The sequence below is a fragment of the Streptomyces sp. Z26 genome, from assembly GCF_003665095.1.
Classification (GTDB): domain Bacteria; phylum Actinomycetota; class Actinomycetes; order Streptomycetales; family Streptomycetaceae; genus Streptomyces; species Streptomyces phytohabitans.
Genome location: NZ_RCHV01000002.1, coordinates 3,248,454 through 3,305,148 on the forward strand (window position 1 = coordinate 3,248,454; position 56,695 = coordinate 3,305,148).

General features: G+C 73.3%; 47 protein-coding genes and 1 riboswitch (2 of these 48 only partly in view). Of the genes, 23 read left to right on the forward strand and 24 right to left on the reverse strand.

All coding sequences use genetic code 11. The annotated features are described in order from the left end of the window. Positions 1–271: the 3' end of a CCA tRNA nucleotidyltransferase gene (locus tag D7M15_RS14445; RefSeq protein WP_121520783.1), read on the forward strand. It extends 1,169 nt beyond the left edge of the window; only the last 271 of its 1,440 coding nucleotides appear in the window; its start codon lies beyond the left edge, outside the window; its stop codon occupies positions 269–271. Positions 272–375: 104 nt separating this feature from the next. On the opposite strand, the gene D7M15_RS14450 is transcribed toward D7M15_RS14445, so the two are convergent. From D7M15_RS14450 to D7M15_RS14465, 4 genes are all read right to left on the reverse strand, one after another. Next, positions 376–888 carry a hypothetical protein gene (locus tag D7M15_RS14450; RefSeq protein ID WP_121517887.1) on the reverse strand — a complete coding sequence of 171 codons (513 nt, stop codon included), beginning with the start codon at positions 886–888 and terminating at the stop codon, positions 376–378. Between the two features lie 126 nt (positions 889–1,014). Then, a complete protein-coding gene (locus D7M15_RS14455) occupies positions 1,015–2,328 on the reverse strand; it encodes an MFS transporter (RefSeq protein WP_121517888.1) in 1,314 nt (437 codons plus the stop codon). 129 nt (positions 2,329–2,457) lie between these two features. Then, on the reverse strand, positions 2,458–3,987 hold the full coding sequence (locus D7M15_RS14460; RefSeq protein ID WP_121517889.1) for a glycosyltransferase 87 family protein: 1,530 nt from the start codon (positions 3,985–3,987) through the stop codon (positions 2,458–2,460). A gap of 151 nt (positions 3,988–4,138) precedes the next feature. Next, positions 4,139–6,802 carry a transglycosylase domain-containing protein gene (locus D7M15_RS14465; RefSeq protein ID WP_121517890.1) on the reverse strand — a complete coding sequence of 888 codons (2,664 nt, stop codon included), beginning with the start codon at positions 6,800–6,802 and terminating at the stop codon, positions 4,139–4,141. Between the two features lie 437 nt (positions 6,803–7,239). Between D7M15_RS14465 and D7M15_RS14470 the strand changes: the two genes are divergently transcribed. Together D7M15_RS14470 and D7M15_RS14475 are read left to right on the forward strand one after the other, a co-directional pair. Beyond that, positions 7,240–7,905 carry a PadR family transcriptional regulator gene (locus D7M15_RS14470; protein ID WP_121517891.1) on the forward strand — a complete coding sequence of 222 codons (666 nt, stop codon included), beginning with the start codon at positions 7,240–7,242 and terminating at the stop codon, positions 7,903–7,905. 47 nt (positions 7,906–7,952) lie between these two features. Further along, positions 7,953–9,035, forward strand: a complete 1,083-nt coding sequence (locus D7M15_RS14475; protein WP_121517892.1) for an inositol-3-phosphate synthase — start codon at positions 7,953–7,955, stop codon at positions 9,033–9,035. Between the two features lie 183 nt (positions 9,036–9,218). Here the strand turns inward: D7M15_RS14475 and D7M15_RS14480 are convergent, their stop codons facing one another. The 3 genes from D7M15_RS14480 to D7M15_RS14490 form a co-directional block, all read right to left on the reverse strand. Continuing rightward, a complete protein-coding gene (locus D7M15_RS14480) occupies positions 9,219–10,250 on the reverse strand; it encodes an alanine racemase (protein ID WP_121517893.1) in 1,032 nt (343 codons plus the stop codon). A gap of 138 nt (positions 10,251–10,388) precedes the next feature. After that, a complete protein-coding gene (locus D7M15_RS14485; RefSeq protein WP_121517894.1) occupies positions 10,389–11,510 on the reverse strand; it encodes a peptidoglycan bridge formation glycyltransferase FemA/FemB family protein in 1,122 nt (373 codons plus the stop codon). Between the two features lie 99 nt (positions 11,511–11,609). Continuing rightward, positions 11,610–11,942 carry a hypothetical protein gene (locus D7M15_RS14490; protein ID WP_121517895.1) on the reverse strand — a complete coding sequence of 111 codons (333 nt, stop codon included), beginning with the start codon at positions 11,940–11,942 and terminating at the stop codon, positions 11,610–11,612. A 249-nt stretch (positions 11,943–12,191) separates the two neighbouring features. Here D7M15_RS14490 and rpsF point away from each other — a divergent pair, with 249 nt between their 5' ends. The 4 genes from rpsF (at position 12,192) to rplI (ending at position 13,954) form a co-directional block, all read left to right on the forward strand. Beyond that, positions 12,192–12,482 (forward strand): 30S ribosomal protein S6, encoded by a 291-nt coding sequence (gene rpsF / locus D7M15_RS14495; protein ID WP_121517896.1) that lies wholly within the window; start codon positions 12,192–12,194, stop codon positions 12,480–12,482. A 127-nt stretch (positions 12,483–12,609) separates the two neighbouring features. Next, positions 12,610–13,173 (forward strand): single-stranded DNA-binding protein, encoded by a 564-nt coding sequence (locus tag D7M15_RS14500; protein ID WP_121517897.1) that lies wholly within the window; start codon positions 12,610–12,612, stop codon positions 13,171–13,173. Between the two features lie 79 nt (positions 13,174–13,252). Further along, positions 13,253–13,489 carry a 30S ribosomal protein S18 gene (rpsR, locus tag D7M15_RS14505; RefSeq protein WP_070198464.1) on the forward strand — a complete coding sequence of 79 codons (237 nt, stop codon included), beginning with the start codon at positions 13,253–13,255 and terminating at the stop codon, positions 13,487–13,489. An 18-nt stretch (positions 13,490–13,507) separates the two neighbouring features. After that, on the forward strand, positions 13,508–13,954 hold the full coding sequence (rplI, locus tag D7M15_RS14510; protein WP_121517898.1) for a 50S ribosomal protein L9: 447 nt from the start codon (positions 13,508–13,510) through the stop codon (positions 13,952–13,954). A gap of 139 nt (positions 13,955–14,093) precedes the next feature. On the opposite strand, the gene D7M15_RS14515 is transcribed toward rplI, so the two are convergent. Continuing rightward, complete coding sequence (locus D7M15_RS14515; RefSeq protein WP_121517899.1) at positions 14,094–15,434, reverse strand: MATE family efflux transporter; 1,341 nt, start codon at positions 15,432–15,434, stop codon at positions 14,094–14,096. A gap of 582 nt (positions 15,435–16,016) precedes the next feature. On the opposite strand from D7M15_RS14515, the gene dnaB reads away from it, so the two are divergent. The 3 genes from dnaB (at position 16,017) to D7M15_RS14535 (ending at position 23,246) form a co-directional block, all read left to right on the forward strand. Further along, on the forward strand, positions 16,017–19,460 hold the full coding sequence (gene dnaB / locus D7M15_RS14520) for a replicative DNA helicase (protein ID WP_276314491.1): 3,444 nt from the start codon (positions 16,017–16,019) through the stop codon (positions 19,458–19,460). Between the two features lie 430 nt (positions 19,461–19,890). After that, positions 19,891–20,724 carry a PIG-L family deacetylase gene (locus D7M15_RS14530; protein WP_121517902.1) on the forward strand — a complete coding sequence of 278 codons (834 nt, stop codon included), beginning with the start codon at positions 19,891–19,893 and terminating at the stop codon, positions 20,722–20,724. 134 nt (positions 20,725–20,858) lie between these two features. Then, positions 20,859–23,246: a GH92 family glycosyl hydrolase gene (locus tag D7M15_RS14535; RefSeq protein WP_121517903.1), complete on the forward strand. Its 2,388-nt coding sequence runs from the start codon at positions 20,859–20,861 to the stop codon at positions 23,244–23,246. Positions 23,247–23,340: 94 nt separating this feature from the next. Here D7M15_RS14535 and D7M15_RS14540 read toward each other — a convergent pair whose 3' ends face one another. Next, a complete protein-coding gene (locus tag D7M15_RS14540) occupies positions 23,341–24,081 on the reverse strand; it encodes a FadR/GntR family transcriptional regulator (RefSeq protein ID WP_121517904.1) in 741 nt (246 codons plus the stop codon). A gap of 257 nt (positions 24,082–24,338) precedes the next feature. On the opposite strand from D7M15_RS14540, the gene D7M15_RS14545 reads away from it, so the two are divergent. The 4 genes from D7M15_RS14545 (at position 24,339) to D7M15_RS14560 (ending at position 29,439) form a co-directional block, all read left to right on the forward strand. After that, positions 24,339–26,060, forward strand: coding sequence for an L-lactate permease (locus D7M15_RS14545; protein ID WP_121517905.1), 1,722 nt, complete (start codon positions 24,339–24,341; stop codon positions 26,058–26,060). Between the two features lie 132 nt (positions 26,061–26,192). After that, complete coding sequence (locus D7M15_RS14550; protein ID WP_121517906.1) at positions 26,193–26,993, forward strand: (Fe-S)-binding protein; 801 nt, start codon at positions 26,193–26,195, stop codon at positions 26,991–26,993. Between the two features lie 116 nt (positions 26,994–27,109). Next, a complete protein-coding gene (locus tag D7M15_RS14555; protein WP_121520785.1) occupies positions 27,110–28,591 on the forward strand; it encodes a lactate utilization protein B in 1,482 nt (493 codons plus the stop codon). 128 nt (positions 28,592–28,719) lie between these two features. Further along, entirely contained in the window at positions 28,720–29,439 is a 720-nt protein-coding gene (locus D7M15_RS14560; protein ID WP_346428806.1) for an LUD domain-containing protein, read from the forward strand. 84 nt (positions 29,440–29,523) lie between these two features. On the opposite strand, the gene D7M15_RS14565 is transcribed toward D7M15_RS14560, so the two are convergent. From D7M15_RS14565 to D7M15_RS14580, 4 genes are all read right to left on the reverse strand, one after another. After that, entirely contained in the window at positions 29,524–30,798 is a 1,275-nt protein-coding gene (locus D7M15_RS14565; protein WP_240649310.1) for a winged helix DNA-binding domain-containing protein, read from the reverse strand. Positions 30,799–31,107: 309 nt separating this feature from the next. Beyond that, positions 31,108–32,211, reverse strand: coding sequence for a restriction endonuclease (locus D7M15_RS14570; protein ID WP_121517908.1), 1,104 nt, complete (start codon positions 32,209–32,211; stop codon positions 31,108–31,110). Between the two features lie 236 nt (positions 32,212–32,447). Next, a complete protein-coding gene (locus D7M15_RS14575) occupies positions 32,448–32,870 on the reverse strand; it encodes a GNAT family N-acetyltransferase (protein ID WP_240649652.1) in 423 nt (140 codons plus the stop codon). Between the two features lie 286 nt (positions 32,871–33,156). After that, positions 33,157–33,606, reverse strand: a complete 450-nt coding sequence (locus D7M15_RS14580; protein WP_121517910.1) for a MarR family transcriptional regulator — start codon at positions 33,604–33,606, stop codon at positions 33,157–33,159. Between the two features lie 286 nt (positions 33,607–33,892). On the opposite strand from D7M15_RS14580, the gene D7M15_RS14585 reads away from it, so the two are divergent. After that, the gene (locus tag D7M15_RS14585; RefSeq protein ID WP_121517911.1) at positions 33,893–35,341 is read left to right on the forward strand and encodes an MFS transporter; all 1,449 of its coding nucleotides are present in this window, start codon (positions 33,893–33,895) and stop codon (positions 35,339–35,341) included. A gap of 98 nt (positions 35,342–35,439) precedes the next feature. Here the strand turns inward: D7M15_RS14585 and D7M15_RS14590 are convergent, their stop codons facing one another. Together D7M15_RS14590 and D7M15_RS14595 are read right to left on the reverse strand one after the other, a co-directional pair. After that, entirely contained in the window at positions 35,440–36,336 is an 897-nt protein-coding gene (locus D7M15_RS14590) for a GNAT family N-acetyltransferase (RefSeq protein ID WP_121517912.1), read from the reverse strand. Positions 36,337–36,342: 6 nt separating this feature from the next. Next, a complete protein-coding gene (locus D7M15_RS14595) occupies positions 36,343–36,999 on the reverse strand; it encodes a DUF2269 domain-containing protein (RefSeq protein WP_240649311.1) in 657 nt (218 codons plus the stop codon). 194 nt (positions 37,000–37,193) lie between these two features. Between D7M15_RS14595 and D7M15_RS14600 the strand changes: the two genes are divergently transcribed. The 3 genes from D7M15_RS14600 to D7M15_RS14610 all read left to right on the forward strand — a co-directional run bounded on the left by D7M15_RS14600 (position 37,194) and on the right by D7M15_RS14610 (position 41,453). Beyond that, positions 37,194–37,826 carry an HAD-IB family phosphatase gene (locus D7M15_RS14600; RefSeq protein WP_121520789.1) on the forward strand — a complete coding sequence of 211 codons (633 nt, stop codon included), beginning with the start codon at positions 37,194–37,196 and terminating at the stop codon, positions 37,824–37,826. A gap of 198 nt (positions 37,827–38,024) precedes the next feature. Next, the gene (locus tag D7M15_RS14605; protein ID WP_121517913.1) at positions 38,025–40,256 is read left to right on the forward strand and encodes a globin domain-containing protein; all 2,232 of its coding nucleotides are present in this window, start codon (positions 38,025–38,027) and stop codon (positions 40,254–40,256) included. Between the two features lie 348 nt (positions 40,257–40,604). Then, the gene (locus D7M15_RS14610) at positions 40,605–41,453 is read left to right on the forward strand and encodes a pyridoxamine 5'-phosphate oxidase family protein (protein WP_206337487.1); all 849 of its coding nucleotides are present in this window, start codon (positions 40,605–40,607) and stop codon (positions 41,451–41,453) included. Between the two features lie 36 nt (positions 41,454–41,489). Here D7M15_RS14610 and D7M15_RS14615 read toward each other — a convergent pair whose 3' ends face one another. The 4 genes from D7M15_RS14615 to thiC form a co-directional block, all read right to left on the reverse strand. After that, the gene (locus tag D7M15_RS14615) at positions 41,490–42,098 is read right to left on the reverse strand and encodes an NUDIX hydrolase (RefSeq protein ID WP_121517914.1); all 609 of its coding nucleotides are present in this window, start codon (positions 42,096–42,098) and stop codon (positions 41,490–41,492) included. A 135-nt stretch (positions 42,099–42,233) separates the two neighbouring features. After that, positions 42,234–43,187 carry a LysR family transcriptional regulator gene (locus D7M15_RS14620; protein ID WP_121517915.1) on the reverse strand — a complete coding sequence of 318 codons (954 nt, stop codon included), beginning with the start codon at positions 43,185–43,187 and terminating at the stop codon, positions 42,234–42,236. A gap of 244 nt (positions 43,188–43,431) precedes the next feature. After that, positions 43,432–44,835, reverse strand: a complete 1,404-nt coding sequence (locus D7M15_RS14625; RefSeq protein ID WP_121517916.1) for a VWA domain-containing protein — start codon at positions 44,833–44,835, stop codon at positions 43,432–43,434. 97 nt (positions 44,836–44,932) lie between these two features. Further along, a complete protein-coding gene (thiC, locus tag D7M15_RS14630; RefSeq protein WP_121520792.1) occupies positions 44,933–46,891 on the reverse strand; it encodes a phosphomethylpyrimidine synthase ThiC in 1,959 nt (652 codons plus the stop codon). Beyond that, positions 46,886–46,999, reverse strand: a riboswitch (TPP riboswitch). It overlaps the preceding gene by 6 nt. 70 nt (positions 47,000–47,069) lie before the next feature. On the opposite strand from thiC, the gene D7M15_RS14635 reads away from it, so the two are divergent. After that, entirely contained in the window at positions 47,070–48,629 is a 1,560-nt protein-coding gene (locus tag D7M15_RS14635; RefSeq protein ID WP_121517917.1) for a YibE/F family protein, read from the forward strand. On the opposite strand, the gene D7M15_RS14640 is transcribed toward D7M15_RS14635, so the two are convergent. Both D7M15_RS14640 and D7M15_RS14645 read right to left on the reverse strand, forming a co-directional pair. Further along, entirely contained in the window at positions 48,589–48,813 is a 225-nt protein-coding gene (locus tag D7M15_RS14640) for a DUF5326 family protein (protein ID WP_121517918.1), read from the reverse strand. The genes D7M15_RS14635 and D7M15_RS14640 overlap by 41 nt on opposite strands. A 183-nt stretch (positions 48,814–48,996) precedes the next feature. Then, a complete protein-coding gene (locus D7M15_RS14645; RefSeq protein WP_121517919.1) occupies positions 48,997–49,314 on the reverse strand; it encodes a cupin domain-containing protein in 318 nt (105 codons plus the stop codon). Between the two features lie 42 nt (positions 49,315–49,356). On the opposite strand from D7M15_RS14645, the gene D7M15_RS14650 reads away from it, so the two are divergent. The 4 genes from D7M15_RS14650 (at position 49,357) to D7M15_RS14665 (ending at position 52,616) form a co-directional block, all read left to right on the forward strand. Continuing rightward, positions 49,357–49,731 (forward strand): phage holin family protein, encoded by a 375-nt coding sequence (locus D7M15_RS14650; RefSeq protein WP_121517920.1) that lies wholly within the window; start codon positions 49,357–49,359, stop codon positions 49,729–49,731. A gap of 10 nt (positions 49,732–49,741) precedes the next feature. After that, the gene (locus tag D7M15_RS14655) at positions 49,742–50,338 is read left to right on the forward strand and encodes a low molecular weight protein-tyrosine-phosphatase (RefSeq protein ID WP_121517921.1); all 597 of its coding nucleotides are present in this window, start codon (positions 49,742–49,744) and stop codon (positions 50,336–50,338) included. Between the two features lie 11 nt (positions 50,339–50,349). Then, the gene (locus D7M15_RS14660) at positions 50,350–51,345 is read left to right on the forward strand and encodes a fructosamine kinase family protein (RefSeq protein ID WP_121517922.1); all 996 of its coding nucleotides are present in this window, start codon (positions 50,350–50,352) and stop codon (positions 51,343–51,345) included. 80 nt (positions 51,346–51,425) lie between these two features. Next, a complete protein-coding gene (locus tag D7M15_RS14665; protein ID WP_121517923.1) occupies positions 51,426–52,616 on the forward strand; it encodes a cystathionine gamma-lyase in 1,191 nt (396 codons plus the stop codon). Between the two features lie 141 nt (positions 52,617–52,757). Here D7M15_RS14665 and D7M15_RS14670 read toward each other — a convergent pair whose 3' ends face one another. The 3 genes from D7M15_RS14670 to D7M15_RS14680 all read right to left on the reverse strand — a co-directional run. Then, complete coding sequence (locus tag D7M15_RS14670; protein ID WP_121517924.1) at positions 52,758–53,759, reverse strand: hypothetical protein; 1,002 nt, start codon at positions 53,757–53,759, stop codon at positions 52,758–52,760. A 165-nt stretch (positions 53,760–53,924) separates the two neighbouring features. Further along, on the reverse strand, positions 53,925–55,304 hold the full coding sequence (locus tag D7M15_RS14675; RefSeq protein WP_121517925.1) for a metallophosphoesterase: 1,380 nt from the start codon (positions 55,302–55,304) through the stop codon (positions 53,925–53,927). Positions 55,305–55,682: 378 nt separating this feature from the next. Then, positions 55,683–56,695, reverse strand: the 3' portion of a protein-coding gene (locus D7M15_RS14680) for a LacI family DNA-binding transcriptional regulator (RefSeq protein ID WP_121517926.1). The gene runs 115 nt beyond the window's last position; only the last 1,013 of its 1,128 coding nucleotides appear in the window; its start codon lies off the right edge, out of view; it ends in the stop codon at positions 55,683–55,685.

Consider the following 56,695-nt stretch of genomic DNA (forward strand, 5'->3'; position numbering starts at 1 on the left):
GACGCGTAACAAGCGGAAGGCGGCAGCGCTTTCGCGCGCGTACGACGGGCTGGAGGAGCGCATCGCGCGGCTCCAGGAACAGGAGGAGCTGGACTCGATCCGGCCCGACCTGAACGGGAACGAGATCATGCAGGCGCTGGACCTGGCGCCGGGCCCGGACGTCGGCAAGGCGTACCAGCACCTCCTCGAACTGCGGTTGGAGCACGGGCCGCTGGGGCGGGAGGCGGCGGTGGCGGCGCTCAAGGAGTGGCAGGCCGCGCGGGAGAGCTGAGCGGCCCGCACGGACAACGCGACGGGCGGGGGCGGTGTTTCACGTGAAACACCGCCCCCGCCCGTGTGCTCGGGGTCCCCGGCCGTCCCGCGTCGCGGGCTCGGTCAGCTGGGCTTGTGGGGCTCCAGGCAGAGCGTGAAGAGCACGTCGCTGCCCTTGGTCTCGCTGTACTGCGCGTACTTCTCGCGGTCGCAGTCGGCCTTGCCGTCATGCTTCACGGCGACCTTGTACTCCGCGTCGGAGGAGGAGCAGTCCACGACCTCGACGTCGGGGGACATGTCCGTGCCCCGGTTGATGACGCAGTCGCCCTTCTCCGCCTGGTCGGCGTCGTCCTGACCGGCTATGTACGCGCCACCGGCCACCAGGAGCGCGACGGCCACGCCGACGCCGATGAGTATCTTCTTGGCCTTTCCGCCGCGGGGCGGAACGGGCGGCGGCGCCATCGGCACGCCACCGGGCTGGCCGTACGGCTGCGGGCCCTGCTGCGCGTAAGGGTTCTGACCCTGCTGCGGCGACTGTCCGGCTTGCTGGCCGTACGGCTGCTGCGGCTGCCCGTAGGGGGACTGTCCCGGCTGCTGACCGTAGGGGTTCTGGCCCTGCGGAGGCGGAGTCGTCATCGGGGACTTCCTCTGATGCTGAAGGAGTCGCACGGCGTGCGAGGTAACCCGCATAAGTTATCGATAAAGACCGGCCGGATCGGATCGTCGGGGCAAGCTGTGGCCGCGATGTGACAGTTGTGACACTCAGGCAATACTCCGGGAACGCCTGAAACGGGTCATGGCCACCGCGACGGAGAGATAGATTCCAGCCACCCCGACGACCAGAAGCGGCGACTGCCCGTCGTGCGGCAGCACCAGCGCGGCCACCGCGGCGGCGCCGACGAACGCCACGTTGAACAACATGTCGTAGAGGGCGAACACCCGGCCGCGGTACGCGTCGTCGACCGACGACTGGACGGCGGTGTCCGTCGTGATCTTCGCGCCCTGGGTGACGACCCCCAGCACGAACGCCGCGGCCATCATCGGTACGGGGGCGAACAGCAGCCCCAGGAGCGGTTCCAGGACGGCGGCCGCTCCCGCGCAGGCCGCGATCCAGCCGAGTTGGCCGACGCGCGCGACGGCCCACGGGGTGATGAGCGCCGCGACGAGGAAGCCCACGGCGGAGACGGCGACGGCCGCGCCGAGCCACTTCAGTCCGTCGTCGGCGGCGTCGCCGCCGCTGCCGGACCCGGCGCCGTCCGCGCCGTTCGCCCAGGAGTACCGGCACAGCATCAGCACCATGACCGTCAGCGCCCCGTAGCAGAAGCGCATCAGCGCCATGGAGGCGAGCGTACGGGCGGCCGTACGGCGTTCTGCCACGTGGCGCAGCCCTTCCAGCAGCCCGCGCGCCGTACCGGCGACGGCCGCGCCGAACCGCGGCTGCACGCGCGCCGGTTCGGGGCCCAGGGCATCGCGGGCCATGCGCAGGGACGCGAGTCCGGCGAGCAGGTAGACGGTGGCGGCGACGGTGACCACGAGCGCGTCGGAGGCGCTGCCGCCGGGGACCAGCAGCCGTACGACGAAGGCGACGCCACCGCCCGACGCGGCGGCCACGGTGCCCGCGGTGGGGGACAGCGAGTTGGCGATGACGAGGCGCTCGTCGTCGACGACCCGGGGGAGGGAGGCGGACAGGCCCGCGAGGATGAAGCGGTTGACGGCGGTGACCGAGAGGGCCGAGAGGTAGAACAGCCAGTCCGGTACGGCGCCGAGGATCAGCGCGGCCGTACCGAGCGCCAGCACCGCCCGCAGCAGGTTGCCGAACAGCAGCACCTGGCGGCGGCGCCAGCGGTCGAGGAGCACACCGGCGAACGGGCCCAGCAGCGAGTACGGGAGCAGCAGCACCGCCATCGCGGAGGCGATGGCCGCGGGGGAGGTCTCCTCCTCCGGGGAGAAGACCACATGCGCGGCGAGGGCCACCTGGAAGACGCCGTCGGCCAGTTGGGACAGCAGGCGTACGGCGAGCAGTCGCCGGAACCCGGAAAAGCGCAGCAGGGTACGGAGATCACCGGCGAGTGGCATGCGCCCACCCTCACACACCCGCGCGCCGTTTCACGTGAAACATCGATCACAGCGCCCGCGACGGGAACGGCGCCCCGCACCGCCCCACACGCACCGCCCCCACACAACGCCCGTCACCCGAGGCCCGGTTCACCCCGCGGACGGGCTGCCCCAGCGCACGTAGCCGCCCTCGAACTCCGGGGCGTGGCTGTCGTCCGAGGCCCGCCGCCCGTGGCCGGCGAGTACGAACCGGTCCGGCGCCCGGTCCAGCACGCCCCCCGCGGGGTCGTCGGAGCCGTCGCGGCGGACCACGTCCCGTTCCGGCAGCAGCATGTCGCGGACGACGACCGCGCACAGGTAGAGGGTGCCGACCAGGTGCACCAGGATCACGAACTGGTAGCCCTCGGGCGGCAGTCCGTGGTGCTTGTCACCGCTGGCGTTGTACGCGAGGTACATCCAGATGCCGAGGAAGTAGAGCACCTCGCACGCCTGCCAGATCAGGAAGTCGCGCCACCGGGGGCGGGCCAGTACGGCCAGCGGGATCAGCCAGAGCACGTACTGCGGCGAGTAGACCTTGTTGGTGAGGACGAACAACGCGATCACCAGGAACGCCAACTGCGGCAGGCGCGGCCGCCGGGGCGCGGAGAACGTCACGGCGGCGAGCGCCGCGCAGCCCAGCACCATGAGCACCATCGCGTACGTGTTGGCGTCCTCGATCGCGCTGCCCGTGCGCTGCGAGAGGATCAGCCAGAACGAGCCGAAGTCCACGGGTCGTTCCTGGCTGAACGTGTAGAACTTCTGCCAGCCGTCCCATGCCGTGAGCATCACCGGCACGTTCACCGCCGCCCACGAGAAGACCGCGCCGCCGAACGCCGCGCCGAACGCGCGCCAGCGTCCCGCGCGCCAGCACAGCAGCAGCAACGGGCCGAGGATCAGCAGCGGGTAGAGCTTCGCGGCGGTCGCCAGGCCGATCAGGACGCCCGCGGCCAACGGTCGGCTCCGGGCCCACATCAGCATCGCCGCCGCCGTCAGGGCGACGGCCAACAGGTCCCAGTTGATGGTGGAGTTGAGGGCGAACGCGGGGGCCATCGCGACGAGCAGCGCGTCCCACGGGCGGGTGCGGTGCGTACGGCTGACGCAGACGGCGGTGATCACGGCGCAGACCATGAGCATGCCCGCGTTGACCATCCAGTAGATCTGCTCGCGGTGCACGATGTCGTCGCCACCGGGGGTCAGCACGGCGGCGATCTTCATGAACAGGCCGGTCAGGACCGGGTATTCGAGGTACTCCATGCCACCGGAGACGTCCTCCGGGATGCGGTCGAAGTACGGGACGAGGCCGTCGGCGAAGCCGCGCCCCTGGTAGAGGTGGGGGATGTCGGAATAGCACGCGTGTGCGTACTGGCTGGTCTGCCCGAAGAACCAGGCACCGTTGTAGCAGGGCAGCTTCTGGAGCATGCCCAGGGCGAACGTGGCCAGCATGACGAGCACCGTGACGCGTACGGGTGTCCACCAGCCCGCGTCCCCCGACCGCCGTCCGGCGGGCCCGCCGATCAGCTCGCTCCCGGCGGCCGCCACCTCGTCGTGCTCGGTGGGCCGCACCTCCGCCCGGCCCCGCGGGGCCCGCTGCCGCGGCGCCCCGCCCGTCGGGGCCTGCTGCTGATGGTGCGCGCTCGTCATGCGCACATCCTGCCGCACGAAGCCCCCGCCGGGTCCAGCCAGACCCGACGGGGGCTTCCCCGTGCTACGGCGCGTGCCGCGTCAGCGCGGCGGGTGCGTCGGCCTCTCGGCGTCGAGCCTCTCGGCTTCTCGGCCTCCGGCCTCCCGGCCCTCAGTCCCTCCGGGCGTTCGGGCCGCCGAAGAGGCCGCCGTCCGTGGTCCCGGCCGGATCGCCGGGATCGCCCGGGTCGCCGTTCGCGCCGCCGTTGTCCGCGCCGCCGTTGTCGGCGCCGCCGTCCTCACCGCCCGGACCGCTGATCGTGCCCTCGTCGTCGCAGTCGGGCTGACCCGGCAGGCAGCTGTCGGTCGGGGACGGGGAGGGCTTCGTCGGGGACGGGGAGGGGGACGACCTCGTCGGCGTCGGGGACGGCGACTCCGTCTCCTCGGTCTCCGACGGGGTCGGGGACGGCGTCGGGGACGGGCAGCTGCTGTGGCTGCACACCTTGTCGCCGATGGCGCCGGGCTCCGGGAAGTCCAGCTTCTGCTGGCCCTTCATGGCCTCCAGCATGTAGTCCGTCCACACCTCGGCGGGGAACGAGGCGCCGTGGATCTGCTCCAGGCCCGCCGTCCCGTACATGGTGAGGAACTCCTGCCGCTCCGCCTGGTCGTCCACCCGCCACATGCCGATGGAGGTCGACAGCTGCTTGGTGTAGCCCGTGAACCACGCGTGCTTGTTGTCGTCGGTGGTGCCGGTCTTGCCCGCGACCGGGCGGTTCAGCGCCCTGGCCACGCTGCCGGTGCCCTCGTCGCCCTGGACGACGTTCTCCAGCATGCTGGTGATGTTGTCCGCGACGTTGGCGTCGAAGGCGCGCTGGGTCTTCTTCTCGTGCTCGTAGACGACCGCGCCCTTCTCCTTCACCTCCGTGACGGAGTACGGCTCGGTCTTCTCACCGCTCTGCGCGAACGTCGCGTAGCTGGAGGCCATCCGGATCGCGCTCGGCGCCGAGGTGCCCAGCGAGAACGCCGGGGTGATGGCGGACAGGCTCTCCTCGTTGACGCCCGCGTCGAGCGCGGACTCCTTCACCTTGTCGAGCCCGACGTCCATGCCCAACTGGATGAACGGGGTGTTGGCCGAGACCTCCATGGCCTGCATGAGGTTGATCTGGCCGTAGCTCTTGCTGTCGTCGTTCTTCTGGTGCCACTCCTCGTTGTCCTTGTTGAGCCACGTCTCGCCGTTGTACTGGAGGAGCTTGACCTTGTTGTCGCCGTTGTAGACGCTGCGCGGCGAGACCAGCGTCCGCTGGTCCATGCCCTGCTGCTCCGGCCCGTTCGGGTCCCGTACGCCGTCGCGCATCGCTGCGGCCATGACGAACGGCTTGAAGGTCGAACCGACCGAGGCGCCGGTGTAGTCGGCGTTGTTGGTGTAGTGCGTGACGGCGTCGTCGCCGCCGTAGATCGCGACGATCGCCCCGTCGCCCGGCTTCACCGACGCGCCGCCGAACTGGACGTACTTGTCCCGCTCGCGCTTCTTCGGGTCGAAGTTCTTCTTCTTGACCTTCTGGACGGTCTTCTCCAGGGCGAGCGTCTTCTCCTTGTCGAAGGTGGTGTAGATCTGGTAGCCGCCCTTTTTCAGCTTCCGATCCGTGATCCCGCTGTCCGGGTCGTTGGTGACGTTGTTGTTCGCCAGGTTGACCAGGTAGCCGATCTGACCCTTGAGGTTGGTGGCCTTCTCCGGGCGCTTGGGCATCGGGAACTTGGTGATGGCGTCGCGCTTGCCGCTCTCCAGCCGTCCCGTCTTGACCTCGCGGTCGAGGATCCACGACCAACGCGCCTTCGCGCGCTCGGTGTTGGCCTCCGGCGTCTGGAGCGCGCCGCCGCCCTCGCCGCCGTGCGGGTCGTAGAGGTTCGCACCGTTCAGGACGGCCGCGAGGAACGCGCTCTCGCTCGGGCTGAGGTCGATCGCGTCCTTGCTGTAGTACGCCTGGGACGCGGCCTGGATGCCGTACGCGCCGCGCCCGAAGTACGCGGTGTTGAGGTAGCCCGCGAGGATGTCGTCCTTCTCCTCGTTGACGCCCACCTTTATCGAGATCAGCAGTTCCTTGGCCTTGCGCGACAACGTCTGCGACTGGTCCAGGTAGTTGTTCTTCACGTACTGCTGCGTGATGGTCGAGCCCGACTGGGTCTCGCCGCCGGTCGCCATCTTGAACATGGCGCGGCCGATGCCCATCGGGTCGACGCCCGGGTCGTCGTAGAACGACTCGTTCTCCGCCGAGATCACCGCGTCCTGCATGGACTTGGCGACCTGCGGGAGGTCGACGTTCTGCCGGTTCTGGTCGCCGCCGCCCGCGGTGACCATGCGGTCGCCGTTCGCCCAGTAGTAGACGTTCTTCTGGGACTTGGCGGCCTCCTGCGCGTTCGGCACCTCGACCATGGCGTACGCGATGCCCGCGAGGCCCATCATCAGCGCGGCGAAGCCGACGTAGGTGCCCAACACCTGCTTCCACGACGGAATCCAGCGGCGGGCGCCCTCGCGGCCCGAGCGCGGGTAGTCGATGAAGCGCTTCTTGCCGGGCTGCGCCTGCCCGCGCCCGCGTGCGGCCGCCCGCCCGCCCGCGACGGCGCCCGAGGCCGCCGCGGCACCGGCCGCGCGTCGTCTGCCGCCGCCCTGCGGGGCGCCACGGCGCGCCTCGGCGCGACCGCCGGTGGCGCGGTCGGGCCCCTGCTCGTACGAGCCGGCGCTGGTGTCACGCGGCGGTGCCGCGCGGCGGCCACTCGGCGGTGGCTGCGACGCGCGCCTGCCGCGCCCCTGCGGCTGCTTTCGACGGTGCTCGCTCATTGGAAACAGCTACTCCTCGGGCAGGCGGCACACACACGCCTGAAGGCGGCAGTTGACATCTTGGTCCCCCTGCGCGCACCCCGCCGCGACCACGCCGCGGGGCACACCGCACCCAGGACGAGGACGCCTGGCGGCGCCGCACGGTTCCCGGTTGGTGGTCTGCACAGCGGACAGACTACGCAGCTCCAAAACCCTCCTTAGCGAACATACGGTGCATCAGGTACAAGCCGACTCCCCGAATGGTCAATGTGAGTCCCTTCACCACCGTCACCTCCGGTGCCCTCTTGTCGTGGACGAGGGGTTCGTCCTATCGTCTGGATGTATCGAGGCGATACATCAGGCCGGTACATCGGTCTGACACGACGCCCGATGCGCGCCACCCGCCACCGGTACGCGGGACGTACGGCATCTTCGGCAGGCGGGAGCGGGGGGAAGGTATGAGCAGACGCGCCGGCATCCTGGAGTTCGCCGTTCTCGGGCTGCTCCGCGAATCCCCCATGCACGGGTACGAGTTGCGGAAGCGGCTCAACACCTCGCTGGGCGTCTTCCGAGCGTTCAGCTACGGCTCCCTCTACCCGTGCCTCAAGACGCTCGTCCAGCAGGGCTGGTTGATCGAGGAGTCCGGCAACGCGTCCGAGGACCCCCTCGCGGCCCCGCTCGCCGGGCGCCGGGCGAAGATCGTCTACCGGCTCACCGCGGACGGCAAGGAGCACCTCGAGGAGCTTCTCGCCCAGACCGGCCCGGACGCGTGGGAGGACGAGCACTTCGGCATCCGCTTCGCGTTCTTCGGCCAGACCTCGCGCGACGTGCGGGTGCGCGTACTGGAGGGCCGCCGCAGCCGGTTGGAGGAGCGCCTCGCGAAGATGCGCGCCTCCCTGACCCGTACCGGCGAGCGGCTGGACGACTACACCCTCGAACTCCAGCGCCACGGCATGGAGTCCGTGGAGCGCGAGGTCCGCTGGCTCAACGAGCTGATCGAGAGCGAGCGGTCCGGGCTCGACCGGCGCCGTGAGGCGACGGCAGAGCGCACGTCAGAAGAGACGGGCGGGCAGCCCCGGCACCGGGGTGGTACCCGACCGGACCCGTCCGACGACATCACATGAGCGCCGCACTGGGCGGCTTCATCGAGCACACACAGGGAGCAACGGGAATGGGTTCGGTTCGTGTAGCCATTGTCGGCGTGGGCAACTGCGCCGCCTCGCTGGTACAGGGCGTCGAGTACTACAAGGACGCCGACCCGGACAGCAAGGTCCCGGGCCTCATGCACGTCCAGTTCGGTGACTACCACGTGCGCGACATCGAGTTCGTCGCCGCCTTCGACGTGGACGCGAAGAAGGTCGGCCTCGACCTGGCGGACGCCATCGGCGCCAGCGAGAACAACACCATCAAGATCTGCGACGTGCCCCGCTCGGGCGTCCAGGTGCAGCGCGGCCACACCAACGACGGTCTCGGCAAGTACTACCGCGAGACCATCGAGGAGTCCACCGAGGAGCCCGTGGACATGGTCCGCGCGCTCAAGGACAGCGGCGCCGACGTGCTGGTGTGCTACCTGCCGGTCGGCTCGCAGACCGCCGTGGAGTACTACGCGCAGGTCGCCATCGACGCGAAGGTCGCCTTCGTCAACGCGCTGCCCGTGTTCATCGCCGGCACCAAGGAGTGGGCCGACAAGTTCACCGAGGCGGGCGTCCCGATCGTCGGTGACGACATCAAGTCCCAGGTGGGCGCCACCATCACGCACCGCGTGATGGCCAAGCTGTTCGAGGACCGGGGCGTCGTCCTGGACCGCACCATGCAGCTGAACGTCGGCGGCAACATGGACTTCAAGAACATGCTGGAGCGGGAGCGGCTGGAGTCCAAGAAGATCTCGAAGACGCAGGCCGTCACCTCGCAGATCCCCGACCGCGACCTCGGCGCGGACAACGTGCACATCGGCCCGTCGGACTACGTGGCGTGGCTCGACGACCGCAAGTGGGCGTACGTACGCCTGGAGGGGCGCGCGTTCGGCGACGTGCCGCTCAACCTGGAGTACAAGCTGGAGGTCTGGGACTCGCCGAACTCGGCGGGCGTCATCATCGACGCGCTGCGCGCCGCGAAGATCGCGAAGGACCGCGGCCTCGGCGGCCCGGTGCTCTCCGCGTCCTCGTACTTCATGAAGTCCCCGCCGGTGCAGTACTTCGACGACGAGGCCCGGCGGAACGTCGAGGCGTTCATCAACGGCGACGTCGAGAGCTGAGCCCCGCGTCCACCCGAGGGTGAACGCGGGCGCGCGCCCGACCCGTCGAGGTGCGGCGGTGGTCCCGGACAGGTGCCGGGTCCACCGCCCGCCGGTCGTACGGGCACGGGACGGGCGCGGCACGGGCACGGGGGCGTACGGGATACCCGTACGCCCCCGGCCCGTCCGCCGTACGCCCGCCGCTCAGCGGTCGACCGTACGGTCCACCATCGTCGTCGTGTGCCGCAGGTGCGCGACCAGCTCCTCGCCCACCCTCGGCTCCGGCGCGTCGTCCGGCACGAACAGGATCGACACCTGCATGTGCGGCGGCTCCGCGAACCACCGCTGCTTGCCGCCCCAGACGAACGGCGACAGGTTCCGGTTGACGGTCGCCAGCCCGGCCCGCGCGACGCCCTTGGCGCGCGACGTCATGCCGTGCAGCGCCTTCGGCGCCTCCAGCCCCACGCCGTGCGACGTGCCGCCCGCCACCACGACGAGCCAGCCGTCCCCGGCGGTCCGCTGCTGCCGGTAGCCGAAGCGGTCGCCGCGGCTCACCCGCGTCACGTCCAGCACGGACCCCCGGTACTCGGTCGCCTGGTGGTCCCCGAGCCAGAGGTGCGTGCCGATGCGCGCGCGGAAGTTCGTCTGCGGGAACTGCTGCTGGAGCCGCGCGAACTCGTCCGGCTTCAGATGGCTGACGAACATCGTCTCCAGCGGCAGCCGCGCCGCGCGCAGCCGGTCCATCCAGCCGATGACCTCGTCCACCGCGTCCGTGCCGTCCGTGCGGTCCAGCGGCAGGTGGATCGCGAAGCCCTCCAGGCGCACCTCGTCTATGGCGGCGTGCAGCCGCCCCAGGTCCGCCTCGGTGACGCCGTGCCGCTTCATGCTGCTCATGACCTCGATGACCACGCGGGCCCCGCGCAGCAGCCCCACGCCCTCCACCGAGGACACCGAGCGGATCACCCGGTCCGGCAGCGGCACGGGCTCCTCGTCCCGCCGGTACGGCGTCAGCACCAGCAGGTCACCGCCGAAGAAGTCCTTGGTGCGCGCGGCCTCGTACGTCGTCCCGACGGCCATCACGTCCGAGCGGAAGCGGCTGACCTCGTCGGAGAGCCGCTCGTGGCCGAAGCCGTAGCCGTTGCCCTTGCAGACCGGGACGATGCCGGGGAACTGCTGGATCACCGACTGCTGGTGCACCCGCCAGCGATCGGTGTCGACATAGAGGGTGAGCGCCATGACGGGACGGGGACCTTTCTGCTCAAAGGGGTACGGGGGTGGGGGCCGCGGGACGTGTCCGTACGGAGAGTCGTGGCGGCGGTACGGAGAGCGTACGGGACGGGCCGGTACGGGCGTACGGGCCGAACGGTCGTACGGTCAGCGCCGGTTCATGTACATGTCCAGCGCCTTGTGGAGCAGCTTGTTGAGGGGGAAGTCCCACTCGCCGAGGTACTCGGCCGCCTGCCCACCCGTGCCCACCTTGAACTGGATCAGACCGAAGAGGTGGTCGTTCTCGTCCAGGGAGTCGCTGATGCCGCGCAGGTCGTAGACGCTCGCCCCGAGCGCGTACGCGTCCTGGAGCATCCGCCACTGCATCGCGTTCGACGGGCGGACCTCGCGCTTGTGGTTCGCGGAGGCGCCGTACGAATACCAGACGTGCCCGCCGACGACCAGCATCGTCGCCGCCGCCACCGCCTCGCCCTCGTGGCGCGCGAAGTACAGCCGCATCCGCTTCGGGTCCTCGGTGTTGAGGACCGACCACATGCGCTGGAAGTAGCCCAGCGGGCGGGGCCGGAAGTGGTCGCGCTTGGCGGTCACCTCGTACAGCTCCTGCCACTCGGCCAGGTCGTCGTAACCGCCCTGGACGACCTCGACCCCGGCCTTCTCGGCCTTCTTGATGTTGCGCCGCCACAGCTGGTTGAAGCCCTTGTGGACCTGCTCCAGCGTCCGACCCTCCAGCGGCACCTGGAAGACGTAGCGCGGCTGCACGTCGCCGAAGCCCGCGCCGCCGTCCTCGCCCTGCTGCCAGCCCATCCGCCGCAGCTTGTCCGCCACCTCGAACGCGCGGGGCTCGATGTGCGTCGGCTCCACGTCGCGCAGCCGCTTCACGTCCGGGTCCTGGATGCCGCTCTTGATCGCGACCGAGTCCCAGCGGCGGATCACCACGGGCGGGCCCATCTTGACCGAGAACGCGCCCTTCTGCTTGAGGTGCGCCAGCATCGGCTGGAGCCACTCCTCCAGGTTCGGCGCGTGCCAGTTGATGACCGGGCCCTCGGGGAGGTACGCCAGGTACCGCTTCACCTTGGGGAGTTGGCGGTACAGCACCAGCGCGACGCCCACCAACTGGCCGTCGCGGTCGTCGAACCAGCCGAGGTTCTCCGACCGCCACTCGTTCTTCACGTCCGCCCATGCCGGGACCTGGCAATGGCTCGCCGAGGGCAGGCTCTGGATGTACGCCAGATGCTGCTCGCGACTGATGGTCCTCAGGGACAGGCTCATAGGGGGCGCTCCTCCGGCGACGGGCGGAACCCCAGGCGTGCTGCTGGGGAAAGGCTCGCCCGGAAGCCTACTGCCCGCTACCGCGCCCCCGTCGGCCCGTCAGCCCAGCAGCCCGCCGAACGGGCCGCCGTAGGCCATGCCGAGGAACAGCCCGACGGCCGAGCCGCCGAGTCCGAGGACCAGCAGGAAGCGTTCGGCGGTCGTCGCGGACACGAACTGCCCCCAGCCGCCGACGAGTACGCCCACCAGCCCGGCCCAGGACGCCAGCAGGTGCAGATCCGCGCCGCCCCCCTGGGTGACCAGGCCCGCGGCGAACGCGACGAGGCCGACCACGATCGACGTGACGGCGAGGGCGTTCTCGACGGGGTGGGGGCGGCCGTCGCTGTTGAGGAAGGAGAGGGGGTCGTGCCGGGGACCTGCAGCCTGCGCCATGCGGCACCTCCGTGGCCGTACGCGGCGGGACGCGGAGCGGCGGGAGTATGACGCCGCTCACACCCGATACCTCTAGATTGCGGGCATACACAGCCGGATTTCAACCGCACGGCACGGTGCGGGTACGCTGAGCGGTCTGCACCCGCGGCCCCGGCGACGTCCGGTGGCGTACGCGGTGCGGGACACGCATCACGACCCTCCTGCCACGGAACGACCGTGGCCGCTGAGTCCAGAGGAGGTGGGTTCCACATGCGTCACTACGAGGTGATGGTCATCCTCGACCCCGATCTCGAGGAGCGAGCTGTCTCCCCGCTGATCGAGTCCTTCCTTTCCGTCGTCCGTGAGGGCAACGGCAAGGTGGAGAAGGTCGACACCTGGGGCCGTCGTCGTCTCTCCTACGAGATCAAGAAGAAGCCCGAGGGCATCTACTCGGTCATCGACCTCCAGGCCGAGCCTGCGGTCGTCAAGGAGCTCGACCGTCAGATGAACCTGAACGAGTCGGTCCTCCGGACCAAGGTCCTCCGTCCCGAGATGCACTGACCCCGACCTGACGGTCGGGTCGGCACTCGGAATTCCGAGCAGCACGCGGCCGCGTCCGGCGTGATCACCAGATCCCGCGTCCGGCGCGACCGGCAAGCCCAGCAGCAGCACGCCGAGAGGTTCACCCATGGCAGGCGAGACCGTCATCACGGTCGTCGGCAATCTCGTCGACGACCCCGAGCTGCGCTTCACCCCCTCCGGTGCGGCGGTCGCGAAGTTCCGTGTCGCGTCCACCCCGCGCACCTTCGACCGGCAGACCAACGAGTGGAAGGACGGCGAGAGCCTGTTCCTCACCTGCTCGGTCTGGCGGCAGGCGGCGGAGAACGTCGCCGAGTCCCTCACCAAGGGCACGCGCGTCGTCGTACAGGGCCGCCTCAAGCAGCGGTCGTACGAGGACCGTGAGGGCATCAAGCGCACGGTCTACGAGCTGGACGTCGACGAGGTCGGCGCCAGCCTGCGCAACGCGACCGCGAAGATCAGCAAGACCTCCGGCCGCGGTGGCCAGGGTGGCGGTGGCGGCGGCTGGGGCGGCGGCCCCGGCGGTGGCCAGCAGGGCGGTGGCGGACCCGCGGGTGACCCGTGGGCCACGGCAGCGCCCGCGGGCGGCGGCCAGCAGGGCGGCGGCGGTGGCGGCTGGGGCGGCGGCCCCGGTGGCGGCGGCGGTGGCTACTCGGACGAGCCCCCCTTCTGACCCGCGGGGGCCGTCGGCCCCACGCGGTCCGGAAGCCGGGTTCGCTCGCTCACTTACTTGAACACACTGGAGAAAGACAATGGCGAAGCCGCCTCCGCGCAAGCCGAAGAAGAAGGTTTGCGTCTTCTGCAAGGACAAGATCAACTACGTGGACTACAAGGACACGAACCTGCTGCGGAAGTTCATCTCCGACCGCGGCAAGATCCGTGCCCGCCGGGTCACCGGCAACTGCACCCAGCACCAGCGGGACGTCGCCACGGCCGTGAAGAACAGCCGTGAGGTCGCGCTGCTGCCCTACACGTCGACCGCGCGATAAGGAAAGGGTGACCAGACCATGAAGATCATCCTTACCCACGAGGTCTCCGGCCTCGGCACCGCCGGCGACGTGGTCGTCGTCCGCGACGGCTACGCCCGCAACTACCTGGTCCCGCGCGGTCTCGCGATCCGCTGGACCAAGGGCGGCGAGCAGGACGTGGCGCAGATCCGGCGCGGTCGCAAGATCCGCGAGATCGCCACGATCGAGCAGGCCAACGAGGTCAAGGGCCAGCTCGAGGCCGTCACGGTGGCCCTCTCCGTACGCGCGGGTGAGGGCGGCCGCCTCTTCGGCTCCGTCACCCCGGCCGACATCGCCGCGGCGGTGAAGGACGCGAAGGGTCCGGAGCTGGACAAGCGCCGCGTGGAGCTGGGCACGCCGATCAAGACCCTGGGTTCGCACAAGGTCTCGGTACGCCTGCACCCCGAGGTCGTGGCGAGCTTCGACGTCGAGGTCAAGGCGGCGTAAGGCACGGCACACGCAGACGGAGGGCCGTACCCCGGCGGACGGGGTACGGCCCTCCGGCGTGTGCGGGGGCGGGTGCGCGTACGGGCGCGGGGCGTACGGAGGCGGGGCGGGTGCGCGTACGGGTGCGGGTGTGCGCCGGTCAGGTCCGGACCGCGCCCGTGACGACCCAGCGGCCCGAACGCGCCCGCAGCCACAGCGAGACGAGCCGCAGCGACATCATCAGCCCCGCCACCGCCCACCACAGCGCCGTCAGCCCGCCACCCAACCGCGGCACCAGCAGGGCGACCGGCGCGAACACGGCCAGTACGGCCAGCATCGCGCCCGCCAGGTACGTACCGTCCCCGGCGCCCATCAGCACCCCGTCCAGGACGAAGACCACGCCCGCGACGGGCTGCGTCACGGCCACCACCAGCAGGACGGCCGTCAGCCGCGCCGTGACGTCCTGGTCCGTGGTGAACAGCGGCGTGAACAGCGGCCGCGCGGCGACCACCGCCGCCCCGAGCACCGCCCCGGACACGACGCCCCAGAGCACCATGCGGCGGCACACGGCCCAGGCGCCCGCCTCGTCCCCGGCGCCGAGGTACCGGCCGATGATCGCCTGGCCCGCGATGGCGATGGCGTCCAGCGCGAAGGCCAGCAGCGACCACAGGGTGAGCGCGATCTGGTGCGCGGCCACGTCGGCGTCCCCGAGGCGGGCGGCGACGGCCGTGGCGATGAGCAGGACGGCGCGCAGCGAGAGCGTACGGACCAGCAGCGGCGCACCGGCCTGCGCGCAGGCGCGTATCCCGGCGGCGTCCGGGCGCAGGGAGGCGCCGTGCCGACGGGCGCCGCGTACGACCACGACCAGGTACGCGGCGGCCATCGCGCACTGGGCGAGGACCGTGCCCCAGGCGGAACCGGCGATGCCGAGCCCGAGGCCGTAGACGAGGAGGACGTTCAGCGCGAGGTTTCCGGCGAAGCCCGCGACGGCGACGTACAGCGGCGTCCGGGTGTCCTGGAGGCCGCGCAGGACGCCGGTCGCGGCGAGGACGACGAGCATGGCGGGGATGCCGAGCGCGCTGATCCGCAGGTACGTCGCCGCGTGCGGGGCGGCCGTGGCGGAGGCGCCGAAGAGGTCGACGAGCGCGGGCGCGGTCGGCAGCACGGCGGCGACGACGAGGGCGCCGAGGAGCAGCGCGAGCCAGACGCCGTCCATGCCCTGCCGGATGGCGGCGGGCAGGTCGCCCGCGCCGACGCGGCGGGCGACGGCGGCGGTGGTGGCGTACGCGAGGAACACGAACACGTGCACCGCGGTCTGGAGGAGGGCCGCGGCGACGCCGAGACCGGCGAGCTGCGGGGTGCCGAGGTGGCCGACGACGGCGCTGTCCGCCATCAGGAAGAGGGGCTCCGCGACGAGCGCGCCGAAGGCGGGGAGGGCGAGGGCGAGGATCTCCCGGTCATGTCGACGGGCGCTCGGTGCGGTGGTGGTCACAGGTTCGATTCAAGCATCCACAGGTAATGGTTGCAATGCTGCTGTGTCCATTACCTTTGGTTGCGCGGAGTGAGCCTGTGCGTGCTGTTCGAGGTGGCGTCACACCTGGGGGCGAAGTTTTTTCCGCGCACAGGCGGTGGATGTCTTCGCCGCAGGTCAGAGGGTGTTCGCGCGGGACGCGTCCGACTCCTCCACAGGGCCGTCCACCGGCTCGTACACAGCTTCAACCGGGTTCTCCACAGGAAGACGTCCACTATCCACATGCCCTGTGGATAACACGATTGGCTGGGTGCCCCCGGCCCGCCTACCGTGGTGCGGCGCCTGCCTGTCGTTCCCCTGGTCTTCACCGCGGCCTCGACCCGCCGTGAGCGGAGCCGGGCGTCTGGAAGTGTCAGCGCCATTGTCAGCGCCGTGCCGTAGGAAGGAGGCACGGCGTCGACGCGGACCGAGCCGTACGGCCACCGGTCCGGTCGTACGGGCCGGGGCGTACCGGCGTCCGTACGGAGACCACGACGGGAACCGAGCAGGACGGGAGGAGCGCGCGGGGTGACCCAGCAGCCCGAGCACGTCGACGACCCCTGGATGGCCGACATGGACGGCCCGGGGGACCGCGTCGCGCTCTCCCCGCAGCGCCGCAACGGCGGTTCGGGGCAGGAGCAGCACGACCGCGGGCGCGAGAGCGGCGGTTGGGGCGCGGGCACCCCGTTCGAGCGGGTGCCGCCGCAGGACCTCGACGCCGAACAGTCCGTGCTCGGCGGCATGTTGCTGTCCAAGGACGCCATCGCGGACGTCGTCGAGGTGCTCCGCGGCCACGACTTCTACCGCCCGGCGCACGAGACGGTCTACCAGGCGATCCTCGACCTCTACGCCAAGGGCGAGCCCGCCGACCCCATCACCGTCGCCGCCGAGTTGACCAAGCGCGGCGACATCGGCCGCGTGGGCGGCCCCGGTTACCTGCACTCGCTGGTCCAGTCCGTCCCCACGGCGGCCAACGCGGAGTACTACGCGGAGATCGTCCACGAGCGGGCCGTGCTGCGCCGCCTCGTGGAGGCGGGCACCCGGATCACCCAGATGGGATACGCGGCGGACGGCGACGTCGACGAGATCGTCAACTCCGCGCAGGCGGAGATCTACGCCGTCACCGAGGAGCGCACCAGCGAGGACTACCTCCCGCTGGCCGAGATCATGGAGAGCGCCCTCGACGAGATCGAGGCCATCGGCTCCCGCAGCGGCCAGATGACCGGCGTCCCCACCGGCTTCACCGACCTGGACTCCCTGACGAACGGCCTGCACCCCGGCCAGATGGTCGTCGTCGCCGCCCGTCCCGCCATGGGCAAGGCGCTGGCCCTGGACACCCCGCTGCCCACCCCCGACGGCTGGACGACGATGGGCGAGGTCGCCGAGGGCGACCGGCTGCTGGCGCACGACGGCACCCCGACGCGGGTCGTCGCGGCGACCGGCGTGCTCACCGGGCGGCCGTGCTACGAGGTGGAGTTCGACGACGGCACCGTCGTCGTGGCCGACGCCGACCACCAGTGGCGTACGGAGACCCGCGCCGAACGCCGCGCGGCGGGACGTACGGGCGGGGCGTCCCCGGCCACTGCGCCCCCGGTCCGGACCACCAAGGAGATCGCGGCCACCCTGCGGTGCGTGGCCGACGGCAGGCTGAACCACAGCGTGCGCAACGCCGACCCGCTCCGACTGCCGCACCGCGAGCTGCCCGTCGACCCGTACGCCCTCGGCGCGTGGCTCGGCGGCGGCACCGGCGACGCGACGGCGGACGGGCCCGGCGGCGACGGGCGGTTCGAGGCGCACCTGCGCGCGCTGGGGGTGCTGGACCGCAGGCACATCCCCGCGCCGTACCTGCGCGCGGCGGCCGGGCAGCGGCGGGAGCTGCTGGCGGGCCTGCTGGACGCGCGGGGGACGGTCGGCGCGGGCGGCTCCGTGCGGTTCGCGGTGACGGCGCGCGCGCTGGCCGAGGACTTCCGCGAGCTGGTGCTGGGCCTGGGGCACCGCTGCGCGGCGTCGGTGCGGCGGGCGGGTGGTGCGGCGGGTACGACGGGCACGGCGTACGTCACGACGTTCACGCCGGTGGGCGACACCGCGCGGGGCGGCACGGGCGACGGCGGCCCGTTCCGGCTGGCGCGCAAGCGGCGGGCGTACGCGGCACGGGGGCGTCCCGCCTCGGCGCGCGCGTCGCGGCGCCTGATCAGGGACGTACGGGAGGTGGCGAGCGTCCCGGTGCGGTGCGTGCAGGTGGCGCACCCGGACCAGACGTACCTGGCGACCCGTTCCCTGGTGCCCACCCACAACTCCACGCTGGCCCTGGACTTCGCCCGCGCCTGCTCCATCCGCCACAACCTGCCGAGCGTCATCTTCTCCCTGGAGATGGGCCGGAACGAGATCGCCATGCGCCTGCTGTCCGCCGAGGCGCGCGTGGCCCTGCACCACATGCGGTCCGGCAGCATGACGGACGACGACTGGACGCGGCTGGCCCGCCAGATGCCCGGCGTCACCGACGCGCCGCTCTACATCGACGACTCCCCCAACCTGTCGATGATGGAGATCCGCGCCAAGTGCCGCCGCCTGAAGCAGCGCAACGACCTGCGGCTGGTCGTCATCGACTACCTCCAGCTGATGCAGGCCGGCGGCTCCCGACGCCCCGAGAGCCGCCAGCAGGAGGTCTCCGAGATGTCCCGGAACCTCAAGCTCCTCGCCAAGGAGCTGGAGGTCCCCGTGGTCGCGCTGTCGCAGCTGAACCGTGGCCCCGAGCAGCGCACCGACAAGAAGCCGATGGTGTCCGACCTGCGCGAGTCCGGCTGCCTCACGGCCCGTACGCGCGTGCTGCGGGCCGACGGCGGCGGCGAGTCGACCCTCGGCGAGCTGTTGGAGAGCGGCGCCCGCGACATCCCGGTGTGGTCCCTGGACGCCGACCTGCGGCTCGTACGGCGCACGATGACGCACGTCTTCCCCAGCGGCACGAAGGAGGTCTTCCGGCTGCGGCTGGCGTCGGGCCGGGAGGTGGAGGCGACGGCGAACCACCCGTTCCTGACGTTCGACGGCTGGCGCCCGCTCGGCGCGCTGTCGGTGGGGGACCGCCTGGCGGTCCCGCGGCGCGTGGGCGCACCCACGCGGGCGGCGGACGGGGGGTGCGAGGGCGAGGCATACGCGGTCGGGTCGTACGGTGGCGGCGCGGCCGGGTCGTACGGGGCCGGGGACGGTGGCCTGCCGCGTACGGCGCACGGGCTGGCGGACGGCCGACTGCGGCGGCTCCTGGGGCGGTTGTGGACGGCGGGCGCCTCCGGCACGGACCCGTTCCGCTGCCGGGTGCGGGGCGAACGGCGCGCCCGCGACCTCCAACTCCTGCTGCTCCGGCTGGAGATCGGCGCCCGGCTGCTGCGCCCGGAGCCCGCCGGGCCCGACGGCGCGGACGCCCCCGGGCCCTGGACCCTCGACGTACCGGGCCGCGACGACCGGCGCCGCTTCCTGGCCGAGGTCGGCCCGCACCTGTCCGGCACGGTGGCCGCGTCCGCCCGCCGACTGCGTACGACGGGGCCGGACACCCGCGCGGAGCGGGAGGCCGTACCGGCGGACGTACGGGACGGCGTACGCGACCTGCTGCACGCCCCCCGCCCCGAGCCGGCCCCCGCGGGCGCCCGTACCGCCCCCGGAGGCTCCCCGCTGGCCCGCGTGTCCCGGCTGCTGGCGAGCCGCGACCTGGAGCTGCTGGCCACGGGCGACGTGGCGTGGGACCGGGTGGTCGCGGTGGAGAGCCTGGGCGCACAGCCGGTCTACGACGCGACGGTCCCGGGCACGCACAACTTCGTCGCGGACGGCGTCCACGTCCACAACTCCATCGAGCAGGACGCGGACATGGTGATCCTGCTGCACCGCGAGGACGCGTACGAGAAGGAGTCCCCCCGCGCGGGCGAGGCCGACCTGATCGTCGCCAAGCACCGCAACGGCCCGACCGCCACGATCACGGTCGCGTTCCAGGGCCACTACTCCCGCTTCGTCGACATGGCCAACGGCTAGGCGGTGTCCGGGCGGTCTTCTCGGGCTCGCGACGACGGCTACGTCACCTCGCCGCGTTGTCGGAGTCATCCACGTACGACCCGGTACGAGGACGATCCTCCGCCTTGCGCCGCACCGCATCCGACGCCGCGAGCCACCCCTCAAAGATCGCCCGGACACCGCCTAGGCGAGGGCCGAGCAGGTGCTCCACCTCCTGGGCGGGCCCCTGCGGGAGGGCTACGTACAACGCTGGTACGTCTGAGCCCGCGTACGTCCGACCCTGAGGGCGGGACGGACGGCCGGAGGGCCCGGCGCGTCGGCTGAGATGATCGGACCCGGATCGCTGAGGGACACCCCAGCCGCGCCTGCCCGTCGGGTCGTGCGCGCGGCGGTGCCGGACCGAGGTCGGAGCCGACGTGGCGCCGACCCGCTTCTCCAGGAGGACTGCTTGATGACTGACCGGCCCTTGACCCTCATGGCCGTACACGCCCACCCCGACGACGAGGCGACCGGAACCGGCGGGGTCCTCGCGCGGTACGCGGCGGAGGGCATCCGTACGGTCCTCGTGACCTGTACCGACGGCGGCTGCGGCGACGGGCCGGGGGGCGTCAAGCCGGGCGACCCCGGGCACGATCCGGCCGCGGTCGCCGCGATGCGCGCCCAGGAACTCCGGGCGAGCTGCGACGTCCTGGGGATCGGCGCGCTGGAGACGCTGGACTACGCCGACTCCGGGATGCTCGGCTGGGAGAGCAACGAGGCCCCAGGGTCGTTCTGGCGGACCCCCGTGGCGGAGGGCGCGGCCCGCCTCGCGGAGCTGATGCGGCACCACCGTCCCGACGTCGTCGTCACCTACGACGAGAACGGCTTCTACGGTCACCCCGACCACATCCAGGCCCACCGCATCACGATGGCGGCGGTGGAGCTGAGCGGGCTGACGCCGAAGGTCTACTGGACGACGATGCCCCACTCGATGATGCGGCGCTTCGGCGAGCTGATGCGCGAGGCCCAGGCGGGCGGGCCGGAGCCGGACCCCGCCGAGGTCGCGGCGATGGCCGAGATCGGCCTCCCCGACGCCGAGGTCACCACGTGGGTGGACACCACCGCGTTCAGTCGGCAGAAGTTCGACGCGTTGGCCGCGCACGCGAGTCAGGGCGAGAACATCTTCTTCCTCAAGATGGGCGACGAGGTGTTCGCGGAGCTGATGGGGACGGAGACCTTCGTACGCGTCCAGGACGCCACCGGCGCGACGCTGCCCGAGGACGACCTCTTCGCCGGACTCCGCTGACCCGCGCGCGACGTCTTCTGCGGGGCGGGGGCTTCTGCCATAGTGCTGGCCACCGCCCCGTTTCCGGACGTGGGCGCGCACGCGCACTGGACAACGTTGTCAAGCCCCGAGGTCGCACCGAACGGAGCCCGCGCATGAGCCCCCACCCCACCCGTACGCGGCTGGCCGCCCTCGCCGCCGCCGCGCTCCTCGCGGGCCTGCTCGGCGGCGCGCCCCCGACGGCGAGCGCCGCGCCCGCCACCGACGCCCCCACGGACGCCGCCGACGGGCAACTCACCGACCTGGTCAACCCGTTCATCGGCACCCGCAACGAGGGCAACACCTTCCCCGGCGCCGCCGTCCCCTTCGGCATGGTGCAGCTCTCCCCCGACACCGGCCACAGCACCGGCTACAACTGGGACCAGACCTCGATCCGCGGCTTCTCCACCACCCACCTCTCCGGCGTCGGCTGCGCGCTCGGCGGCGACCTGCCCGTGATGCCGACCACCGGCGACATCACCAGCACCGACAACGCGCGGTACGCGGCGACCTTCAGCCACGACGACGAGAGCGCGTCCCCCGGCTCGTACGAGGTCACGTTCGGCGACTACGGCGGCACCACCGCCGAGCTGACCGCCACCACGCGCACCGGCCACCAGCGCTACACCTTCCCGGAGACCGACAAGGCCAACGTCCTCCTCAACTCCGGCCAGGCCCTGCACAAGGTGACGCGGTCCGAGGTGCGGGTCGTCGACGACCGTACGATCGCCGCCTCCGTCACCGGCCGCGGCTTCTGCCAGGACACGGAGAAGGAGTACACGGTCCACACCCTCACCCGCTTCGACCGCCCCTTCGACGGCCACGGCACGTGGGACGGCGACGAGGTGACCGACGGCGGCGGCAGCGCGTCCGGCGGTGAGGGGCGGCGCGGCGCGTACGCCCGTTTCGACACCCGGGACGGCGACCGCGACGTGGAGGTGGTCACGTCGCTGTCGTACGTGGACGGGGCCGGGGCCGCGCGCAACCTCGCGGCGGAGGGCACCCGTTCGTTCGACGCGACGCGGGACGCGGCACGCGCCGCGTGGGAGAAGCGCCTCGGGCAGGTACGGGCCGAGGGCGGGAGCGAGGAGCGGCGGCGGGTCTTCTACTCGTCGCTCTACCGCGCGCTGCTGCACCCGAACGTCGGTGAGGACGTGGACGGCCGCTACACCGGCTGGGACCAGAGGACGCACACGTCGGACGGCTTCACGTACCACCAGAACTGGTCGCTGTGGGACACGTACCGCACGCAGGCGCAGCTCCTCGCGCTCCTCGCGCCGGGCGAGTCCCGCGACATGGCGCTGTCGCTGCTCCGCGTGGACGCGGAGGGCGGCTGGCTGCCCAAGTGGGGCTACGGCACGGTCGAGACGAACATCATGACCGGCGACCCCGTCACCCCCTTCCTCACCAACGCGTACCGGCAGGGGCTGCTGAAGGGCCACGAGGAGGAGGCGTACGCGGTCCTCCGGAAGAACGCCGACGGAGTGCCGCCCGCCGACTCCCCGTACGTGGGGCGGATGGGCAACGCCGAGTACCTGAAGGACGGCTACGTGCCGTTCCTGCCGGACCGCGAGAAGGACAAGCCCGGCGACTCCGACTTCCACCACGGCGCCTCGGCCACCCTGGAGTACGCGCTCTCCGACGCCGCCCTCGCCGAGATGGCGCGGGACCTGGGGCACACGGAGGACGCGGCGCGGTACGCGGAACGGTCCCGCAACTACCGTTCCGTGTTCGACGCGAGCACCGGCTTCTTCCGGCCGCGCGACGGCGCCGGCGCCTTCACCGGGCCCGAGGACCCGGCGCGGAGCGAGGGCTTCCACGAGGGCACGGCCTGGCAGTACATGTGGCTGACCCCGCAGGACCAGCCCGGCGTGATCTCCCTCATCGGCGGCCGGGAGGCGGCGGGCGACCGGCTGGACTCCTTCTTCGCGTACGACCAGTTGCTGGCCGACCCGGAGGGGACGGCGCGCGAGGTGTGGGTCAACGGGCCGTACGACTACGACAACGCCGACAAGTACAACCCGCAGAACGAGCCGGACCTCATCGCCCCGTACACGTACCTGTCGACGGGCGAGCCGTGGAAGACCACGGACGTCGTGCACGCCGCGCTCACCCTCTTCACCGACGGGCCCGACGGCGTGACCGGCAACGACGACCTCGGCACCATGTCGTCGTGGATGGTGCTCACGGCCATGGGCGTCTTCCCGGTGTTCCCCGGTACGGACACGTGGGGGCTGTCGGCGCCCGCCTTCGACAAGGTGACGCTGACGCTCGACCCCGAGTGGTACCCGCGGGGCGGCTTCACGGTCACCGCCGACGGCGCGGGTGACGGCAAGCGGTACATCCGGTCGGCGTCGCTCGGCGGCGAGGACCTGCCGCGCACCTGGATCACCACGGACGACATCCGCCGCGGCGACCTGGCGCTGGAGACCGGCGCCGAGCCGTCGGACTGGGGCACGGGCGAGGACGCCGCGCCGCCGTCGACGCCGCTGGGCGGGAGCTGAGCGGGGGGCGGTCGTACGGGCCGCGCCGGGCGCGGTCGGGCCGAAGGCGGGGCGCGGTCGGGGCGCCGTACGTGGGGCAGCCCGCGTACGGCCGTCAGCCCGGCGTGTGGCCGATCCGGTGGTGGAAGCCGCGGATGTGCGCCTCGATGAGGTCGCCCGCGCGCTCCGTGTCCCGCAGGGCGATCGCGTCGTAGACCGCGTGGTGCTCGGCGCGCAGGCCCGCCGTGACCCCGTCCCAGTCGTCGAGCCGGTGGAACGCGGACAGCAGCGCGGTGCGTACGGCGCTCCGCACGGCGACGGTCATGTCCGCCATCAGCCGGTTGCCCCCGGCCTCGGCGACGGCGACGTGGAACGCGGTGTCGCAGTCGTTGAACTCCTCGCGCGTCAGCGCGGTGTCGTCCATGCGCAGCAGCGGCTCCTCGATCCGGGCGAGGTCGTCGTCCGTGGCGCGTTCGGCGGCCAGCCGCGCGCTGGAGCGCTCCAGGGTGGCGCGGGCCTCGACGACGTCGGGGAGCGGGAAGTTGGCCAGCGCCATGTGCAGCCGCAGGAACTGCGTCAGCCCCTCGCTGGGCATCGCGGAGATCACGCTGCCCGAGGCCGGGCCGGTGCCCACGCGGGAACGCAGCACCCCCTGCGCCTCCAGTACGCGCAGCGCCTCCCGTACGGCGGCGCGGCTGACGCCGAGCAGTTCGACCAGCTCGCGTTCGGGCGGGAGGCGGTCGCCGACGCGGAGGTTCCCGGCGAGGATCTGCTCCTCGACGCGGGCGAGGACGAGTTCGAAGGTGCGGGTGCGCGGGACAGGTTCCCAGGCCGCCGTGGTGGTCGACTCCGCCATGCTGCGCTCGCCCTCTCGCCCTTCGCCCGCCTCCGCCGTGCCGCTGACCGGCCACGACGACCGGCTACGACGTGCCCCCGAGCCTCCGATCGTAGCTTGCAGTGTCCACGCAATGGTCCGACCAAGCACTTCTTCCACCCTCTTCGGTCCTCTTCCGCCCTCTTCCGTCCGGCGCCCTGGACAGGCCCGCGGGCCGTGTCTAGCGTGTGCCTGCGACCAAGGCATGGTCTGACCAAAGACGTCATGTGAGGGTGGCCATGTACGAGCCCGATCTCACCCCCGTCGGTGACAGCCTCGGGCTGTCCTCCCTCCTCGCCGCGCTGCCGCTGGCCACGCTGTTCGTGCTGCTGGGCGGCCTGCGCGTGAAGGCGCACCTGGCCGGGCTGCTCGCGCTGGCCGTGGCGCTGGCGGTCGCCGTCGCCGGGTACGGCATGCCGGTGGACCTCGCCCTGCTGTCGGCCACGGAGGGGGCGGCGTTCGGGCTGTTCCCCATCATGTGGATCGTGGTGGCCGCGATCTGGGTCTACCAACTGACCGTCACCAGCGGCCGGTTCGAGGACCTGCGCCGGGCGTTCGCCCTGATCAGCGCCGACCCCCGGGTGCAGGCGGTGATCATCGCGTTCTGCTTCGGCGGCCTGCTGGAGGCGCTGGCCGGGTTCGGCGCCCCCGTGGCGATCACCGGCGTGATGCTGATGGCGCTGGGCTTCGCCCCCGTACGCGCCGCGATCACCGTGCTCGTCGCGAACACCGCACCCGTCGCCTTCGGCGCCATCGCCACCCCGATCATCACGGCGGGCAGCCTGACGGGCATCCCGTACGAGGACATCGGCGCGTACGTCGGCCGCCAGACCCCGCTGCTCGCCCTCTTCGTACCGCTGCTGCTCGTCGTGCTCGTCGACGGCGCGCGCGGGGTGCGCGAGGCGTGGCCCGCGGCGCTGGTGTGTGGCGTCGTCTTCGGCTGCGCGCAGTTCCTCAGCTCGAACCACGTCTCGGTGGAGCTGACCGACATCATCGCGTCGCTGGCGGCGCTCGGCGCGCTGGTCGCCTTCCTGCGCGTGTGGCAGCCGCCGGGTACGGAGGAGGCGCGGGCCCGGCTGGCGGAGACGGCGCGGCGGGAGGGCGGCGGCCGTACGGCCGCCGAGGGCCCGGGTCCTTCGCAGGCCCCGGAAGCGGGCGAGGGCGCCAGCTCCGACGCGGAGGGCACCGGCGTACGGACGGGGACGCGCGCCGGGGACCGTACGCGCATCCCGATGGCCTTCCTCCCCTACCTCGTCGTCATCGCCGTCTTCTCCGTCGCCAAACTGTGGGACCCCGCCAAGGAGTTCCTCGCCGACAGCGACCTCGACATCGCCTGGCCCGGCCTCGACGGCCATGTCCTCACCAGTACCGGCGACGTCTCCACCGCCACCGTCTACGTCCTCCCCTGGCTCTCCTCCCCGGGCACGCTGCTGCTCCTGTGCGGGGTGGCGGTCGCCGCCGCGTACCGGGTGCCCCCGGCCACGGCCGTACGGGAGTTCGCCGCCACCCTCGCCAGGCTGCGGCTGCCGCTGCTGACGGTCGCCGCCGTCCTCGCGCTCGCGTACGTCATGAACCTGTCCGGGCAGACGCTCACCATCGGCCGGTGGATCGCCGGTACGGGCGCGGCGTTCGCGTTCCTGTCGCCCGTGCTGGGCTGGCTGGGCACCGCCGTCACCGGCTCCGACACCTCCGCCAACGCCCTGTTCGCCACGCTCCAGCAGGCCGCCGCCGAGAAGGCGGGCCTCGACCCGACGCTGCTCGTGGCCGCCAACACCTCCGGCGGCGTCGTGGGCAAGATGATCAGCCCGCAGAACCTCACCATCGCCGCCACGGCCGTCGGCATGGTGGGGCGGGAGGCGGAGCTGTTCCGTGGTGCCATCAGGTGGAGCCTGCTCCTGCTGCTGTGCATGTGCGTGCTCGTGTACCTCCAGTCCGGCGCCCTGGCCGGGATGCTGCCGTGAGGCCCGTACCGACGACGACCGCCCTACCGCCCTACCGCCGTGACGTCCCCGACCCCCGTCAGCCGTACGACTCCCGCCCCCGCATCCCGTCCCCGCCTCACCACCACCCACCGCCGCCCGTACGGAGGGCCCATGCGCGTCGCGCTGTTCGTCACCTGCTTCAACGACACGCTCTTCCCCGCCACGGGCCGGGCCGTCGTGACCCTCCTCGAACGGCTCGGCTGCCGGGTCGACTTCCCGCCCGACCAGACCTGCTGCGGGCAGATGCACGTCAACACCGGCTACGGGGGCGACTGCCTGCCGCTGGTACGCCGCTTCACCGACGTCTTCGCGGGCTACGACGCCGTCGTCAGCCCGTCCGGCTCGTGCGCCGCGCTGGTGCGCGACCACCACGCCCGGATCGCGGAGGCGGCCGGGGGCCCGCGGCTGGCGGCGGCCGTACGGGAGCGGACGCCGGTGTACGAACTGTCCGAGTTCCTCGTCGACGTCCTCGGCGTCGAGGACGTCGGCGCGTTCTTCCCGCACCGCGTCACGTACCACCCCACCTGCCACTCGCTGCGCATGCTGCACGTCGGTGACAAGCCGCTCCGGCTGCTGCGCGCGGTGCGCGGCATCGACCTGGTGGAGCTGCCCGCCGCCGAGCAGTGCTGCGGTTTCGGCGGCACGTTCGCGCTGAAGAACGCCGACACGTCGCTGGCGATGTGCGCCGACAAGGTACGGCACGTGCGCGACACCGGCGCCGAAGTGCTGTGCGCGGGCGACAACTCCTGCCTGACGCACCTCGGCGGCATGCTGTCCCGGCTGCTTACGGGCGTCCGTACGCTCCACCTGGCCGAGATCCTCGCCGCCACCGAGGAGTCCCCACCGGCACCGGCACCGCCCCCGCGGTCCGGCCGACGCGTGTCCGCGCGCGGGAAGGCGGGGCGCGCGTGAGCGGCGACGGCGGCGGCACGGGGCGTACGGGCGGGCCGGGGCGTACGGGCGGGGGCGCGGGTGCGAACGGGGGCGCGCGTACGGGAAGCGGCGCGGGCGGCCCGACCGACCTCGGCATGCCCGCCTTCCCCGAGGCCGCCCGCGCCGCCCTCGCGGACGGCCAGCTGCGCCGCAACCTCGCCCACGCCACCGGCACCATCCGCGCCAAACGGGCCGCCGTGGTGGGCGAGGTCGACGACTGGGAGGAGCTGCGCGCGGCGGGCCGCGCCCTCAAGGACCGCACCCTCCGGCACCTCGACCACCACCTCCTGCTCCTGGAGCAGCGCGTCACGGCGGCGGGCGGCCAGGTCCACTGGGCGCGCGACGCGGCGGAGGCGGGCCGTACGGTCACCCGGCTCGTACGGGAGACCGGCGCCCGCGAGGTGGTCAAGGTCAAGTCCATGGCCACGCAGGAGATCGGCCTCAACGAGACCCTCGCCGCCGCCGGGATCGCCGCGTACGAGACGGACCTCGCGGAACTGATCGTGCAGCTCGGCGACGACCGGCCGTCGCACATCCTCGTCCCGGCCATCCACCGCAACCGCGCCGAGATCCGCGACATCTTCGCCCGCGAGATGGGCGCGTACGGCACCCCCGCGCCCGACGACCTGACCGACGACCCGCGGCGGCTGGCGGAGGCGGCGCGGCTGCATCTGCGGGAGAAGTTCCTGCGGCCGAAGGTGGGGATCTCGGGGGCGAACTTCCTGGTGGCGGAGACCGGTACGGCCGTCGTCGTCGAGTCCGAGGGCAACGGGCGGATGTGCCTGAGCCTGCCCGAGACGCTGATCTCCGTCGTCGGCGTCGAGAAGGTCGTACCCCGCTGGCAGGACCTGGAGGTCTACCTCCAGCTGCTGCCGCGCTCGTCCACCGGCGAGCGCATGAACCCGTACACCTCCACCTGGACCGGCACCACCGACGGCGACGGCCCGCGCGCCTTCCACCTGGTGCTGCTCGACGCCGGGCGCACCGACACCCTCGCCGACACCGTCGGGCGCCAGGCGCTGCACTGCATCCGCTGCTCCGCCTGCCTCAACGTCTGCCCGGTGTACGAACGCGTCGGCGGCCACGCGTACGGCTCCGTCTACCCGGGGCCGATCGGCGCGATCCTCAGCCCCCAACTGCGGGGTACGGGCTCGGCGGTGGACCGTTCGCTGCCGTTCGCCTCGACGCTGTGCGGGGCGTGTTACGAGGTGTGCCCGGTGAAGATCGACATCCCGGAGGTGCTGGTGCATCTGCGGACGCGGGTGGTGGAGGAGGCGCGCGGCGCGGGGTCCGCCGGTGCCGGGGTTTCGGGCGCGGGCCGGTGGCCGGGGCGGGGCGGGCGGCGTCGGCTGCCGAGACCAGAACGGGTGGCGATGGCCGCCGCCCGCTGGGTGCTGTCCGACCCCGCGCGGCTGGCCGCGGCCCAGCGCACCGGCTCGTTCGCCGGGCGGCTGCTGGGCCGCGACGGGCGGGTGGGCCGGTTGCCGGGGCCGCTGGGCGCGTGGAGCGACGCTCGGGACGCGCCGGTTCCGGCGCCGGAGAGCTTCCGCGCGTGGTGGGCGAGGACGCGCGGGTGAGCGGCGGGGAGCGGGAGCCGGGGGTGCCTGAAGTGCCTGAGGTGGCGAACGGGTCGGGGAGCGCGGGCCGTTCAGGCCCGGCGGGTGCGGTGACGTCTGGGAGGTCGACTGTGACGGGTGCGTCGGATGTGGCAGGCACGTCGGGTGTGGCGGGCAGGCCCGGGGGCGTGGACGACGGCGGGGCGCGCGCCGAGATCCTGCGCCGCGTACGCCGCGCACTCGCGGACGTACCGGCCGCCGAGCGGCCCGAGGACGTCCCCGTCCCCCGCGCCTACGCGCGGGCGGGCAGCGGCCCGGCGGCCGGATCGCCCGAGGTGGTACGGCTGTTCGCGGACCGCGTGGCCGACTACCGCGCCGCCGTACGCGTCGTGCCCGCCGCCGACGTCGCCTCCGCCGTCAGCGCCGCGCTGGCGGCGCGCGGCGCGGAACGCGTGGTCGTCCCGCACGGCTTCCCCACCGAGTGGCTGGACGGCCGCCGCCCGGCCGACGAGCCGCCCGGGTCCGGGCCGACGGTGCTCCGCGACGACCCGCCGCTGTCCCTCGCCGCGCTCGACCGCGTGGACGGCGTCGTCACCACCGTCGCCGCCGCCATCGCCGTGACCGGCACCTTCGTGCTCGACGGCGGCGCGGGCCAGGGCCGCCGCGCGCTCACGCTCGTACCCGACTACCACCTGTGCCTCGTACCGGCCGCGCGCGTCGTCGCGTCCGTCCCCGAGGCGCTGACCCTGCTGGACCCGGCGCGGCCGCTGACGTTCGTGTCCGGCCCGTCCGCGACGAGCGACATCGAACTCGACCGGATCGAGGGCGTCCACGGGCCCCGCACCCTGGAGGTGCTGGTGGTGACGTGACGGCGCGCACCCGTACGCCGTACGCCCGCGCGCCGCCGCACCCCGCGCGCGTACGCCCGCTGCCGTACGCCCTCCCCGTACGCGTCAGGCGTGCGCGCCGACCCGCACCGGACCCACCGTCAGCCGTACGGTCCCCTCCAGCACGTCGCCCAACCGGCGGGCTTCCTCGTCGAGTTCGCCGCGCTGCGCCGCCGACAGGGGCGCCAGCGGTTCGACGGCCAGCCGCACCGTCCGCCCGGAACGCCGCTGGTGCCACACCCCCGCGACCGCGCCGTCGATCAGCAGCACCGGGAAGTTTCCCGCCTGGCCCCCGGCGAGCGCCCGCTCGTACGCGCGCCCCGGGAAGACCCGGTCGCGCGGGTGGCAGCCCACGGCGTACGCGTCGAAGTACGGCAGCAGCCGCAGCCCCCGCGGCGGCTCGGCGGGCAGCGCGGTGTCCCCGGCGACGACCCAGGCCGGTTCGCCCGCCAGGTCGACGGGCTCGATCTCGCCGCGCGCGGCGAGCGTACGGAACAGCCGGTCCGCCCAGCCCCGCGGCGCCGCCGCCCAGCGCGCGAAGTGCGGCGGGGAGGCGGGCCCGTACGCGTACAGCCAGCGGCGTACGAGCGCGGCGAGCGCCGTGTCGCCGTCCGCCGGGGTGAAGCCGGGCAGCCAGCGCTGCGGACTGGTGTAGGTGACGCGGCGGCCGCGGACGGGGCCGAAGCAGAGCGCGCCGCGCTGTGCGGCGATCGCGGTGGCGCTGCGCCACCGCGGCCACTTGTCCTGGAACGCCTCCATCACCCGTTCCCCGGCCCACGCCCCGACCCGTTCGACGACGGCGTCGGTCAGCTCGTCCACCGTCATCTCGGCGTCCGCGAGGGCGTCACCCACGGCCGCCACCACCTCGTCGGTCCGCGCCCGGTCGAGGTGGTCGGTCCCCGCGCCGCCGCCACGGGCGGTCGCGGCCCGCTGCGCGGTGAGCGCGCCGGTCCACAGCGGCAGTTCGCGGGTGGGGAGGAGATGGACGGTGCCGCGCGGGCCGTACGTCTTCACCAGCGTGCGGTCGGCCCACAGCGCCCGCCGGACGTCCGTACGGGTGGTGCCGGGCAGGCGCAGGGCGAGCGAGACCTCGGCGGCGGACAGCACCTGGGCATGGGCGCCGCACAGGGCGGACGCGACGCGGGCGAGGGCGGCGGAGGGGGTGGTGGGGGTATCTGGGGTTGTGGGGGTTGCTGGGGCGTCAGCGGTTGCCGGGACCGTGGGAGCCGCTGGGGGCTCTGCGGCCTGGGTGAGGGAGTGCCGTTCCAGGCGCCGGGCGACGGCGGCGGGCCACGGGACGTGCGCGACGGGTGTGGCGGAAGGGGCGGGCTGGACGCTCACGGGCGGGGCTCCTCGGGTGTGTCGGGGCTGACGCGCGGCCGGCGCGCGGCCAGACCGTAGGAGCGAACGGGGTCAGCTCCCGTCCTCAACTCCCGCCCCCACCGCGGCCCTTCTCCCCTCCGGCCTGTGGATAACTCCGTCACCCGCCGCCGACTAACCTCCTTGAAGGAGGTTAGTCGGCGCACGAAAGCCGTTAACCGCGCTTCTCGCTGGGTAGACTGCCTGCGCCCGAAGCCGCGACCACGTATCGCGGCTTCGGGACCAACCCCCTCCCCGCCACGCGCCGCCCGCCGTCGCTCCCCGCCCGGTTCAGCGCAGGACGTGCAGCGTGGCCCCGCCGCTCCAGGCTTCCAGCAGCCGCCGGTGCACGGCCGTGACCCCGTGCCGTACGGCCAGGTCCAAGGCGGCGGACGTGAAGGTGGCCGCCGTGACGAACAGCGCGACGTCGGCCTCGTACTCGTCCTTCGCCATGCCGACGAACCGGCGCACGTCCTCGCTCTCCACCTTCCGGTACGGCGCGATGTGCCCGCACCGCACCACGAGGGTGCGGCCGTCCGCCGCCCGCCCCAGCAGATCGGTCGAGCCCGCACCGCCGAGGCGGGGACCGTGACCGTCGCCGTCACCGGGGTCGCGGGCGTCGCAGCCGGTGACGCCGACGCAACCGTCGCGGCGGCAGAGCCCGGCGACGTGGTCCTCGAACTCGCGCGGTGTCATCGCGTCCACGGCCGTCATACCGTTCGCGGGCATCCGAGCCCGGAGCGCCCGGTCGATCCGGGCCAGTTCGCGGCGGATCTCCGACATCTCCCGCCGCTGCTCGCCGTCGGCCCGGACCGCGTGGTTGAGGAGCGGGACGACGGTCTGCGCGAGGACGGCGCGCACCGAGTCCTCCGCGACGCGGGCCATCCGCGTGTCGTACTGCGCGAGCTGCTCCGCCACCGACCGTTCGATGCGCTCGTCGAGCCACTCGACGAGGTTGTGGACAACCGAGTTTTCCACAGGCCGGGAGCCCTGTGGAAAACGGTGGCGGGCCTCGGCGTCGAGCAGGTAGTGACGGACCTGAGCTGCGACGACGCTGTCCCGCAGCAGCATCGCGACGTTCAGCACGGTGCGCCGGGTGAACAGCGCGAGGTGGCGGCCTGCGTGCTTGTCCACAGAACTAAGCTCCTTGAAGGAGCCTAGTTCTGTACCTGTCAGAACTCGGTAGCCGTTGCCCTCCAGCTCGGCCCGGTGGTCGTGGATCAGGGACTTGATCGTCTTGAGGCCCACCTCGAAGTAGTGGGCGACCATCGACGTCGTCACGTGCGTACCGTCCGACAGCAGCGACAGCGCCTTCACCTTGTCGAGCGCTTCCGTACGGTCCGCGATGCTCGCCCGCATCGTCGGCGACTCCAGCAGCACGCCTTCGTGCACCATGCGACCCACTCCCTCCCGGGCTCCCCGCCCGGAGCCGGACGGTGCCCCCACGACCCCGCCCCTCGCCGGGGCCAACGAAGTGGGCGGTATGAAGACACGAGCGACGTACGAGCATTCTTCCGACAGTCGCCCGCCGTGGAGCGCGGTCCCCGGAAGGCGTCCGGGAAGCTCCCCGTGCAGGTCGCAGGTCGCCCAGCGAGGTCCCGCAGGCGAGGTCCCGGAGGGGCCCAGGAGCTTTACAGCGCCATCTTGAACCCGAGGTGTGAGGCCTCGAAGCCGAGCCGCTCGTAGAAGCGGTGGGCGTCGACGCGCGTCACGTCGGAGGTGAGCTGGACCAGCGAACAGCCCTGGCGGCGCGACTCCTCGACGGCCCACTCGACGAGTCGCGTGCCCAGGCCCGTACCGCGGGCGTCGGCGTGGACGCGTACCGCCTCGATGAGCGAGCGCGTCGCGCCCTGCCGGGAGAGGCCGGGGATGATCGTCAGGTGCAGCGTGCCGACGGTGCGGACGGCGGCGTCGTCCCCGTCGGGGTCGGCGGGCAGCTCGGCGACCATGAGGTGCTGGTGCGGGTCGCCGTCGATACGGGTGAACGCGCGCTCGTACGGGCCCAGTTCGTCGGGGGTCTCACGCCGCGCGCCGAGAGCGTCGTCCGCGAGCATGGCGACGATGTCCGGGATGTCGGCGGCGGTGGCGCGCCGCAGCACGAGGTCCCGGGCCGGGCCCGGTGCCGCCGGTGTGCGGGCACGCGTGCGGTCAGGTGGTGCGGAGGCCGCGCCCCGCGCTGGTGAGGTGCTCATGCGCGCAGGCTACGCCGGGGCCGGACAGGCCCGGCGTGCGCCGTCGTGGCGGTACGGCGGCGGCGGTACGGGCGGCGGGCCGCGGGTGTACCGGTGCGCCTCCGCGCCGCGGGCTCTCGTGCGGCACCGCGTACTCCGCGCCGCCGCCCTACGACGTCGGTTCGAGCGCCCGTACGGCGGCCACGAGCGGCGCCAACTCCGGCCGCTGCGCCGCCGCGTCGAGCGCTTCGCGGAGAGCCGCCTCGTTCGTGGGGCGGGCCCGCTCCAGCAGGGCGAGACCGTCCGGGGTGACGTTCGTGTAGATGCCGCGGCGGTCGTCGGGGCACAGGTAGCGCGCGAGGAGCCCGCGGTCCTCCAGGCGGCTGACGAGCCGGGTGGTGGCGCTCTGGCTGAGGACCACGGCGTCCGCCAGCTGGTTCATGCGGAAGTGGCCGCCTACGCCGTCGTGCTGGGTGCTGAGCACGTCGATGACGGAGAACTCGCGGACGCTCAGCTCGTGTTCGCCCTGGAGCGCGCGCTCCAGGTACGTCTCGATGCGGCTGTGCAGCGTCGAGAGCGCGCACCAGCCCTGCGCGGGTACGGGGTCCGGTCTGCTCATGCGTCGCGCCCTCCTCCGGCCCGCCCTCGGGCCGTACGCCTCGGTCGCGGCCCCGTACCGGGGGCGCTTCCGTGGCCGTCGTGTCCGTCTCCGCTGTCGCTGTCGCTGTCGTGCTCGTGCTCGTGCTCGTCGCCATCGTGCCGTTCTCCTCCAGGATAGGCCACGCGCGCAATAGTCGGCGCTTGCATATAAGTGCGTGTGCAATTATTGTGGACGCTCGTAAGGTGCTGGCGCAAGCGGTTGGAGCGGGCGTCGGTGTTCGGAGCGATCGACCGGAGGGTCTTCCATGCCGCTCGCACTCCTCGCGCTGGCCGTCGGCGCGTTCGGGATCGGCACCACCGAGTTCGTGATCATGGGTCTGCTGCCGGACGTGGCAGCGGATTTCGGCGTCTCGATCCCCACCGCGGGCCATCTGGCCACGGGCTACGCCCTGGGTGTCGTCGTGGGCGCCCCGATGCTCGCGGTCCTGGGCGCGCGGACCGGCCGCAAACGCATGCTGATGCTGCTCATGGGCCTGTTCATCGTGGGGAACGCGGTGTCCGCCGCCGCTCCCGCCTTCGGCGTGCTGCTCACGGGTCGGGTGATCGCCTCGCTCGCGCACGGCGCGTTCTTCGGCATCGGTTCGATCGTCGCCGCCGGGCTGGTCGCGCCGGAGAAGAAGGCGGGGGCGATCGCGATGATGTTCACGGGGCTCACCACGGCCAACGTGCTGGGGGTGCCCCTCGGCACGCTGCTGGGACAGGAGTACGGCTGGCGGGCCACGTTCGCCGCCGTGACCGGGCTGGGCGTGCTCGGACTGGCCGGGGTGGCCGCCCTGGTGCCGCACGACGTGGGCGGCGACGGGCCGGAGAAGCGGCGCACCGACCGTACGGCAGGGCCCGGACGTGCGGGGATACGCGGCGAGTTGGCCGCCTTCCGCAACGTCCAGGTGCTGCTCGCCATGGCGATGACCGTGCTCGGTTTCGGCGGCGTCTTCGCCGCGATCACGTACATCGCACCGATGATGACCGGCGCCGCGGGATACGCGGAGGGATCGGTGACCTGGCTGCTCGTGCTGTTCGGACTGGGCATGGTCGCGGGGAACCTGGTGGGCGGCCGCCTCGCGGACCGCGCGCTGATGCCCCTGCTCTACGGGGCGCTGGCCTCGCTCGCGGTCGTCCTGGCGCTGTTCACGCTCACCGCGCACGACAAGGTGGCCGCCGCGATCACGCTGCCGCTGATCGGCGCGTTCGGCTTCGCCACGGTGCCGCCCCTCCAGAAGCGGGTCCTCGACCAGACGGCGGACGCGCCCACGCTGGCCTCCGCGGTCAACATCGGCGCCTTCAACCTCGGCAACGCGCTGGCCGCCTGGCTCGGCGGGCTGGTGCTGGGAGCCGGGTTCGGTCAGACGTCACCGAACGGCGTGGGCGCTCTGCTCGCCACCTCCGCGCTGGGATTGGCCGCCCTCGCGGCGGCCCTGGAGCGCCGGTCCGCCCCGGCGGTGCCCGCCTCCGGGCGGACGGCGGAGGGCCCGGCGGGAGAAGCGCGGACCGGGGCCCGGATAGGGAGCCCGGCGGGGGAAAGCCGTTCGCGGGTGCGGGCCGGTGTGCGAGCGGCCGTACGCCCCGAGGCGGGCGGCGGTGCGGAAGAGGGGGCGGCCGCAGGGCCGGTCGGGAGCGCCGCGTCGGACGCGGACGCCGGGACGGGGCGCATACCCTCCGCCGGGGAGGTCGCGCCCACGGGCCGTGGGCGGTGACGGTCCACCGCGTCCGGCGGTCGCCGCCCCTGCCCGCCCCGGCGGCCCCCCCCGGCGGCCCCGGCGGGAGATGTCCAGCGGGCGGGCAGGGCAGGGGCTCAGCCGAGGGCGACCGAGTAGGGCGCGAAGCGGCGACTGATGTCGCCGGGGATGTCGGCGGCCGTGTGCACCATCAGCGTGCAGCGGAAGTCGCCGCTCAAGCCCCCTGCCCGGAGCCAGCGTTCCCACTCGGGGTGGCGCGCGTCGACGTCGAAGCGCACCCGGTCGCGGGCGTCCACCGCCAGCTCCGTGACCAGGGCCTGGGCCGTGGCGAGGTCCTCGGCGACGACGGGGCCGAAGACGTCGGTCGGCCCGTTCGGCCAGCGCGCGGCGAATCCGGTGAGGGCACCCGCCGGGTCCTCCGCCACCACGAAACGGTCGGAGAACGCCGGGAGGCGGGTGAGGAGTTCGGTCCGGTCGGTGCCGAAGACCTCGGCGTCGAGAGCGAGTACGGCACGCAGGTCGGTGGCGGAGGCAGGGCGTACGGAGGTCCGGGCCGCCGCGCCCGTCGCCTCGTACGGGGGCGGGGAGAAGGGGCCGGTGAGCATGGTGGTCGTGCCGACCGGACGGAAGCCCATCCGCTCGTAGAGCGGCCGCCCGTTCTCGGTGGCCTGGAGGAACAGCGCGGCGGTGCCGGAGGAGTCGAGCGCGTGCCGCATCAGGTGGCGACCGATGCCGCGCCGTGCGTGGCGTCGGGCGACGAGGACCATGCTGACGCAGGCGTACGCGTCGGCGTAGGTCGTGAGGACGTACGCGGCGATCAGCTCGCCGGGGCGGTCCGGGGCGTCGATGCCGTAGCCCTGTCCGGCGGTCAGCAGCAGTCGCCACTTGTGCTCCTCGCGCGACCAACCGCGGTCCTCACCGAGGGCGAGGCACGCGGTCAGGTCGTCCGGGGTGAGCTTGCGGGGAGGAGGGAGCGTGGCCAGGAGCGGAGAGGAGAGAGGGTCTGCCGTCACGACCGGTCAGGCTGCCCGATCGGTGGCCTCCGCGGCCACCGCTTTTCCCCCGGCGGAGGGCGCCACCGAGGCGTCAGCCCTCGCGCCGGCCGTGGCGCCGGTCGCGCCACCGGCCTCGCGGGCGGCCTGTTCCGCCGCCTTCCGGCGCTGCCCGTACCGGGTCAGTCCCCACGGCTTGAGCACGGAGATCGCGGTGATGAAGACGTACGAGGCCAGCGAGACGGACGGTCCGAAGAGGAGCTGTGCGCCGTCGACCTGCTCGCCCGCGCCGACCTGCGCGGCGGCGTGGTCGAGATCGGTGCGCAGCACGATCAGCGAGGCCGCCGCGAGACCCAGGGTCATCAGGAACTTGACCCAGACCCAGCGGTGCCGGGCCAGACCCCAGTGCGTGCCGAGGGAGAGGACGACGCCGCTGACGAGCGTGAGCAGCGCCACGGGCGGGAGCAGCCAGTCCCCGAAGGTCCTCATCGCGCGGTACGCCATCTCGTCGGTGGCCGCCGAGCCACCGGCCGCGCCCGCGACGGCGAGAGTGAGGAGGCACAGGGTGAGCCCGAGCCAGCCGACGGAGACGATGACATGGACGACCAGTACGGCTCTGCGTGCGGGGCGGGGAAGCCCGGAGCGCCGGTTGTCGCGGCGCCGTCCCCGAGGTGGGTTCGTCATGCGCTCCACGTTCGCGGGCGGGGCCCCGCCGGGGCGTCTGACGGGAGGAGTATCCGTCGGTACTCGACGGCGAGTAGGCGAGTGTCCGACCCCGCCCGAGCACGAGCCCCCGACGCGGAGCGCGGACCTGGCGCACGGAGCGCGCGCACGGGACGCCCCGCCCCGTGCGTACGGGGGCGCCTACGCTCGCGGGCATGAGCCGCCTGCACCTCTTCGACCTCGACGGCACCCTCCTGCGGGGCACCGCCGCCGCTGTGGAGATCTCGCGACAACTCGGACTGGAGACCGAGATCGTCGAGCTGGAACGGGCGTTCGCCGCACGGGAGATCGACCCGGTCCGCTTCGCACAGGGCGTTCACAAGCTGTGGTCCGGTCTGACGGAGGAGCATGTCGACGCCGCGTTCCGGGAAGCGCCGTGGATGGACGGGATCGCGGAGGTGTGGGCGGAGATACGGGCGCGGGGCGAGCACTGCGCGGTGGTGTCCCTCTCGCCGGACTTCTTCGTGCGGCGGTTGCTGGCGTGGGGTGCGGACGCCGTGTACGGATCGCGCTTCCCCGAGGTCCCGTTCCGCGTTCCCGTCGACCCGGCGGGCATCCTCTCGCCGACGGCGAAAGTAAAGATTGCGTATGGGTTGTGTGCGAAACTCGGGGTGCCCCCGGATGCATGTGTGGCTTATGGGGACTCGCTGTCGGATGCCGAACTCTTCGCCGCCGTACCCTTGTCCGTGGCCGTCAACGCGGACGACCATCTGCGTGGCCTTGCCTCGTTCGACTACGCGGGGAGCGATCTGCGGGAAGTGTACGACCTTGTACGGTACCGCCGTTAATCCCCCGAGGTGGCTCGAATTCGGGGAACCCGGCATACCTGGGACAGGGCTTGTGGATCGATGCCATAACGGTATGGTCGACTCCGCATCGCCGGGCTGGGCTCCGTGACCGATGTCTCACGGGGTCTCATTGCAGGCGCCTTCCCTGTGCGGGAAGTTCGTGGTCCGACCGGAAGACGTTCGAGGCGAGGCAGAGTAATGACCACCACGTCAGCCGATAACGGCACTTCTGCTGGCGACGGCGGTAACGACGGCGGCGGCGACTGGAGTTGGTTCGCCCCGACGGCCGCCGCCCGTAAGGGAGGCGACGCCTCCGACGACGCGCAGGACGCCCGTGCGGAGCAGGCGCGCCGCGCCTCCCGCTCCGGGCCCGACGGGACACCCGGTCGACAGGGCGAGAACGCCTGGTCGGGAGGGCCGACCGAGGACGGTACGGCACCGTCGTCGGCGGCGCACGAGCGCGTACCGCACGGATCGGACGGCGAGGATATACCCAAGCCGAGCCGCCCCGTCACCCCGATACGCCCGGTCGGTTCGGGCGCCGCACGGCAGGCGCAGGGCGCCGGTCGCGGCGACCGTACGCAGCACGCGAGGGGCACCGGAGGCGGTTCGGTCCGTGACACGGACCCGGCGGCGCTGCGCGAGGCGGTGCAGCAGACGGTGCGGAACGCGGAGCAGCGGGCCGTACGGCGGACGGAGCAGCCGCAGGCACGCCCGCAAGAGCACGAGCGCGCGGACCGTACGGGCCACGACACCCCCGAGGCGGCCGAGGCGCGCGGCAGCGCCCCCGCCGAGGCCCCCCGCCAGAACGTCCCCGGTCACGCGGCGCCGGGGCAGGACTTCGCCCGTGGCGCGGCCGACGCCGAACCGCCGCAGGGCCACGCGGCGACGGCCGTGCCGGAGCAGGGCGGTTCCCCGTTGCCGCAGCGCGTCCCGGCCGCGCCCCGTGTGCCGATGTCCGGCGTGCACCACGTCCCGCAGGCAGCGCCCCACCCCGACCCGGCGCCCCACCCGGCACAGGGCCACGCGCCCGCGCCCGGCGCGGACACCGCCCCGCCCCCCACCGGGGAGGCACGGCCGGAGACCGCGCAGCCCCAGCCCCAGCCCCAAGCCCAGCCCCAGCCCCAAGCGCAGGCTCCCGAGCCGGAGCCCGCGCCCGTTCAGGCCGCCGCGCCAACACCCGCCCCGGCACCCGAGCCGGATCCGGAGCCGGAGCCCGCTCCCGAGCCGATCCAACTCCGCACGCCCCTGCCCGAGTTCGGCCCCGCCGACGACAGCACGCTCATCCGCCGCACGCTGGAGGAGATCGAGCCGGTCGCGGACTCCGCCACCGCGTACTTCTACGCCCTGCTGTTCGTCCAGCACCCCCAGCTGCGCGAGCTGTTCCCCGCCTCCATGGACACCCAGCGCGACCGCATCTTCCGCGCGCTCCTGACGGCGGCGCGGTTGAGCGACGACCCGGACGTCCTCGGCCAGTACCTCTCCGGGCTGGGCCGCGGCCACCGCAAGTACGGGACGGTGCCCGAGCACTACCCGGCCGTCGGCGAGTGCCTGATCGCCGCGCTCACGCAGTACTGCAAGCACACGTGGAGCGAGGAGTCCGAGGCCGCCTGGGTGCGGGTCTACACGGTCATCTCCCAGATCATGATCGACGCCGCCGCCGAGGACGAGAAGCGCGCCCCCGCCTGGTGGAACGCGGAGATCGTCGCCCACGAGATGCGCACCCCCGGCATCGCGGTGCTGACGATGCGGCCGGACCAGCCGTACCCGTTCCGCGCCGGGCAGTACACCAGCCTGGAGACGCAGTGGTGGCCGCGGGTGTGGCGGCACTACTCGTTCGCGTCCGCGCCCCGCCCCGACGGTCTCCTCACCTTCCACGTGAAGGCGGTGCCCGCGGGCTGGGTCTCCAACGCGCTCGTGCACCGCGCGCGCCCCGGCGACGTGGTGCGGATCGGCCCGCCGACCGGCACCATGACCGTCGACCACACCAGCGACACCGGCCTCCTCTGCCTCGGCGGCGGCACCGGCATCGCGCCGATCAAGGCGCTGGTCGAGGACGTCGCGGGCCACGGCAGGTCCCGCCCCGTCGAGGTGTTCTACGGCGCCCGCAGCGACCACGACCTGTACGACCTGCACACCATGCTGCGCCTCGGTGACCAGCACCCGTGGCTGTCGGTGCGGCCCGTCGTGTCGGACGGCCCCACGCACGGGGTCGGGCACGCCGCCGCCCATCTCGGGTCGGCGCAGCCGCTGGAGGGCCAACTGCCGGACGTGATACGGCAGTACGGCCCGTGGAGCGCGTACGACGGTTACCTGTCCGGGCCGCCCGGGATGATACGCAGCGCCGTGGACGCGCTCAGAGGAGCGGGCATCCCGCCCCACCGCATACACCACGACTCGATCGACGAGCTGGTCGCGGCCGCGCAGTAGCGGCGGGGCGCCGCCGGGGCGGGCCCGCCCCGGCGGGGCACGTACGCACCACCGTCACCACCCCGCCCCGTACGGACCACCGGCACGACGACCCGGCACCGACGGCACGACGAACGCAGCACGCAGCAACACACACGCAGCAGCACACAGCACGACGCAGCACACCGCGGCGGAGCGCACCCGCTCGGCCTCGTCGCGACGGAGCACCGCGGCACCGGCCGCGCGCGACGCGTCCCCGGGGCCGAGCGGCCGGGCCCCGGCCTGGGGAAGCAGAAGGAGACAGCGCAGGTGGCAGATGCCGAGGCAGGCGAGACGCGGTACGAGCAGCACTCCCGGAGCACCGAGGTCGTGCCCCGGCCGGGCAGCGACGGTGAGCACGCCCTCCAGCAGAAGCTCGACACGACCGAGCGTGCCGACCGCTTCTACGACGAACAGGTCCTGGACCATCTCAACGAGCGGATGCGGGAGTTCACGCTCCAGCAGGAGATGTTCTTCCTGTCGACCGCCGACCGGCACGGCGAGTGCGACAGCAGCTTCCGCGCCGGGCCGCCCGGCTTCCTGCGGGTCCTGGACGAACGGACCCTGGTCTACCCGGAGTACCGCGGCAACGGCGTGCACGCCAGCCTCGGCAACATCCAGGAGAACCCTCATCTGGGCATCCTGATGGTCGACTTCATCCGCGCCCGGATCGGTCTGCACGTCAACGGCAGCGCCGAGGTGGTCGAGGACGAGGAGATGCGGGCGCTCCACCCCGACCTGCCGCACGACCCGATGCCGGGCCGCCGTACGCGGCTGTGGGTACGGGTCGGGGTCGAGGAGGCGTACATCCACTGCGCCAAGCACATCCCGCACCTCCAGAAGGCGCCGAAGCGCACCGCGCGCGAGTGGGGCACCGACGACTACCGCCGCAAGGGCGGGGACTTCTTCGGCAGCGCGCGGGACGCCCGGGAACGCGGCCCGGTGGAGCGCCCGCCGCGTGAGCACGTGGAGGCACCGGCGGCGCCGGGCGACCCGCTGCTGCCGGTGCGCGGCGCGCGCCCGGTGCTGCCCGCGCTCCCGCCGCGGCCGTCGCCGTTCGTACCGCAGCAGGCGGCCTGGCGCGAGGAGGCCGAGCGGGCGTTGGCGGAGGCGGAGCGGCGCGCGCGTGCGGTGGAGGAGAGCGAACGCGCGGAAACGTTCCAGGGCTGGTTCGGCTGACCTGCGGCGTACGGGCTCGGGGCCACGGGCCGCGTTCTACGGACCCCCGGGAGCCGATCCGGCCGGATCTGTCGGGTCGGCCGGGCCCACGCCGCCGCCTTGGACGACCTGACCGAGGTCCGGGGCGAGCAGGGTCAGTACGCCCTCGATGTTGGCGTCCAGGTACGCGCGCAGCGACGGCGGCACCACCTCCACCGAGGCGATGCCCGCGCGGCTGAACGGGATGCGCACGATCTCGTACTCCCCGCACGGCTCGTCCACTTCGGGCCCGTGCCGCCGTGACGTGTCCATCGACACGAGTCGGCACGCGAAGAAGTGCTGCACCTTCACGCCGTCGGAGCCGTCCGGCTCGACTGCTCCCACCGGCCCGTCCGCATCGGCGAAGTCCCCGTCCGCCGGGCCCGGTTCGGGCACGGTGTCGACGAACGCGGGGACGACGCCGGTGACTTCCGCCCCCAGCTCCTCGTCCACCTCGCGGTGCAGCGCGTCCACGACGGTCGCGTCCACGTCCGGTTCGACGCCGCCGCCGGGCGTGATCCAGTACGGGTCGAGGCCCGGTTTGGTGCGCTTGATGAGGATCATGTCGGGGCCGTCGAGGAGGATGGCGCGGGCGGTACGTTTCACCACGGGACGTTCATGGGGCATGGGGGAGATGTGGCCCGCGCCGGGCCCCGCGAAACCCCGCGGCGCCGCCGGGCCCGTCGACCGGTACGTGTGACCCGCCGGTACGTGTCGTCCGCCGGCACGTTGCCATCCCCGGTACGCGTCACCCCGTACGCGTCACCAGGACGTCGCCGCGCGCAGCAGCCGCTCGTGGGCGCGCGCGAGGTGCGGCAGGGCGAGGGTGCCCGCGCGTACCGACAGGAAGTACGTGCGCAGCGGCGGCATCTGCGGTTCGAGCAGCGCGACGAGGCGGCCGTCGTGGAGGGCGGCGGCGCACAGGTAGCGCGGCAGCACGGCGATCCCGGCGTCCGCGAGGACGGTGTCGAGCACGGCCCGCAGGTCGGGTACGACGACGGCGGCCGACCGTGTCACCGGGCTGTCGGCGTCGAAGACGGTGGCCCAGTAGCGGCTCAGCAGCGGCAGGCTCTCGTGCACGGCCACGACGGGTACGTCCGCGAGCGCGGGCAGGAGGACGGACGCGGGCGCCCGTTCCGCCGCCTCCGTGGCCCCAACCGCCGCAACCACCCCAACCGTCCCCGTCGCCCCGCCCAAGTGCCCGGCCCAGTACGGGGTGCCGACGAGGACGAGTTCCTCGTCCCACAGCGCCGTCGTGGCGAGCAGTTCGCCGCGCGGCCGGGCCGTGCTGAGGGCGAGGTCGCAGTGCCCGGTGGCCAGCCCGTCGAGGTTCTCCTCGGTGGTGCCGAAGACCGTGCGTACCGTCAGCCCCTCCGCCACCAGCGGTGCCAGCGCGGGCAGGACGCGCAGCGACGTGAACTCCGGTGGCCCGGCGAGGTGCACGGTCCGCTCCTCCGGCTCCCCGGCGACGCCCGCCTCGGAGAACTCCAGCAGCGCGTCGAGGTGCGGGGCGACCTTGCGGGCGAGTTCGTCCGCGGCGGCCGTCGGCGTGACGCCCCGCGCCCCGCGGTCGAACAGGGGCCTGCCCAACCGCCGTTCCAGGGTGCGCATCTGCCCGGTCACCGCGGGCTGCGACAGCCCCAGCAGCGCCCCGGCGCGTGTGAACGAGCCCGCCCTGTGCACCGCGAGGAACGTACGCAGGAGGTCCAGTTCCACGTCACCTCCGGTGTGTTCGTGCCGCTGCGGCCCCCGGACGGAGCGATAAATATATCGATAGATACATGTCGACACAGTGATTGGACACCGATCCCGTGCCAACTAGCCTGGGAGATACGGCTCTTGGCGTACGCGACCCGGTGACGGGCCCCGCGAACCGGGAGCCGTGGGCGGTTCGAGGCACGAGGGGGGAGCCTCGAACCGCCCCGGCGGGCGCGTGCCGCCCGCGCGCGGGCGCGGCCCGTCAGAGGACGCCCGCCCGGCCCGCCGCGGTGATCCAGGACGGGAACTCGGACAGCAGCCGGTCGTACAGCTCCTGGTCCGGGACGCCGCTGATGTCGTCCACGGCGAAGAAACCGACGTTGTCGACGCGGCGGCCGGGCAGGGTGTCGAAGCGTTCCAGCACGCCGTACGAGGACCGGCCCAGCCCCACGAACTGCCAGAACACCGGCTCGTCCACGGCGGCGCGCAGCTCGCGCTCGATCTCGTCGTCGCGGTAGACGCCGCCGTCGGAGAAGAACAGCACGAGGGTGGGGACGGTGGTGGGGTGCGCCCGTACGTACGCGCGGACCTCCGCGATCACCTTCTGCTCCTCGTTCTGGATGCCGACGTCCCGCATGTCGACCTGCCCCGGCAGCAGGCCCTTCTTCGGCTTGCGGCGCCGGAAGAGGCCCAGTTCACCGATGCGGACGTGCAGCCGCAGCCACTCGGGCAGTTCGCCCAGCCGCAGGTCGGGCAGGCGGGCCGGGGCCGAGGCGAACGTCCACGCCTGCATCTCGCCGTCGTCGTCCAACTGCGCGGCCACTGCGGCCATCCGCTCCACCACGTCGGCCACGACGCCCCTGGCGTAGACGGCGGCCATGGAACCGGAGGCGTCGAGGACGAGGACCACGCGCGCGGTCACCCCGGCGGCGCCGTGTTTGCGCAGGCTGACGGCGACCTGCTCCTTGCGCAGGGACAGCCGCTCGCGCATGTCGTACGGCAGCCGCTCCTCCCCCGCGCGCGGCCCCTCCCGTACGGGCCGCGCGGGCGGCCCCGGCGGTACGGGCGCCTGCCGTGCGGGCCGCGTGGGCGCCCGCGGTACGGGTCCCGGCGGCGCCTCCCGCACGGGCCGCGGTTCGTCCACGCTGATGCCGAAGTCCGTGGCCAGCCCGGCGAGTCCCGACGCGTACCCCTGCCCCACCGCGCGGAACCTCCACCGCCCCTGCCGCGGGTACAGCTCCCCGCCGACGAACGCGGTCTCCGTCGTCGCCGTCATCGCGAACCGCGCCAGCTCCGCCCCGCTCCCCGCGTCCAGCAGCCGTAGCGCCAGCCCCGGCACCTGCCCGAACGTGCCGCCGTCCGCCGAGGCGCACAGCACGACGCGCTCGACGGCAGGTTCCAGCGCGTCCAGCCGTACCTCGACGGCGTCCGTCACGGCCCCGGTGTCGCGCCGCTTGCCCAGGTGGGTGACGGCGCCGGAGGTGTGCCGCGGCTGGTTGTAGAAGACGAAGTCGCCGTCGCCGCGCACCCGTCCGCCCGCGTCGAGCAGCAGCGCGGAGGCGTCCACGTCGGGTACGCCCGGCCCCTCCGACCAGGTGAGCACGGCGCGTACGGCGGCCGCGTCGACGGGGAGATTGGCGCCCTTGCTCAGGGTTCTGGCCGTCATGCCCCCATTGTGCCGACCCGCCCGCCCGGACGGGAGGCTTCCGCTCGGCCGGCCCCGGGGCGTACCCCGGGGCCGGCCAAGGGGGCCACGGCGGGCGTCAGTCCGCGAGGGGCAGGTGGAGGCGGTGGCCCGACTCCGCGAACTCGCGGGACTTGGCGAGCATCCCCGCCTCGATCTCCGCCCCGGTCAACGCCCGACCGCCGTCCCGACCGCCGGAACCCTCCCCGTCACCGGAACCGTCACCGTCGGGGCCGAAGCGCTCGTTGATGTCGCGGCTGATCCGCATCGAGCAGAACTTCGGCCCGCACATCGAGCAGAAGTGCGCCGTCTTCGCGGGCTCCGCCGGAAGCGTCTCGTCGTGGAACGCGCGGGCCGACTCCGGGTCGAGGGCCAGCTGGAACTGGTCCTCCCAGCGGAAGTCGAACCGCGCCTCCGACAGCGCGTCGTCCCAGTCCTGCGCTCCGGGGTGGCCCTTGGCGAGGTCCGCCGCGTGCGCCGCGATCCGGTACGTGATGACGCCCGTCTTCACGTCGTCCCGGTCCGGCAGCCCCAGATGCTCCTTGGGCGTGACGTAGCAGAGCATCGCCGTGCCCCACCAGCCGATCATCGCCGCGCCGATGCCCGAGGTGATGTGGTCGTACGCGGGCGCGATGTCCGTGGTGAGCGGGCCGAGGGTGTAGAACGGCGCCTCGTCGCAGATCTCCCGCTGGAGGTCGATGTTCTCCTTGATCTTGTGCATGGGTACGTGCCCCGGGCCCTCGACCATCGTCTGCACGTCGCGGTCCCGCGCGATCCGCGTCAGCTCCCCCAGGGTGCGCAACTCCGCGAACTGCGCCTCGTCGTTGGCGTCCGCGATCGACCCCGGGCGCAGCCCGTCGCCGAGCGAGAACGTCACGTCGTACGCCCGCAGGATGTCGCACAGCTCCTCGAAGTGCGTGTAGAGGAAGCTCTCCCGGTGGTGCGCCAGGCACCAGGCGGCCATGATCGAGCCGCCGCGCGAGACGATGCCGGTCTTCCGGCGCGCGGTCAGCGGTACGTGCCGCAGCAGGACGCCCGCGTGCACGGTGACGTAGTCGACGCCCTGCTCGCACTGCTCGACGACGGTGTCGCGGTAGACGTCCCAACTCAGCTTCTCCGCGCGGCCGTCGACCTTCTCCAGCGCCTGGTAGAGCGGCACCGTGCCGATGGGGACGGGGGAGTTGCGCAGGACCCACTCGCGGGTGGTGTGGATGTTCCGGCCGGTGGAGAGGTCCATGACCGTGTCGGCGCCCCAGCGGGTGGCCCAGGTCATCTTCTCGACCTCCTCCTCGATGGAGGAGGTGACGGCGGAGTTGCCGATGTTGGCGTTGACCTTCACCAGGAAGTTCCGGCCGATGACCATCGGTTCGATCTCCGGGTGGTTGACGTTCGCGGGGAGGACGGCGCGTCCGGCGGCGATCTCCTCCCGTACGAACTCGGGCGCGCGGCCCTCGCGCAGGGCCGCGTACTCCATCTCCGGTGTGATCACCCCCTGCCGCGCGTACGCGAGTTGGGTCACCGCGGGCCGTACGCCGTCCGCCCCGGTACGCGCGCGGCGCGGGCGGCGTGGACGGCCGGGGAACACGGCGTCGAGCCCGGCGGGCGCCGCGTCCGCCGTGGCGCCCGGGGCCGCCTCCCGGCCGCCGCCCCCGAGGCGTACGCCGCGCGGGGACGTGTGCTTGAGGCCGTCGTCCTCGGGGCGCGGGGCGCGGCCCGCGTACTCCTCGGTGTCGCCGCGGGCGACGATCCAGTGCTCCCGCAGCGGCGCCAGGCCGCGGCGCACGTCGGTGTCGACGTGCGGATCGGTGTACGGGCCGGAGGTGTCGTACAGCGTCACGTCCGTGCCGTTCGTCAGGTGTACGCGGCGGACCGGGACCCGGATGTCCGGGCGCGACCCGCTCACGTAGTCCTTGTGCCAGCCCGGTGCGCGCGATCCGGACGGCTCCGCGGACCCGGTCGGGCCGGTGGGCCCGGTCGGTCCGGCGGACTCGGGCGCCTCCTGGGCGCGTTCAGGCGTGCGTGCGTTCTGCGTGGTCATGGAGACCCAACTCCCTACGCCGGCATTACCCGGTAACAGGTTCGGCGGTCGGCGCAGCCGTCTCAGCGCCCTCTCAGCCCCGTGCTCGGAGCTCCCGCGATGTCTACAGCGGGCGCCACGCTACGGCACGGGTGTGGTGCTGGCCAGGGTGCCCGGACGGGGTTGGCATGATCTGGTCGTGACCCCGACACCCGACACGCCCCCGAACCGCCGCCCGCACGGCCCGCCCGGCGGCCACGACGGCGCACCCGGCGACAGCCCCGGCGACCCCGCCCCTCCCCATGCCCACGGCCACGCCCACGGCCACGGCCACACCCACTCGCACGGTCCCGCCGCGCCCGTCTCCCGCCATCTGCGCAAGGTCATCGCGGCCGTCCTGATCCCGTTCGCCACGGTGATCGCCGTCGGCATGATCGTGCTGTGGCCCGGCGACGCCCGGCACAGCGGCGGCCCCAGCGGTGTCGGCTTCGACCGTCCCACGTTCGACGCGCGCGTCACCGCCGTGAAGGAGGTCGACTGCGAGGACGTCAACGCCCAGCCGCAGCAGCCCCCGCCCGGCCAGCAGCCGAGCGCGGGCCGCGGCGACCGCTGCCAACAGGCCACGGTGGAGGTGACGGCGGGCAAGGACGAGGGGCACACGTTCAAGGAGGTCGTCACGCCGGACGCCACCCGCACGTACAGCACCGGCCAGAAGGTGGTCGTGGCGTACGCGGAGAAGGCGCCGCGCGAACTCCAGTACAGCGTCATCGACGTGGACCGCACCTTCCCCATGCTGCTGCTCGCGGGGATCTTCGCGCTCGTGGTGGTCCTGGTCGGGCGGTTGCGCGGGGTGCTGGCGCTGGTGGGGCTGGTGGTGAGCTTCGCGGTGCTCACGCTGTTCATCCTGCCCGCCATACTGGAGGGTTCGAACCCGCTGGTCGTCGCCGTCGTCGGGGGCAGCGCGATCATGCTGACGGCGCTGTACCTCTGCCACGGCCTCTCCGCCCGTACGTCCGTCGCGGCGCTCGGCACCCTGTCGTCGCTGCTGCTGATCGGGCTGCTCGGCTCGGTGTTCATCGACTGGGCGCAGCTGACGGGCAACACCGACGACCAGACCGGCCTGGTGCACGGCCTCTACCCGGACATCGAGATCAAGGGGCTGCTGCTGGCGGGCGTGCTGATCGGTTCGCTCGGTGTGCTGGACGACGTGACGGTCACCCAGACGTCCGCCGTGTGGGAGCTGAAGCAGGCCGACCCGTCGCTCAGCAGGCGCGCGCTGTACGGGGCGGCGATGCGCATCGGACGCGACCACATCGCGTCGGTGGTGAACACCCTCGTGCTCGCGTACGCGGGTGCGTCGCTTCCGCTCCTGCTGCTGTTCACGATCGCGGAGAGCAGCGTCGGCACGGTCGCGGGCAGCGAACTCGTCGCGCAGGAGATCGTACGGACCCTGGTGGGGTCCATCGGGCTGGTGGCGTCGGTGCCGCTGACGACGCTGCTGGCGGCGCTGGTGGTCTCCGCCGACCGGCACGGGGGAGGTGTCGGCCGACCGGACGCCGCGGAGGCGGCGGAGCGGTCAACGGGGGTACGTACGGGCGAGGCGGCACGTACGGGCGAGGCGGCACGGCCGGGTGGTGACGCCGGTACCGGCGCGGGGTGGCCCGGCTCCGGGGATCAGCCCGGCACCCGGGGGCCCGAGGGGCGGCAACCGGGCCCGGTCACCAGTCGTCGTGGCGGGAGGAGGAGGAAGCCGAAGTGAACCGGCGCACCACGTACATCAGTCCGCCGATCACGGCGACCACCACCAGCACCTTGAACAGCAGCGCGATGAGGAAGCCGACGACGCTCGCGATCAGGCCGCCGAAGACGACGAGCACGACCAGCGGTACGGCGACCCACTTCACCCACCACGGCATCGTGGCGAAGACGTCCTGTGCGGCCATGAGAGCTCCCGTTCTGCTGCGAGGTGCCGCCGGGGGCCGCGGAGGTCCGCGGTCCCGGGGACGGCACGTGAATCCGTTCCGCTTCCGATGCTAGAGCGCGGTGCCGGTGGCCGGGAGGGCGCTCGGCCCCGGTTCGTCCCTGACCGGACCCCTACGTGACCCTCACCCCGCCCCGCCCCGCCCTCAGCCCTCCGGCGGCGCGAACACCACCATCACCCGCAGGTCCTCCGTGACGTGGTGGAACCGGTGCGGCGCCCCCGCTGGTACGTACACCACGCTGCCCCGCGCCACCTGCGTCGTCTCCTCGCCCACCGTGAGCGAGGCGCGGCCGCTCACCACCAGGTACACCTCGTCCTGGGCGTGCGGCTGCTGCGGGTCCTGCGCGCCCCGGTCCAGCGCGTACAGCCCGGCGGACATGTGCCGTTCCCGGAGGAACCGCAGGTACGCGCCGTCGTTCGCGGCCCGTTCCGCCTCCAGCTCCTCCAGCCGGAATGCCTTCACCCCTGCTCCCCACTTTCCCGCGTTCTCTGGAACCCTTGTGTCATGACCAATTTCCTCATCAAGACGCTGGCCAACGCGGGTGCGCTGGCCGTGGCCATCTGGGTACTCGCGGACATCACCCTGACCGGGGACAACACCGGGCGCAAGACGGTCACCCTGATCGTGGTCGCGCTGATCTTCGGGCTCGTGAACTTCGTCGTCAAGCCGATCGTGCAGCTCCTGTCGCTGCCGGTGCTGATCCTCACCCTCGGACTGTTCACGCTGGTGATCAACGCCCTGATGCTGATGCTCACTTCGTGGCTCGCCGACAAGATGGACCTGGCCTTCCACGTCGAGGGCTTCGGCACCGCCGTGCTCGGCGGCCTGATCATCTCCGTCGTGTCCTGGGCGCTGAACATGGCCCTCCCGGAGGACTGACCCGCACCCGATGACGTACGACGAGAGTGACGACGAGACGCGCGACGGGACGTACGGCGACCCGCGCCCGTACCGCGTGTGCTTCGTGTGCACCGGCAACATCTGCCGCTCCCCCATGGCCGAGGCCGTCCTCCGCGACCGGCTCGCGGAGGACGGGCTGGCCGGGCTGGTGGTGGCGGACAGCGCCGGTACGGGCGGCTGGCACGAGGGGGACGGCGCGGACCCGCGCACGGTCGCGGTGCTGACGGCGGCCGGGTGCGGCGCCGGGCGGGAACGGGCGCACCGGGCGCGGCAGTTCACGGCGGACTGGTTCGCCCGCCGGGACCTGGTGATCGCCCTGGACCGCGGGCACCTGCGGGAGCTGCGGGCCATGGCCCCGTCGGAGGCGGACGCGGCACGGGTACGGCTGCTGCGCGCGTACGACCCGGAGGCGGACGGCCCGGACGTCCCCGACCCGTACTACGGCGGCCCGGACGGCTTCGACGCGTGCCTCGCGCTCGTCGAGGCCGCGATGCCGGGGCTGCTCGCGGAGGTCGGCGACGCGGTCGCCACGGGCGCGGGCCCCGGCGCGGGTACGGGCCCCGGCGCCGGTACGGGCGCGGGCTGAAGGCGGCGCGGATGCGGGGGAGTTCGGGCGGCCGGGAGGCGACGGCCGTCGGCACGCGCGTGGCGCGGCTGCTGGGCGGCGGACTCCGGTACGCCGGGGCCGTGGGCGGCGGCTCGATCTGCGCCGCGTGGCGCGTCGAGCTGACACCCGCGTCCGCATCCGCACCGACGACCGCGCCCGCACCGACGACCGCGCCCCTGGCGACACCCGCACCCGCACCCGTACCGCCCGCCGCACGCGCCCGCACCGTGTTCGCCAAGACGCTCCCCGACGCGCCCCCGGACTTCTTCGCCGCCGAGGCCGCCGGGCTGCGCGACCTCCGCGACACCGGCGCCGTGGCGGTGCCCGGTACGGCCGCCGTGACGGAGGGGCTGCTCGTCCTCGACTGGGTGGAGCCCGGACCGCCCACCCCCGCGCAGGCCGAACGCCTCGGCCGCGACCTCGCCGCCCTGCACGCCACCCCGGCGCCGTCGTACGGCACTCCGGGCCGCGCCGCGTACCTCGGCCCGCTGCCGCTGACCTCCCCCGACCCCGCGCACCCGGCGACCCGCGCGGCGGACTGGCCCGCGTTCCACGCCGAGCACCGGCTGCTGCCGTTCCTCCGCCGCGCCGTCGACAACGGCGCGCTGGAGCCCGCCGACGCCGCCGCCGTGGAACGGCTCTGCGGCACGCTCGACCGCGTCGCCGGACCGCCGCAGCCGCCCGCCGTGATCCACGGCGACCTGTGGTCCGGCAACGTCCACTGGTCCGCCGACGGCCGCGCCCACCTCGTCGACCCGGCCGCGCAGGGCGGGCACCCGGAGACGGACCTGGCGCTGCTGGAACTGTTCGGCTGCCCGCTGCTCACACGGGTGCTCGCCGCGTACGAGGAGCTGCGGCCCGTCGACGGGCGGGCCGCGCGGGTGCCGCTGCACCAGCTCCAGCATCTCCTGGTGCACGCCGCCCTGTTCGGCGCCGGTTACGGTGCACGGTGCGGGGCGGCGGCGCGCGCCGCCCTCGCGTCGTGACCGCGCGCCGCACCACCGCCCGGCCCCGGCCCCGAGCCCCGGCCCCCGACACCCCCGCGACGTACCCCTGGAGGACCCGTATGAGCGCCAGCGCAGACGGCGACGGCACCCGCGTCGTACGGGCCGGGCTGCCCGAGGAGGAGCCGTACGCGGCGCCGCTCCCCGGCCCGGTCTTCGCCGCGCACTACCACCTGCCGGGCGACCCGACGGGCGCCCCGTACGCGTACGGCCGCGACGCCAACCCCACCTGGACGGCGCTGGAACAGGCCATCGGGGAGCTGGAGGCGCCGGACGCGGACGACGCCACGGGCGCCGATGACGGCGGCGTCCCCGGACCCGTGCACACCGTCACCTTCGCGTCCGGCATGGGCGCGATCTCCGCCGTGCTGCTGGGCACCGCCCGCCCCGGCGACGTCGTCGTGCTCCCCTCCGACGGCTACAACCTGCTCGTCCCCACCCGCGAACGCCTGGAGGGCTACGGCGTCGAGGTCCGTACGGCGCCCACCGGCGGCGACGCGCAACTCGACGCGCTCGACGGCGCGCGCCTGCTGTGGATCGAGTCGCCGTCCAACCCCGGCCTCGACGTGTGCGACATCCGCCGCCTCACCGACGCCGCCCACGCGCGCGGCGCCCTCGTCGCCGTCGACAACACCCTCGCCACACCCCTCGGGCAGCGCCCGCTCGCCCTCGGCGCGGACTTCTCCGTCGCCAGCGGCACCAAGGCGCTGACCGGCCACGGCGACGTACTGCTCGGCTACGTCGCCTGCCGCGACCCCGAACTCGCCGCGACCGTACGGCAGTGGCGCAAAACCGTCGGCGCCATCCCCGGCCCCATGGAGGCGTGGCTCGCGCACCGGTCGCTGGCCACGCTGGAGGTGCGCACGCGCCGCCAGGCGGAGAACGCGCTGGCGCTCGCGGAGGCGCTGGGCGGACGGCCGGAGGTGCGCGACGTACGGCATCCCGGGCTGCCGTCCGACCCGTCGTACGCGCTGGCGTCGCGCCAGATGCGGCGGTTCGGGTGCCTGGTGTCGTTCACGCTGCCCGACCGGGAGTTCTGCGAACGCTTCCTGGCCGCCCTGCGGTTGGTCGACGACGCCACCAGCTTCGGCAGCGTGCGCACCACGGCGGAGCGGCGGGCGCGCTGGGGCGGCGACGCGGTGCCGGAGGGGTTCGTCCGGATGTCGGTCGGCCTGGAGGACGCGGCGGACCTCGTGGCGGACGTCGAACGGGCGCTGGAGCGGGCGGCTTCGGGCCCGGACCCGGCGGCGTAGCGGGCGGTACGTGCGGCGGGCGGTACGTGCGACGGGCGTACGTGCGGCGGACCGTGCGTACGGCGCGGCCGACCCGATCGGGGCGGGCTTCGGGTGGGGCCGGGGCGCGGTGGAGCGCCGGGGGGCGTGCCGCGCGCGGCGTCACTCCGGGGCGTGCTCCGGTCCGCCGTAGTCCGGGCTGGAGTAGTCGGGGCTGGAGAACCGCGGCCGCGTCGTGGTGTCCGTCTCGCCCGGACTCCGCGACGCCGGGCTGGAGTAGCTCGGGTGCGAGTAGCCGAGGCGCGGCGTGCGGTGCTCGTCCGGCGCGCCGCCCCGGGTGTCCGGCAGGGCCGGGCCCGTCGTACGGGCGGGCGCGGTGGACGGGCCGTCGAGCGCGTCCCGCAGGAACGGTTCGACACCCCGGTCGCGCAGCGCCGTACGCCACGCGTCCCGCGCCTCGGCCACCTCCGCGGCGAGCCCGCCGTGCGGATCGTGCCCGCCGGACACGGCACCGACCGGCGCGCGGACGGAGCTGGCGCCGTTGCGCACCGCCGCGAGCAGCAGCCCGGCCATGCCCGCCAGCGCCGTGGCGGCGGCGAGCACGGCGAACGCCCAGCCCGCGTTCCGCAGGGCGGCGGCCAGGGCGGGTTCGGGCGACAGCATGTGCAGGGCGTAGCCGACGATCAGGAAGATGCAGGCGGCGGTACCGGCGAGGAGCGGCGCCAGCACGGAGACCATCGCGACGGCCCCCGCCCCCGCCGTGTCCGTGAGGCCCGCGGTCATCGCCCCGGCCAGGCCCAGTCCCGCGGCACCGGCGTCCCGCGCGCCACCGCCACCGCTCCCGTCACCCCCGTCGTCCGTACCGGCACCCGTGCCCGTGCCCGGGTCCGGTCGCGGGTCGGAACCCGCCCCGTACGACGGCGCGTCGACCCGCTGCCGCAGGTCGTCACGGAGCGCCGTGAAGCGCGCGTACTCGGCGGCGGCGCAGGCCGCGATCGGCTCGGCGGCGTCGAGCGCCATCGTGCGCAACTGTTCGTCGTTCAGCCGTGGGCCGGTGGTCGCCGGGCCCGTACGGCGGCGTGCGGTGCGCAGCGCCTCGTCGAGGACCCGCTCGAACTCGGGCCGGTCCTCGACCAGCAGGTGCGGAGCGCTGTTCATCTGCATCCCCCGATGCTCCTCGGAGCCGTAGGGCCGCGCTGTCGGTTGTCGACGCAGAGACGGAGGGGAGCTCGCTACGGCGGACCACCGATGGTAGAGCGCCACGGGTGCGGGGTGACAGGGTGTTTGCGGAATTACTCCCGCACCGACGTCCCCACGACACCCCGCGCGCTACGGCTGCACGCCGACCGCCCTTTCGACAAGGGGCAGTTGGGTCACGAGTAGCTTTCCGGCCATCGTCACCCCGCCGTCCATCGCGACCGCGAGCCCCTCGGCGTACACGTGCGGCCCCGTCACGTTCGGCGCCCCGGGCTCGTCCTCGCTGCCCACCTCGCCCAACAGGTACGGGATCGGGCTGTGCCCGTGCACGATCCGCGTGCCGCCGAAAGTGTCCAGAAGACGGCGCGCGGCCTCGGCACCGGACGCCTCGTCACGGAACGCGAACCGCTTGGTGAACTTCCGGAACAGCTCCCACGTCTCGTCGGCGTCGTTCTGCTGGAGGGTCTGCGTGATCGCGTCGTTGACGGACTCGACGGTGTCGCCGTAGTCCAGATAGCAGGTGGCGTCCGAGTGCAGCAGCAGGTGGTCGTCGGCGACGGCCATCGCGTCCAGCCGCGACATCCACTGGATGTGGTGCTCCTGGAGGCGCTCCATGTCGGTGCGCTGACCGCCGTTCAGCAGCCAGGCGGCCTGGAACGAGGCCGTGCCCGCACCGGAGTTGACCGGCGTCTCCCCGAACCGCTTCGCGCCGATGAGCAGCAGCTCGTGATTGCCCATCAGGGCCTTGCAGTAGCCCCCGGCCGCCGCGGCCTCCGCGGACAGGCTGATCACCAGCTCGATCACGCCGATGCCGTCCGGGCCCCGGTCGGTGAAGTCACCGAGGAACCACAGCCGTGCGTTGCCCGCCCGCCAGTGGTCGTTCGTGTCGATCAGCCCGGCGCCGACCAGCGCGGCACGCAGCTCGTCCAGGTAGCCGTGCACGTCCCCGACCACGTACAGCGGGCCCTCGCCCTGCGCGCCGGGGGAGGGCGCCGCCTCGGGCGCCGGGATGTCGACCAGGGTGCGCTCGCCCTCCGGCGCGCGGCTGATCACCGGCAGGTCGCGCTCCGTGGGCGTGTACCCGTCGGGCTCCTCCGCCGCGTCCGGCTCCACGGTGCCGGGCGCCGGGCCGGTGGTCGGGTTCGCCGGGGGGGCCGCCGGAGGCGGCGGCACGGGCGGTGCGGGCGGAGCGGCGGGCGGCGGGGGCGTCACGGGCGGCGGCGGTACCGGTGAGGCGTGCGGCGGCGGGGGAGGCGGCGGCATGTGCGGCGGCGGCGGTACGGGCCCGGCCGGGGGCACGTGCGCGCCCGGCGGCACGGTGCCCGCCGGGTGCACGGGACCGCCCGCCGGAGGTACGGGGCCGGGCGGGGGCACGTGCGGAACGGGAGGTCGCGCGGGTGGCGGGGTGGGCGCGTGCGGTACGTCCCGCGCTCCGAACGGGTCGGCGCCCGCCCCTTCTTGCCACGTATCGGGTCCCTGACCGGCCCCCTGAGTCATAGACCCCTCCACCACTCTGCTGCCGTGCACCTGCCGGACGCTGCCCTGGTCGGGAGCCGGACCCGGTGTCGTCCACCCATCATAGGAATGCTGGTCGGGGCTTGTGACGCACCTGGGGGGTCGCAATTGGCCCGACCACCGGGCAGGCCGGTCAAACGTCCCGATTTCTTCGGATTCCCCTCCGCCCCGCGCGACACTCCCGTGCCGGTTCGCCTCACGTTTGCGACACGGCCGCGACGCCGTGGCCGCGCGGAACGCCGTACCCGCGCACGACTCCCCGCCCGCGCGCCGCCATCCACCCCGACGCGCCCCTCCGTACGCGCCCCCGCACGCGCCCCGCTCCCCGGCCGTTCCACGTACGGCCGCCCGCCGTTCCGCCGGCCCCGCCGCCCGTTACTCCGGCGGCACCGAACGCGGCGCGCTGACCGTCGTCCGTACGGGCCGCCGCTGCGAACTCGTGCGCACGATCAGGTCCGTGGGCATCACCTGCTCCACGGGCCGCCCCTTGTTGGTGCCCTCGATCGCGTCGATCAGCAGCTGGATCACCGTGTTCCCGATGCGCCCCGGCTTCAGGGACAGGGTGGTGATCGGCGGCTCCGTCGTCGCGTACACCGTCGACTCGCTGCAACACACGAGCAGCAGGTCGTCCGGCACGCGCATGCCGTACCGGCGGGCGGCGGCGAGCAGGTCGGTGCCGTTCGGGTCGAACAGCCCGTACACCGCGTCCGGCCGGTCCGGGCGCGCCAGCAGCCGGTCGGCGGCGACGGCGCCCGCGCACGGGTCGTGCGCCGGGTACGCCTCGACGACCGGGTCCTGCCCGACGCGCTCGCACCAGTCCAGGTACGCGCTGGTGGACAGCCGGGTGTACGTGTCCGTGCTGGTGCCCGTCAGCAGCCCGATGCGGCGGGCGCCGGACTCCGCGAGATGGTCGAGCAGGCCGCTGACGGCCGCCTCGTGGTCGTTGTCCACCCACGCGGTCACCGGCAGCGACCCGGCGGGGCGGCCGTCCGAGACCACGGGGATGCCGGAGCGCACCAGCTCGGTGACGACCGGGTCGTGGTCGGAGGGGTCGATGACGACGGTGCCGTCCAGCGCCACGTTCGACCAGATGTCGAAGGCGCTGTGCCGCGAGGTCGCGGGCAGGATCACCAGCGCGTACCCCCGGGCGAGCGCCGCCGACGTCGCGGCGCGCGCCATCTCCGCGAAGTACGCGAACTCGGTGAAGGTGAACGGTTCTTCGCCGTACGTCGTGACCGTGAGCCCGATCAGCCCGGACTTGCCGGTGCGGAGCGTGCGCGCGGCGGCGGACGGGCGGTACCCCAGCCGCTCCGCGACCGCGCGCACGTGACTGCGCGTGGCGTCGGGCAACCGTCCCTTCCCGTTGAGCGCGTCGGAGACAGTCGTGA

What these genes read in the sequence shown, in the direction of transcription:
- D7M15_RS14655 (WP_121517921.1), top strand. Translation starts at nt 49,742, where the DNA reads ATGACGTACGACGAGAGTGACGACGAGACGCGCGACGGGACGTACGGC.
- D7M15_RS14570 (WP_121517908.1), bottom strand. Translation starts at nt 32,211, where the DNA reads ATGGTGCACGAAGGCGTGCTGCTGGAGTCGCCGACGATGCGGGCGAGC.
- D7M15_RS14670 (WP_121517924.1), bottom strand. Translation starts at nt 53,759, where the DNA reads ATGCAGATGAACAGCGCTCCGCACCTGCTGGTCGAGGACCGGCCCGAG.
- D7M15_RS14480 (WP_121517893.1), bottom strand. Translation starts at nt 10,250, where the DNA reads ATGGCGCTCACCCTCTATGTCGACACCGATCGCTGGCGGGTGCACCAG.
- D7M15_RS14660 (WP_121517922.1), top strand. Translation starts at nt 50,350, where the DNA reads ATGCGGGGGAGTTCGGGCGGCCGGGAGGCGACGGCCGTCGGCACGCGC.
- D7M15_RS14640 (WP_121517918.1), bottom strand. Translation starts at nt 48,813, where the DNA reads ATGGCCGCACAGGACGTCTTCGCCACGATGCCGTGGTGGGTGAAGTGG.
- rpsR (WP_070198464.1), top strand. Translation starts at nt 13,253, where the DNA reads ATGGCGAAGCCGCCTCCGCGCAAGCCGAAGAAGAAGGTTTGCGTCTTC.
- D7M15_RS14465 (WP_121517890.1), bottom strand. Translation starts at nt 6,802, where the DNA reads ATGAGCGAGCACCGTCGAAAGCAGCCGCAGGGGCGCGGCAGGCGCGCG.
- D7M15_RS14540 (WP_121517904.1), bottom strand. Translation starts at nt 24,081, where the DNA reads ATGGCGGAGTCGACCACCACGGCGGCCTGGGAACCTGTCCCGCGCACC.
- D7M15_RS14475 (WP_121517892.1), top strand. Translation starts at nt 7,953, where the DNA reads ATGGGTTCGGTTCGTGTAGCCATTGTCGGCGTGGGCAACTGCGCCGCC.
- D7M15_RS14545 (WP_121517905.1), top strand. Translation starts at nt 24,339, where the DNA reads ATGTACGAGCCCGATCTCACCCCCGTCGGTGACAGCCTCGGGCTGTCC.
- D7M15_RS14580 (WP_121517910.1), bottom strand. Translation starts at nt 33,606, where the DNA reads ATGAGCAGACCGGACCCCGTACCCGCGCAGGGCTGGTGCGCGCTCTCG.
- D7M15_RS14530 (WP_121517902.1), top strand. Translation starts at nt 19,891, where the DNA reads ATGACTGACCGGCCCTTGACCCTCATGGCCGTACACGCCCACCCCGAC.
- D7M15_RS14470 (WP_121517891.1), top strand. Translation starts at nt 7,240, where the DNA reads ATGAGCAGACGCGCCGGCATCCTGGAGTTCGCCGTTCTCGGGCTGCTC.
- D7M15_RS14650 (WP_121517920.1), top strand. Translation starts at nt 49,357, where the DNA reads ATGACCAATTTCCTCATCAAGACGCTGGCCAACGCGGGTGCGCTGGCC.
- D7M15_RS14455 (WP_121517888.1), bottom strand. Translation starts at nt 2,328, where the DNA reads ATGCCACTCGCCGGTGATCTCCGTACCCTGCTGCGCTTTTCCGGGTTC.
- rpsF (WP_121517896.1), top strand. Translation starts at nt 12,192, where the DNA reads ATGCGTCACTACGAGGTGATGGTCATCCTCGACCCCGATCTCGAGGAG.
- D7M15_RS14490 (WP_121517895.1), bottom strand. Translation starts at nt 11,942, where the DNA reads ATGGCGCAGGCTGCAGGTCCCCGGCACGACCCCCTCTCCTTCCTCAAC.
- D7M15_RS14450 (WP_121517887.1), bottom strand. Translation starts at nt 888, where the DNA reads ATGACGACTCCGCCTCCGCAGGGCCAGAACCCCTACGGTCAGCAGCCG.
- D7M15_RS14665 (WP_121517923.1), top strand. Translation starts at nt 51,426, where the DNA reads ATGAGCGCCAGCGCAGACGGCGACGGCACCCGCGTCGTACGGGCCGGG.
- D7M15_RS14605 (WP_121517913.1), top strand. Translation starts at nt 38,025, where the DNA reads ATGACCACCACGTCAGCCGATAACGGCACTTCTGCTGGCGACGGCGGT.
- D7M15_RS14600 (WP_121520789.1), top strand. Translation starts at nt 37,194, where the DNA reads ATGAGCCGCCTGCACCTCTTCGACCTCGACGGCACCCTCCTGCGGGGC.
- dnaB (WP_276314491.1), top strand. Translation starts at nt 16,017, where the DNA reads ATGGACGGCCCGGGGGACCGCGTCGCGCTCTCCCCGCAGCGCCGCAAC.
- D7M15_RS14615 (WP_121517914.1), bottom strand. Translation starts at nt 42,098, where the DNA reads ATGCCCCATGAACGTCCCGTGGTGAAACGTACCGCCCGCGCCATCCTC.
- rplI (WP_121517898.1), top strand. Translation starts at nt 13,508, where the DNA reads ATGAAGATCATCCTTACCCACGAGGTCTCCGGCCTCGGCACCGCCGGC.
- D7M15_RS14575 (WP_240649652.1), bottom strand. Translation starts at nt 32,870, where the DNA reads ATGCTCGCGGACGACGCTCTCGGCGCGCGGCGTGAGACCCCCGACGAA.
- D7M15_RS14550 (WP_121517906.1), top strand. Translation starts at nt 26,193, where the DNA reads ATGCGCGTCGCGCTGTTCGTCACCTGCTTCAACGACACGCTCTTCCCC.
- D7M15_RS14460 (WP_121517889.1), bottom strand. Translation starts at nt 3,987, where the DNA reads ATGACGAGCGCGCACCATCAGCAGCAGGCCCCGACGGGCGGGGCGCCG.
- D7M15_RS14555 (WP_121520785.1), top strand. Translation starts at nt 27,110, where the DNA reads ATGCCCGCCTTCCCCGAGGCCGCCCGCGCCGCCCTCGCGGACGGCCAG.
- D7M15_RS14485 (WP_121517894.1), bottom strand. Translation starts at nt 11,510, where the DNA reads ATGAGCCTGTCCCTGAGGACCATCAGTCGCGAGCAGCATCTGGCGTAC.
- D7M15_RS14500 (WP_121517897.1), top strand. Translation starts at nt 12,610, where the DNA reads ATGGCAGGCGAGACCGTCATCACGGTCGTCGGCAATCTCGTCGACGAC.
- D7M15_RS14595 (WP_240649311.1), bottom strand. Translation starts at nt 36,999, where the DNA reads ATGACGAACCCACCTCGGGGACGGCGCCGCGACAACCGGCGCTCCGGG.
- D7M15_RS14585 (WP_121517911.1), top strand. Translation starts at nt 33,893, where the DNA reads ATGCCGCTCGCACTCCTCGCGCTGGCCGTCGGCGCGTTCGGGATCGGC.
- thiC (WP_121520792.1), bottom strand. Translation starts at nt 46,891, where the DNA reads ATGACCACGCAGAACGCACGCACGCCTGAACGCGCCCAGGAGGCGCCC.
- D7M15_RS14625 (WP_121517916.1), bottom strand. Translation starts at nt 44,835, where the DNA reads ATGACGGCCAGAACCCTGAGCAAGGGCGCCAATCTCCCCGTCGACGCG.
- D7M15_RS14535 (WP_121517903.1), top strand. Translation starts at nt 20,859, where the DNA reads ATGAGCCCCCACCCCACCCGTACGCGGCTGGCCGCCCTCGCCGCCGCC.